Source organism: Bacteroides faecium, from assembly GCF_012113595.1.
GTDB lineage: Bacteria > Bacteroidota > Bacteroidia > Bacteroidales > Bacteroidaceae > Bacteroides > Bacteroides faecium.
In genome coordinates this window covers 2,652,883-2,710,553 of the sequence record NZ_CP050831.1, presented here as the reverse complement: position 1 = coordinate 2,710,553, position 57,671 = coordinate 2,652,883, and the positions used below count along the sequence as shown (strand labels likewise).

Below are 57,671 nucleotides of genomic sequence, written 5' to 3'. Positions count from 1 at the left end.
CGCTCCTGTCTGCATCACAAGTGGCGTACCGTCATCGTAGCCTTTGCCGCGCTAATCGGTTCGCTCTTCCTCTTCACCCGGCTGGGTGCCGAATTTATCCCGACCCTGGACGAAGGCGACTTTGCCATGCAAATGACATTGCCTGCCGGAAGTTCGTTGTCAGAAAGTATCGAAGTATCCCGTCTGGCAGAAAAGACGCTGATGGACAAATTCCCGGAAATCAAGCACGTGGTTGCCAAAATCGGAACGGCGGAAGTCCCCACCGACCCGATGGCAGTAGAAGACGCTGACGTGATGATTATCATGAAACCTTTCAAAGAATGGACCAGCGCAGGAAACCGTGCGGAAATGGTGGATAAGATGAAGGAAGCACTCGAACCACTGTCCGAGCGTGCCGAATTCAACTTCTCGCAACCGATACAGCTCCGTTTTAATGAGCTGATGACAGGAGCCAAAGCGGACATTGCCGTCAAACTGTACGGAGAAGACACCCACGAACTCTACGAAAAAGCAAAAGAAGCCGCCGCCTATGTAGAAAAAGTGCCGGGAGCGTCGGACGTCATCGTAGAGCAGACGATGGGATTGCCCCAGCTCGTAGTGAAATACAACCGCAGCAAGATAGCCCGCTACGGCATCAACATAGAAGAACTCAACACGATTATCCGAACCGCCTATGCCGGAGAATCCAGCGGTGTAGTGTTTGAAAACGAACGAAGGTTCGACCTCGTCGTCCGTCTCGACCAGGAGAAAGTAGCGGATTTGAATCTCGACAAATTGTTTGTGCGCACTTCCGAAGGAATCCAGATTCCGGTCGGAGAAGTAGCGAGCATAGACCTCGTCAGCGGACCTCTCCAAATCAACCGCGACGCTACGAAACGCCGTATCGTCATCGGTGTCAATGTGCGTGACGCGGATATACAGCAAGTGGTGGCGGACATACAAAAGACACTGGACAGGAACGTCAAGCTGAAACCGGGATATTACTTCGAATACGGCGGTCAGTTCGAGAACTTGCAGAACGCTATTCACACACTGCTCATTGTCATTCCGGTAGCATTGATGCTCATCCTGTTGATTCTGTTCTTTGCTTTCAAGAATATCACCTATACACTGATGGTATTCTCCACCGTTCCGTTGTCGCTTATCGGCGGTATCGTCGCCCTTTGGCTGCGCGGGCTTCCGTTCAGCATATCGGCGGGTGTAGGCTTCATCGCATTATTCGGTGTGGCGGTGCTGAACGGTATCCTCATGGTGAATCACTTCAACGAACTTCGTAAACAAAACGCTTACCCCATGACTACAAATCGAATCATCGCCAAGGGAACTCCGCATCTGCTCCGTCCCGTATTCCTGACAGGCTTGGTGGCATCATTGGGATTTGTCCCGATGGCTATCGCCACTTCCGCCGGTGCCGAGGTGCAACGCCCGCTGGCAACTGTCGTTATCGGTGGATTGATTATCTCCACTGTGTTGACGTTGCTTATCATTCCGGTGTTCTACAAAATTGTGAACTCATTGGCAACCTGGAAACGTCCGGGAGCCAAGTTTCACCTGCCGTTCTTCGTCCTTCTTCCCCTGTTCCTGCTGATTCCTTCTTTCGTTTCCGCGCAACAGGCATCGACCGTCACTTTGGAACAGGCTATCGAGATGGCGAAACAGAATCACCCCCGTCTGAAAATGGCAACAAACGCCATCCAACAAGCCAAGGCTACCCGTGGAGAGATTGTAGAAGCATCCCCAACCTCATTCAGCTATTCCTGGGGGCAACTCAACGGAGAGAACAAGAAAGACAAGGAACTGGCTTTCGAGCAAAGCCTGGGTTCTCTGCTGACGCCGTTCTACAAGAATGCATTAGTCAACCGACAAGTGAAAACAACCACATTCTATCGTCAGATGGTGGAGAAGGAAGTCACGGCAGAAGTGAAGCGGGCATGGGCGTACTACCAATACGCCGCCAACCTCTGTGCAATGTACCGCGACCAGGATAAGATGGCGGAAAAGTTACAGCATATCGGTGAACTGCGTTATCAACAGGGGGAAATCACTCTGCTCGAAAAGAATATGATGACAACCGTCGCCGCCGAACTTCACAACCGTTGGTTCCAGGCACAGGAAGAAGAGAAAATGGCTTTGGCACGCTTCCGTTGGAGTTGTTATTCAGACCAGCCGATTGTTCCGGCAGATTCTACCTTATCGCTGTTTTATACCAGCCTTTCAGACGGGACACTGTCGGGAGCACACACTGCTTACTTTCAAAGTCAGGCGGACGAAGCGAAAGCAATGCTTCATGTAGAGCGGAGCCATTTCTTTCCGGAAATCAGCGTGGGATATACCCGCCAGGATATTCTTCCGTTGAAGAATCTGAATGCATGGATGGTGGGTATCTCCTTCCCTATCTACTTCCTGCCCCAAAAGAGCAAGGTGAAGCAAGCACGGTTATCCGCTACCTCAGCACAAATTCAGGCAGACGCGAATATTCTCGAATTGAGAAACAAAGTGCTTGAGCTGGAAGCTTCACTTCGCAGATACAACGAGAGCTTACGCTACTACACTTCTTCCGCCTTGAAAGAAGCGGACGAATTGACCAAGGCTGCCAATCTCCAGTTGCAACAGAGCGAAACGGGTATAGCGGAATACATACAGTCCATAACAACCGCCCGGGATATTCGCCGCGGCTATATCGAGACTGTCTACCAATATAACATTGCCGCATTAGAGTATGAACTCTTTAGATAAGTGGAGAGTGGAAAGTTGAGAGTTTTGATAATACATTTTATTATAAAATACAGTATATGAAGATGAAGAAGATATTTTATTCTGTCCTTTTACTTGCTTTGACAGCTTGTAAGGGCAACCAACAAATTACGGATAACGAAACTGGTATGGTTTCCGCAACTGAAGTTGCGGCAGACACCGTGGCGAAACAACCCGAAGTGGATGCCGTCACTTCCGCGACTTCGAAACCGAATCAGGTTTCATTCAACGGGCGCATTGTCCTTCCACCCCAACGACAGGCGACCATAGCGTTAACGATGGGTGGGGTAGTCAAGAACACTTCTCTGTTGCCCGGACAACATATAGCTAAGAACGCAGTTATCGCCACCTTGGAAAATCCGGAATTCATTACCCTGCAACAGACTTATCTTGACAGTCATGCGCAAGCGGAATATCTTCTGGCGGAATACGAGCGTCAAAAGGCACTTTCCGCCGAACAGGCGGCTTCGCAAAAGAAGTTCCAGCAGAGCAAAGCGGATTATCTCTCCATGAAAAGCCGCCAGGATGCTGCCGCCGCACAACTCTCACTACTGGGTGTCGCCCCGGAGACATTGCTAAAGAACGGCATCCAGCCATTGCTGGAAGTGAAAGCCCCCATCAGCGGCTATGCAGCCAATGTGGCAATGAATATAGGCAAATATATCAATCCGGGAGAAGCTCTTTGTGAGATTATTGACAAAAGCTCCCCGATGCTCTGCCTGACTACTTACGAAAAAGACCTTGCAGACATACAAGTGGGCAGTCCCGTGCAGTTCCGCGTCAACGGGATGGGAACGCAGACTTTCAACGGAACAGTAGTCTCCATCGGACAAAAAGTAGACGAAACCAACCGTTCGCTCGAAGTTTATTCATCTATCAAAGAGACAAACGCACAATTCCGACCGGGCATGTATGTCACAGCACATATTCAGAAAAACGATTAATCACTAAAAAATTCTCTTATCTTTGCAGTATGATAGTAAAGGCAATAAAAAAAGACAAATATGTGCTTTCCACAGTCATTATCTCGATGGCTGTGGCGGTATTAATCCATTTTCCGGAATCTGTATCCCTTTTCGACCGGTTCGAGAGCCATTCGTTATTTCCCGGAATGAAGTTTATGGATGTGGCTAATGAGATACTCTTTACTTTTCTGTCTCTGCTCCTGCTTTTCGCTGTCAATACACGGCTGTTCCATTTCAACCAGTCGTCTATCAAGATTACGGGAACAAAGATTTTGCTCTCTTTCATCCTGACGTGGATATTGAGTAATCTGTTGGGACAAGTCTTTGTCTTTCTGCACAAAACGTTCGATATTCCAGCTATCGACGCGATGGTACACCATTATCTGCATCCGTTGAGGGATTTCATCATGGCGTGTCTTGTCACCAGCAGTTGTTATATCATCCATCTGATATACCGCCAGCAGCAGGTGCTCATTGAGAACGAGCAACTCCAGGCGGAAAATATCCGCAACCAATACGAGGTCTTGAAAAACCAGCTCAACCCGCATATGCTATTCAATTCGTTGAATACTTTGCGTTCATTGGTACGTGAGAATCAGGACAAAGCCCAAGACTATATCCAGGAACTTTCCCGGGTACTGAGATATACCCTGCAAAGCAACGAGTCACAGAGTGTCAGCCTTCGCGAAGAAATGGAATTCGCTTCCGCTTATATCTTCCTGCTAAAGATGCGCTTTGAGAACAACTTGCAGTTCGACATACAGATAGCCAAAGCATACGAAGATTTCCGGCTTCCACCGATGGCTGTGCAAGTATTGATTGAGAATGCCGTTAAACACAATGAAATAAGTAACCGGAAACCGCTGGCTATCCATATCACCACAGACGGGAATGGCTTCTTATCCGTCAGCAATGACATTCAGCCCAAATGGACTGCCACCCCCGGAACGGGTATCGGGCTAGTTAATCTTGCCAAGAGATACCACCTTTTATTCAAGCAAGAGATACAAATCACAGAGGATAAAGAATTTACCGTTTCTATTCCCCTGATTGACGAAGCACAATAAAAACAGTGATTTACAGATAAAAAGACACCATGAAGACTGTCATTATAGAAGATGAAAAGGCAGCGGTACGCAACCTTTCCTCATTACTCAACGAAGTAAAGCCGGACGCGGAAATTGCCGCCATACTAGATAGTATCGGTTCCACTATCGAATGGTTCGGCTCTCACCCGATGCCGGATTTGATATTCATGGATATTCATCTGGCGGACGGATCGGCTTTTGAGATATTCAATCACGTCAGTATCACTTGCCCGATTATCTTCACCACTGCCTATGACGAATATGCTCTGCGGGCTTTCAAAGTGAACAGTATCGACTATTTACTGAAACCTATCGGCAAGGAAGACATCGAACGTGCCCTCGCCAAACTGGGAAACTTACAGCATACCGCCGCTCCCGACTCTCAACCGCGCCACAACCCACACCAGGAAGAAGAACTGCTACAACTTTTCCATTCGCTCAAAAAGCAGGAGAACTATAAGACGCACTTCCTTATCCCAATGAAAGGAGACAAGCTCTTGCCTGTCTCCGTAGATATGATACTATTATTTTATATCAAAGATTGCCAGGTTAAAGCTGTCTTAACCGACGGCACAGAATACAACTTTACCCAAACTCTGGACGAACTCACCGACTGTCTCAATCCCCACCTTTTCTTCCGCGCCAACCGCCAATATCTGGTGTCGCGGGAAGCTATCAAAGATATTGATTTATGGTTCAACAGCCGGTTGTCCATCAATGTGCGCTATTCCGGAATCAAGGAAAAAATTCTGGTCAGCAAGGCACGGGTGGCGGAGTTCAAAGAGTGGTTCTCTAAGAAACAATAACATACGCCCGGACTAAAAAAGCACGAAGTGTAGAGCAAAAAGTTTCAACCCCATTTGAAACTATTAGTTTCACACCGAGAAACACTTCGTTTCATTACTTGAAACACTTCGTTTCTCGGTGTGGAACACTTTGTTTCACTACATGAAACAAAAAGTTCTATTCGATGATAGCAGCAAAGCCACCGTTCCTTACCATTTTTACGGTAAAGGAATCTCCCGCTTTCACTTGAGATGACTTGCAACGGTAGTCCATAGCCTGCCGTCCCGCATTGATTCCATCTTCAAAAGATGTCATTTGATAAGAACGGTTCTTTTTCAAGAAGTCAAGTTTCACCGTAAACTCACGTTGGGTTTCGCCATTGTTAGTAATCCCCCCTATGTACCATTTGTCACCTTTCCGTTTGGCGACAATTACATATTCGCCCGCCTTGGCTTCCAATGCCACTGTTTCATCCCATGTGACGGGAACTTGTGTTATGAAACGGGTACAGTCTTCATTCCGATAATAAAGGGTGGGATTATCCGCCAGCATCTGCAAGCCACTTTCAAAGACCACAAAGAGAGCCAATTGATAAGCCCGGGTTCCGATGCTTGCGGCATTGGGACGTTCCGCACTGTACACATCGGGTTGCATGCTAATCATTGCTCCGGGTGTATAGTCCATCGGCCCGACTGCATTGCGCATGAAGGGTAAGTACAAGCTATTATCGGGACAGCAACCACCCATTTGCTCCATTCCCCGTACCCCTTCATAGGAGAGCACGTTCGGATATTTATACTCCAGTCCCGCCGGTTTGAAAGAGCCGTGGAAATCGACGAACAATTTGTTTTTGGCGGCTTCACGGGCTACACGCTCATAATAGTTCACCATCCACTGGTCGCTTCTATCCATAAAATCAATCTTGAGCCCTTTCACACCCCACTCATTGAAAGTCTTGAACAGGTCGAAATTGTTTTCTACAGTCAGCCATGTAAGCCAAAGTACGATTCCTACATTCTTTTCTTTGCCGTAACGGATTAACTCGTGCAGGTTTACTTCCGGATTGGGCGTGTAAGGGTCGCGGGTACTTTTAGCCCATCCTTCGTCCATGATGATATACGGAATACCAAATTGGGAAGCAAAGTCTATGTAATACTTGTAAGTCGCCAGATTGTATCCGGAAACGAAATTCACGTCCGGCCCGTAAGGGGAAGCATCGTTCCACCATTCCCAACTCACTTGTCCCGGTTTTATCCATGAAACATTTTGAAGTTGGTTCTTCTCAGCCAATTTGTAAGTCATCGTATTCTCGATTAACTGACGGTCGTTTTTAGTAATCACGAAGTAACGCCACGGATAATTCCTTGTCCCTCTCGTTTTGGCAATATAATCGGCTTCCTGAGTAATCTTGACACTGCGGTCACCACTCTCGGTAAAAGCAAGCGGAGCTTTAGGGAAGGTGGAAACCATTCCATTCGTACCCGTCCCCTTGAGGAACATACACGGATAATCCGTCAAGTCCGATTCGCTGATTAGAATTTTATAGTCTTTCCGTGTATCAATCAGAGCAGGCAGAACTGCCATCCTATCTTCCGGCTTCCATACATTGCTCTGAACATGCGTATAGGATTCTTCATAAGCAGTTTTGAAACCACCCGGCTGTTGCAGATGAAGCTGGTAATCCGCCGGGAAATTGATGACGAACTCTTCCCCCATTACTTCGACTTCACCTTTCAGTGAAGTGACAAACCGGTAGGCAACTCCATCGTTAAACACACGGAACTCTACGGAATAATCCTTGAAGGTTAGTACCAACTGATTATAACTGTTATCAATTCCTGCATACTTCAACGGCACAACAGGAGTCAGCCGTTCATTTACACTGGTACGCTTCTGGCGGCGTAACTTGGGATTCTGTCCCAATACCTGATTCTTCAAAGTCAGTTGCAGGGAGTTGTCTTTCAATAATACTTCTCCATTGTAATCTATGCTATAATAGATTTTATCCGAAAGATTGAACGACACTTTTAGTTCTCCGTTCGGAGAAACCAGTTCCAACTTCTTCTGGGCATGAAGTGACAATACCAGACACAGGAACACTGATAGCAAAAAATACTTTCTCATTGTCTTTACTTTATGTTATACATGGTTAGATTGATATTTCATTGTTTTTCCCGGAAGAGAAAGGGAAGGCGGCACAGCCTCATCCAATACGCCACGCTTGTAGTTCGGTCGGTTGCTCATCACAAAGCGTAACTTCACACCATCGCGGACATCTTCGTATCTCAGATAGGATTTGCCGTACTTTTTGCCATTGACGTACAATTCCTTCACGTAGACATTCTCCGGTGACCAGTTATCGGCTGTCATTTCAATCAGCTTGCCATTGCTCATCCGAACGGAGATTGCTTCCACACAGGGAGAGCCGATATTATAGATATTGCTTGACGGAGTAACCGGATAAAAGCCGATGCAGTTGAACATATACCATGCCGACATCTGCCCGCAATCATCATTCCCACTCAGTGCGTCCGGAGTATCACCATAGAAACGTTTGGCGATAGTGCGAACCCATTTCTGACATTTCCACGGCTCCTTGAGGTAGTTGTACAGGTAAGCTACGTGATGGCAAGGCTCATTCCCGTGCCAATAGGCTCCAATGCGTCCCTGTATGTCATGTGCTCCCGGAATGTCATCCGGCAATTCTACGGTAAACAGTTCATCCAAGCGGGTACGGAACCAGTCTTTGCCTGCTTCGTTTATATACCCTTGTACATCTTGCGGTACCGTCCAGGTATATTGCATGGTAAATCCTTCTGTTATGTCCCCCCATCCATGCACGGAGCCGGGACCTTGATAAGCCACCGGAGTGAACGGCGTGCGCCAGTTTCCCTTGCTGTCCCTGCCACGCATATACTTTGTTTCCGGGTCAATCAACGTCTGATAAGAGAGGGCGCGGTTTAGAAAATAATGGTAATCGCCTTCTTTTCCCAGTACACGGGCAGCCTGTGCGATGCAATAATCATCGTAGGCATACTCCAACGTTTTCGACACCGATTCCGCTTCCTTATCGAAAGGGACATACCCCATGGCACGATATTCCGGCAAGCAGTCGTAGTTCGGGTTCATCGCCGTTGTTTTCATGGCTTCATACGCACGCTCGTAGTCGAAGCCTTTTACACCTTTCACCATCATATCCGCCAACACGGAAACGGCATGGTAACCAATCATACACCAAGTTTCGTTTCCATAAAACGACCAGACAGGAAGCATTCTTTCCACACTCTTGTCATAATGCGCCAGCATTGAGTTCGCAATATTCGCATTTACTTCCTGCTGAACGAGATTGAACCAAGGATGCAAGGCGCGGTATGTATCCCAAAGAGAGAATACGGTATAATTTGTGAAGCCTTCCGCCTTTTCTATATTCTTGTCCAATCCACGGAACTGTCCGTCGGCATCCTGAAAGACGAACGGGTGCAAAGCTGCATGATAAGCCGATGTATAGAATGTTCCCTTTGCCTTGCGGTCGGCAGTCAGCGCATACTTTCCAAGTTCCTTTTCCCAAAGAGTTTCTCCTTTCGCCTTCAGTTCGTCAAAAGTCAGCTCGGAAAGCTCGCTCATATTATTCTTTGCTCCGTTTGTACTGACTGCCGAGATAGCAGTTTTTACAATCACTTCCTCTCCTGCCTTAGTATCAAAAGAGATACAAGCCATAAGGTTCTTTCCCCAAGCCTCATAGCAGCTACGAAATCGGGAAGTATTGTAAATCACCGGTTTCCCGTCCTGCATAAAGCGCAATCCTGTCAGTTTTCGGGAGAAAGTAGCCGTGAAATAAATGTGCCGTTCGGGTCCCCAACCTTTCACCAGTTTATATCCGGTGATGGTAGAATCGTTTTCCATACGCAGATTCGACCATTCGCAGGATTGCCACAAAGTATGATTCATGTCAATCATAATAAATGCTTTCTCTGACGCAGGATAAGTAAAACGAAACATGCCACTACGTACTCCCGAAGTCATTTCGGCTTTCACTCCATAGTCCGCCAGTTCTACTCCGTAATAATTGGGAGAAGCCCACTCCTTTTCATGCGAATAACGCGAACGGTATCCTTTATCGGGTTCTTCATGCGTACCCGGTTCGAGTTTCATTTCTCCCGTTCCCGGAATAAACAGGAAGTCGCCCAAATCCGGTATGCCGGTGCCGCTTAGATGCGTCAGGCTGAATCCCAACAGTGTGAGATGCTTGTATTTATAGCCCGAAGCGGCATCATAGTATTTGCAGTCCGTGTCCGGGCTCATCTGAATTCCCCCGAAAGGAATCTGCGCACCAGGATACACATTGCCATACCCGTCTGTCCCTACAAATGGATTCACATAGTCAATCAGCCGTCCGGTTTGAGCCATGCCCGGCAAAATCACGCTTACCAGACACGACCAAACCAAAAACAATCTTCTTTTACCCATTACATTGCCATATCTGTTCATATTATTATGCTTGTATATCTCCCACGGCAACCTGGTATTCATGCCATAGTTCGTCAATGCCATATTCCGCTCCCAAGATATGTTTTATAGCCCCATCGAACGACCAGGGAATCACTTCCAAGGCACTCCGGTTGAATTTACGCAGAAATTCCGGATCTTTATTGTCACGCAGCCAGACAAAGAAATAGCCTGCCGTACGATACCCGTCCATGTAGTTTCCACCTTTCGGACGGGCATTCGGACCGTCAAAACCACCGTTTGCCACACGCACGGCATCCGCCATACCTTCGATAAATGCCCAGAACACGCGGTTGGTTCCGTAAGAGCCGACTCCCTGCGGTTCCAATTGATAGGCGTGTGTCAATTCATGCAACAACACTCCGCGCGTCTCAAAAAACAGCTTTGCCGTATCATTTTCCGCAAACGATTTCTCAATGTGGCGGGTACTGTAAAAGATGGTAACTTCGCCATCACCACCGCCTTTGGCAGAAATTCCTTCAATATCTTCCAACGTATAGTGGATTTTATCAACCGGGACGATACTGTCTTCCGGTGATTTATAAAGTGTAGCCAATACCGTACGAGCCTGTTCCTTTATATAGGATTCCGCGTCGGGAATAATCCGGTGGTAGATGTCCGAACCTTTCGTTTCGGGCGCTTTATCTTCGAATATGACGGTTCCTACATTATACTGATTCCACGCATCATCTGCAACTTCATTCTGATTATTCAAGATTGAAGAGCAGGCTCCCATGCCCACCGACAGGCAGGCAACATAAATCAAATGTCTCTTTTTCATGTTTTTCTTCTGATTATTTAGTGATTCCATCTGTCAACGAATAAGGTTTGTCCTTTGCTGCCACGCCACGGTGTTTGCTCGGTGATGCCGCCATCTTAAATTCCAGTACGCCACCCTTGAGTATATCTTCGTGTGTGATATACATCTTATCATACAGCTTCCCGTTCAGTTTCAGCGACTGCACATAACGCTTTTTGTCACTTACATCCGGCGCTTTGATTTCCAAAGTCTTCCCATTGGGAAGTTTCAACTTCAGATAAGGCAGGTACGGCGCTCCGAGCACATACTGGTCTGTCCCCGGACAAACCGGATAGAAGCCCATCACGGAGAAAAGATACCATGCCGACATCTGTCCGCAGTCATCATTTCCGCCCAGTCCGTTGATGTCATTCCGGTACATCTTATTCAGGATTTCGCGTAGCCAATATTGGGTTTTCCACGGCTGGGAAGTCCAAGCGTAAAGATAGGGAATATGATGGCTTGGTTCGTTGCCATGCACATATCCGCCTACCAGACATTCTTCCGTTATATCTTCGTTGTGTTCATAATATTTCTCCGGCAGATGCATGGAAAACAGTTTGTCCAGTTTGTCTACAAACGCTTTCTCTCCCCCCATCAAGTCCATCATACCGAAAACGTCGTGCGGCACGTGGAAAGAGAAATTCCATGAGTTTCCCTCGATAAAACCTTCACCATACGTCTCCAACACATCAAACTCTTTCTTGAACGAACCGTCGCTATAACGGGGACGGGCAAAACCGATTGCTGTGTCATAGATGTTCCGGTAATTCAAGGCACGTTTCCGGTATGTTTCCACAATCTCCTTCTTACCGGATTTCAAGGCTATCTGATAGATAGTCCAGTCATCATACGCATACTCCAGTGTGGACGAAGCGGCTGTTCCGCTCTTGTCCAGCGGAATGTAGCCCAGTTTCATATAATCCGCCACACCTTCATAATAAGGTACAGTAGAAGTACTGACCATTGCATCCAAAGCTTCTTGCGTATTGGGAAAGACGCCTTTGGTTATCGCGTCCGCCAACACAGAAACGGCATGATAGCCGCTCATGCACCAGTTCTCATTTCCCATCAGGCTCCATACGGGCAACATTCCGTGTACGCTCTGCTGTTCATGCTTTATCATTGATTCCACCATATCCGCATTACGTTCCGGTTTCACCAAGTTCAGGAATGGGTGTTCAGCCCGATAAGTATCCCAAAGTGAGAATATCGTATAATTAGTAAATCCCTTTGCTTGATGGATATTATGGTCTAAACCACGGTATTGTCCGTCTACGTCCATATATACCGACGGATTAATCATTGTATGATAAAGCGAGGTGTAGAACATGGCTTTCTGGTCGGCAGTCCCTTCTATCTCAAAATGGTCAAGTTCATTGTTCCAGTCTGTACGGGCAGCTTCTGCCAGTTGTTCAAAACTCTTCCCGGATGCTTCGGCACAAAGATTACGGATGGCTCCTTCGGTGCTGACTGCTGAAAGAGCTACTTTCACTATCAGTTCCGGTTCGTCAGCCGTGTCGAAATTGAAGTAAGCCACAATCTTACGTCCGGTAATCTCCGGGAAATTCGTCTCCAGGTTGAAGCGACGCCAGAAGCCGTTGTAGAGAACTTTTTCCTTGTCTTTATAGCCATAGTCCTTAATAGGTTGCGACAGGGAAATAGCAAAGTATGTATAGTTTGTTCTCGCCCACCCGTTCGTGATGCGATAACCGGTCAATAACGTGTCATTCTCTACACGCAGGTTTGCCCAAAGCACCTTACCGTCATAATTGTAAATGCCATGTGCCAAATCCAGAATCAAATGGCCGTTTTCGCCTTTCGGGAAAGTATATTTATGTATTCCTGTCCGTTGTGTAGCGGTCAGTTGCGCTTTAATCCTGTAATCATCCAGCATTACTTCATAATATCCGGGAGTAGCCTTCTCCGTAGCGTGACTAAAACGGGAACGGTATCCTTCATTGGGATTTTCCGCCCTGCCGGGATTCAGTTTTAGTTCGCCTACGGCGGGCATCAATAAGATGTCGCCCAAGTCCGAGTGTCCTGTTCCGCTGAGATGGGTGTGGCTAAAACCGACAATGGTCTTGTCACGATATTGGTATCCGGCGCAATACTCATAAGCATTTTTTTGATAGGCGCCATTTATATTATGTGGAATTGTGTCTGTGTCCGGACTTAATTGTACCCACCCGAAAGGTGTGCAAGCACCGGGAAAGGTATGTCCCATACCATTTGTGCCGATAATCGGATTGACATAATCTGCTGGTTGTACCTGTGCGAAAAGAAATGAAGTTCCTATCAGCAAAGCTGCTCCGAGTGACAGTATTTTTATGTTGTTCATGGTTTACGAGTTAAGGGATTAATATTACTTCAAAATGAAAGGACAGTATGCTGATAACCATAATCCGGCTTTCACTACTTTGTCTTCTACCCATCGTAGAAAGAAGCAAAAGCCGGACTAATAAGCCCTGATTTATAATCTATTCTTTATGGTTTATCATCTACCATAAACCAATTATCATTTGTCGGGCTCAAGAAATAAATATAAGATATCATCCTATCCTCGCCATGTACCTTGCCCTGTACCATATCCTGTATCATATAAAAACCATCCTCATCATAGAAAGCTGTAAAGAACTTAGCCAAATTCGCATTTGCCCTATTTACATCTTCCGAATCATGGCTTCCAAACGGCTGTGTCGGTTGTCCGCTGTTGAAATAAATGCGGTCTGCATCATCTCCTACCGTCCAGTTTGTAGGGTATAAAATATACCATATCAACTCTTCTTGCGGGCCGGGACAAAGAACAAAATATCTTTCGGGACGATCATCCAGTTCGATATCACCTACACCTTTCCATCCCAATTCTTGCCAAAGTTCCTCTTTTGCATCACCATGACTGTAGTAATTGGTTATCTTATGTTTCTTCCAAGAAGAACCTGTGTAATATTTTACAATGTCCTTATTGGAGTCTAACGGCAACGTACAATCACTCGTCATTGCATGAGTTGTGAAATTATAGTATAGATGTTGCAACAAATTTCCATCAATCTCAACCGACTCACCCAACGTAAAGGTTACCAGTTCATCATCAATTTTCCAACTCAATGCTATATCCTGATGCTCCAATACTCTCTGATTCAAACGGCTGAAGCGGATACTTCCACTACCATTTTCGTTTCTTGAAATCGCATAATGGATAACAAATCGTCCTTCACCGTTACGAAACACTCCGGTACCGTTCTTTGACAGTTCTTCAAGTTGCTTTTTCAAAATTAGAGCGTCCGCTTTATCATTCTCATTTGCTTTCAGCTCCGTTGTTGTGACCGAGACAAAGCTCACTTCCCGGGCACTGGAACGTTCCGCCATGACAATCTCCTGTCCAGAAGTTTGCGTTATTTCAAATGTCTCTTCCGGATTACCGGGCAGATACTTCAACGCACCGCTCATCGTAAGAACAACCACCTTTTCACCGTCAAAATCCAGATAATAATCACTCTCCACCTTATCTTCCAGAATACTCTTATCCGTATTGGTCACCACGGTACCGTTTTCGTCAAACTGGAAATAGCAGATGTGTCCCTGATAATTTATCTTCCAGCCTTCGGCAGCACACAACGCTTTCTTTACTTCCGAAGGTTTCAGCCTGTCAGAGCTCATATTTCCTTCGTTCTCCCATTCTTTCCAGACATCTGTCATGCCACAACTGTAAAGCGTCAGGCATAATGTCAGTAATATATAAGTAAGTTTTTTCATGATTAGAAATATTTTAATTAAGAATAATATTCAAAGTCATCATCTCCCCACATTCAGCACACTGCTGGCGATACGCATCGGAGAAAGGGCATAAGAAGGTGGCGTATAGGGTTCAAGATTCCCTTTTATCGCATATCCTGCCGCAGCTCCCGCATCTATAATACGAAGGTCGATGACAGGTGGAATCACCTTATCGTTTTTAATTTCCAGCAGTCCGTCTTCTTTTCCGTCGCTGTATCCACCGGCAACCAATGGTAAAAGTCCCCACGGATTACGCATTATGAACAATGAATTATCATCCGCCGCAGGATAGAAACTATAAGCATGAAGACTCACCGACTTGAAGTTACCTATCGGCAGGTCACTCGTCGTAAATCCGCCAACCACAATCTTACGCTGTTGCAAAGATACCATTGCGGCACGTTTGAGTTCGTTAACAGACAATTTATTGGGAGAGAAAGCGAAGCTATTGCCGCTTCCGGTGAGGATGGCAGAAACATATTCACTTGCGATTCCATTAATATCCGATGTTCCACCATAGATCTGCTTCCACTTAATCACTGCCTTCTCAACCACAGTAGCCCAAGTGACTTTATTATTCTTTCCGGAAACCGCACCAATGTTGCCGTCATCATCCTTTACGAAATAGTTGCTCACTCCTATCTCCACCGCTTTTCCCTTCGGGTCAAACAAAGTAACCGTAAATGTGTTATTCCCGTTTTCCTTCACCATCTTCTTGATGTATTTCGGGAAAAGATAAGCGATAGAAGCCATCACCGCACAAGCGCAACAGTCACCGATAGAATGTTGGTTGACATCTGCCGGCTGCGGGTCGCCGAAAGGATAGAGTGAACCGACCTGGAAAGTAGCCCAGGAAAGTCCGTCGAAAGTATTCGGTTCTTTGGCAGGATCTTTCAACCACTCCAAATCAGCGGCAGACGCTGTAAAGCCACCCAAATGTATCGTTCCCATAGGAGTTTCCGGAGAGTAGGTGTTGCCCGTTGAGAAAGCCATCAAATCATCTATGTTCCCGTCGAAGGTAGCTGCGGAAAGTACCCATTCGGCTATCTGCGTGGCACTTCCACCGTTGTTTTCGGTAATGGAAAGCTTATAGTAGCGGTAAGAAATGGCATTATCAAGCTCAAAGGTCTTTGTTTCTTTTCTGTCAGAAAAGACCCGGTTAGTCTGTTTATCAATCGTCTTCCACGTTTTATTATCGAGCGAACCGTATAAAGTCCATGATTTAGGATCCATTTCCGGCTGGTTGTCAGCGGAAGTCAACGAATAAGTAAGTACCACTACATTGCTGTTTCCATTCCAGTTGATATCGAACTTATCATGATAGGTAATATATTTTGTATTCACGTCATTATCCACCAGTTTTCCGATATCAGAACCTGCCGGAGCATCGGAATACTGGGCAATAATCGTGCCGCTCGAAGGCATATTCGCGTTGCCGTTTCCCAGCGTCCAGTAGGGGGAAGACTCTCCCCCACCCGGTGTTTCGTCATCATCGCCCGAGCAACTGCCCAATCCAACGGCAAGTGATACGACCAATCCTAAAAACACTTTCTTCAATATGCCTGACTCTAATTGTAATTTATTCATCATAGTCTCTTCTTGTTTGTTTATTGTTCAACTAACCAACCATAATTCTGCACCATTTTCGGATTACGGCGCATATCCTTATCTGGTATGGGAAACAGATAATGCTTTTTATCGAATACCCGCAGTTCTGTCGCCACTTTCTCGAAAAATTCAGGAAGGTCCTTTGTATAATTCAAGCCGTGAATTTCACCGCCTTCACCACCTTTGTGATAAGAAGGATAAATCCATCCGTCACCATTACCCATGTCCGCTACTTTCCACCGACGTACATCAAAGAAGTGTTTCCGTTCAAATGCCAACTCTACCAAACGTTCACGACGAATACGTTTATCCACATCCGTGCGATTCAATGGACAAGCTATTTGTCCGGCATTGCTACCATATCCTTTCAACCCTACACGTTCACGGACTTTGTTCACCAGTTCCAATGCCTTTCCGTATTCGCCACAGGCACTCAGGGTTTCAGCGTATCCCAGATACATGTCTGCCAGACGAAGCAGGATAGCTGTTTGCTTGCCTGACCATACTCCATTGATAGGAGCTCTCTTACGAACACCATAACCTGTATAAGGAATATCCAACGTAGCTTTCGCCAGTCCGGAGTTGCCATTTTTGTACCACTCTGTCGTTATCCAGGAGCCGTCACTTCTCGGACGTACCCATCTGGCACCGTTGAATGTGATGCACACATAGAAACGAGGGTCACGGTTTGCCCACTGCTTCAACGTCATGTTAGTATTCTTTTCAAAGCAAACGACATTAGAGTTTTCGTTCTTGTATTCTTCCCCGCCGTAATAGTCGGAAGAAGGAATACCGGTATATTCTTCATAGTTCGCTTCGTTGTCTTCGATACGATAGCCGTCTTTCATAAAGAACAAATCGACCATTTCCTGTGTAGCAGCAAATCCTTGTCCGCCTCTCAAATCACTGGCTTCACCCGCATGATAAGGAGTAATTTCAAAGTTGTCGGTACCGTAATCCTCTACCTTCACCAAAATCTGCTCTTTGTTTTCATCACCGTAGTTCATGCCGGAAGTCACCTGACGATAAGATTCGTAATAATCGACATTACCATTATTCTTTACTGTATAAAGCTCATAAATTCCTTTATCCACAAAGTCCGTAAAGAAGTTCTTATAAGCCTCGCGTGCGTCATCCCATCTCTTTTGTTCGTTCTCTTTATCCTGAGGGTAAAGTTGTTTTCCGTCATGATTCTTAATCTCCGCATAGTCAGGATTACAATTGAACAACGGACTTGCAGCATACAACAGTGCATTCGCTCTCATAGCCATGCAGATTCCTCTATCCATATGTCCCAGATTAGAGCCATTGTACTTCTCAGGCAAATCAGCACCTGCCTTTTCCAACTCATCGGCAATATAGCTGATGTATTCGTCCACAGAATTACGTTCTTTCAGCAAGTCGTCCAATGGAGCGTTAACGTCTAAAGGTTCTTCGCCCAAAAGAATGGCAGGACCATAAGAGCGGAAAATCCAGAAGTAATAGATAGCCCGCAAGGCGCGCGCTTCCGCTTTCCATACAGTACGTTCGCCTTCGGAAGCCTCAGTGCACTTGTCAATATTCTGAATAAAGGTGCTAGCTTTGGCAATACCTTTATAATATTCAATAAAGTAGTAATTAATCCAACTGGAAGAAGCGTATGTCCTTCCTGCTGTCCACTCATTCGTGTTGTGCCAGCTCCACGAGAAATCGGCTTCCAACGAACCTGCACTCCAGGGAGCTCCGTTCGGAACCATGAAACGTTCATTGTTCTCGTTCGGCACATAACTATATACATTATTCAGAAATTCTATCGCCTTCGAGCGGTTGCTGAAGGTTTTATCCATATCATACCACTCTCCCGGTATCGAATCGAAATAATCGTTGCATGAACTGAAACCGAATGTCAGCGCCAGTGCCAATGCTCCTATCTTTACTATATTTTTCATACTCATTGCTAATTATTAGATTAAAAACTTACGTTTACCCCAACTGAGAATGTGCGGGAATTAGGATAACGCGTACCGTCATTCGTATTTAGTTCCGGATCCCAAAGTTTGAACTTGGAGAAAGTCAACAGATTCGTTCCCATCAGATAAACACTGGCACTATTCAAGAAAGTGCCACTCAAAAGTTTCTTCGGCAAGGAATAAGAGATGTTCAGTTGTTTCAAACGCAGGAAACTAACGTCTTTCTGCCACCATGTGCTGGTCTTCGTATTCTGTGCATTATCGCTTGATCCGTAATAGAGACGGGGATAAAATACATTCTCATTGGTCGGATCATCTTCAGACCATCTGTCGGTGATGTTAGAATAGAGGTTGGAAAGACCGGATGAATCGGAGAACGGATTCACACCACTGCCGCTCAAACAACGGTCAGCTTTTGCATTCCCGGCAAAAAGAAGCCCGATAGAGAAATTACTTATCTGCAAGTCAAATCCGAAACCATAATACAACTTTGGCACATCACCTTGACCAATCACGCATCTATCATTATCATCTATTGTACCATCTCCATTCAAATCCTTATATTTGATGTCACCTACGCGGGAAACTTGTCCTGGATATAACTCACCAAATTGTTTGGAATGATCCATTATCTCTTCCTCACTGGTAAACAATCCCTCGGCAATCCATCCCCAACGGGCATTGACATTCGTTCCGCGAGTCTCCAGCCACGGGTATCTCACAGCCGGACTATGATCTTCCACTATCTTATCTTCATTGTAAGCGATATTTCCGCGTACTGTCAAGTTAATATTCTTGCCTATCGGCTGATTCCATTCCAACATGGCTTCCACTCCTTTATTGTCCACAACACCTAAGTTACCATAAGGCATCTCCACAAATCCCGTATAATCCGGAAGATTAGAACGTTTCAGGAAGATGTCTTTACGATGTTCCTTGAACAGGTCTACCGATACGGAAAGGTTGTTATTAAGGAACTTCAAGTCAAAGCCTAAATCCTGCTTGTGGGAAGTAGACCATCCAACGTTCACTCCATATTTGGTTACTCCGTAGCCACCTACCCAAACATTGTCCGTACCGAAACGATAACCGTCATTGGAAGCCATCATTTCCATATACATGAAGCGACGGTTGGTAACGGCATCCGTACCTACAAGTCCGTCCGTATAGCGAATCTTGAAGAAAGAGATATATTTTTGCAGAGGTTCCCAAAATGTTTCATTAGATACCGCCCATCCTAAACCGACAGCGGGAAAAAAGCCGAAGCGTTTGTTAGGACTGAAGTTTTCAGAGCCATTATATCCGGCATTGGCTTCCAGAAAATAACGGTCGTTCCAGGAATACGTCAGACGCATGGCAATGCCTTGCTGCTTGTATGGTAAGGAACCGATGATTCTATCTTTGGAAGATTTGTCTCTTTCATCGCTATCATCATATACATAACGCGCTTCCTTTTGGTTATAAAGAACCAATCCACCTAAACGGTGCTTGCCGAAAGAACGGTCATAGTTCAAAGACGCTTCAAAATAGGTGCTGCGTTTGTTTGTCCCTTCCGTATCAAAAGAGAGTTCATTGTTTCCTTCGTGCGTGCGATAGGTCTTGAAAGTGCCGTCGGCATTGTACACGTCATCATTCCACAACCCGGTCACCGGGTCTTTGCTTCCGCTGAAATAATAGGTATCTTCCCACTTCTTATATTTTAGGGAACGTTCATTGCGCACGTCAAAAGCAACCATGGCAGATACACAAAACCCTTTGCTCCATTTCCAGAAACCTAAGTCTTGAGTGACCCGTATGTTCGAATTCAACTGATTATTTGATTCATTAGTATAACCGCGACGAGCCAGATCCGCATAAGGATTACGCTGGGAACCGTTGCCGGAAATACCAGATACCGTTCCATCCGGCATCATCAGCGGGTAGTGAACCGGGTTGATGGCTATTGCTCCGGAAAACAAATCATTGGTAGAAATCTCCGGATAATTGCCGGAAGAAAGATAACCGCTGAAACCTAAATCGATAGTGGTTGTTTCGGTCGGTTTCAAATTCAGGTTCGCTGTATAGTTATAACGGTTGTAACGAATGTCAGCGTCATAGTTCTCCATCTGCGTCGAACGTGTCAGACCACTTTCATTGTAATAACTCAAAGACACATAATAGGAAGCGTTCGGCACACCGCCACGTACACTGACATTAGCCCGGCGATTGTGTCCCCAATCACGAAATAGCTCGCTCATCCAGTCTACTGCCGGATAAAGATAAGGGTTGTACATCTGCGGATTGTCATTGGGCAGTACGCCATTCGCTTTTTTGGTTGCTTCGATATATTGCGGAGTATATAGCAACTGATTTTTCGAGTTCATATATGCTTCGTTGACAGCATCCATATATGTATAAGCATCTGCCAATTTGGGTTTTCGGGTCAATGTAACGAAACTTTCATAATAATCCACCGTAAATTGAGGTTTGCCTACCTTACCGGGCTTTGTCTTTATCAAGATTACACCATTCGCACCTCGTACACCGTAAACTGCTGTTGCGGAAGCGTCTTTCAAAACCGTAAAGGATTCAATATCATTGGGATCAATATTGTTGAAGTCACGTTCCACCCCATCTACCAAGACGAGCGGGTTGGAGTTTTGCCCTGAAAACGTGGATATACCACGAATCCAGATGTCGGCATCATCATGCCCCGGCTCTCCCGTACGCTGCACGGCTACCAGTCCCGGCAAACGTCCGGCGATAGAGGCGGACAGATTAGCGGTAGGCATCTTGATGGCATCCATATCCATAGTAGACTGAGCTCCCACTACAGATACTTTGCGCTGGCTACCGTAGGCGACTACCGTCACTTCATCCAAAGCGGAGACTTCTTCCGCCAGAATGATATCCAGCACTCGTTTGTTCACTTTTACTTCCTGTGGTTTATATCCTATATAGGAGACTAATAACACGGGATTTTTAGAAGATAATTTAAGATTGTACTGTCCGTTGGCATCTGTAATCGTACCATTTCCAGTCCCTTTTTCCTGAACGCTTACTCCAATGAGCAATTCTCCCTTTTCGTCGGAGACACGCCCTGTGACCGAGGTGTTTTGAGCCCAAACTGTCGTGTTGAATACAATCAACGCCAGTAGCAGCCATAACGACCTCACATAGTGTTTTTTCACGTACAAATTCATAATTACTTGCTTTTTTAATTAGTGGATAAGGTTATCAAACATGTTTAATTCGCTATTAGTGAAGGCAAATTAAGACCATTTATTTTTATCATCAATCCTCAAAAGTGACAAAATGCAAGTAAAATCAAAAAGGCGGGAGAACGTATATAGATGTCAATGAGAGCACTCTATAAATATCTGTATTTCAACTAAATAAACAGACACATGTACAATAAGAGCACAAAACAGAACACTAGATAAAGCACAAGACAAATTATACATCTTTACCTTGTTCACGGTAATCTTTTGGTGTCACTCCGAACTTGCGGGCAAATTCCTTATAAAAATAAGACCGACTTGATATGCCCACATCAGAAATGACGTCCTGAATGGTAAGTTCTTCTTCTCTCAACAGTTGGGCTGCCTTCTCCAATCTGTAATTCTTTATCAAATCAGTGGGAGACATTGAAGAGATTTCCTTAAACTTGCGGTAAAATTGGCGTGGGCTCATTGCCATGCGGTCAGCAATGAACGTAGAACCTAATCCTTCCTGATCAAGATTCTGTTCAATCACTTGCAAGAGTTTACGAATAAAATCGACCTGCTCTGTGGTAGTACAAACTATCTGTTGTGCCAATTCCCCTAGTTCTTCCAGATAAATCTGTTTGGCTTCGCGCTTACCATATATGGCTCTATGGATGTCTTCTTTCAAAAAGAGAATATCATAAGGCAGTACAATATAAGAATCCGACCACAAAATCAATTCACGTTGGATAGCAGAACTCGCTTTCCAAGTCAGCATCGGGACAAAGGCGGTTTTTGAAAGCAAGGAACGATTCTTACCGACATACTCTAAGAAGGTGCTCTCAGCATCCGTGTACATACTCATATCAACCAAAAAAAGCGCCGGAATGGAACGACGGATTTCATCAAATGCCGTCTGCACACTTTTCACCGGACATATGGAATACTCTTCCGACAACAATCCTGTTATCAACCAGACCATCTCATCGCGGTCTTCCAGAAGCAGGATCGTTTTCTTCTCCGTCGTTTTTTCATCCGTCAGTTCGACCGGTTCAAAAACAAGCTCCAAACAGGAATGACCGGTATCCGAGTTCGTATAATGAACCGTTACATGAAGCTGCTCCAATGCAGACTGAACGAAACAAAGCATCAACTGAATACCAAACGCTTGATCAGTATCTTTCTTGTCAGACACAGGACAGGCGTCCCCGATCAGTTGACTACGTAACTTCTCAAGTACTCCATCAGCTGCAGACAACATCATGCACATTTTACCTTCTTCTTCCTTCGCATTCACCGTGATTCCGGTGGATGACAGTTTTTGCTGGCAAATAGACTGATAGCAGTAATAAAGGATACAGCGCACAGCATTCTTATAAACTGGAAAAGTAAAGTTTTCCGAGATGGAAGATTGTATCAGAGAAACGTCTACACCCTGTCCCTTCAATGTGCGAAGCACTTCCATTGACAATTCTTGTATGCACATACGGGCTGAAAGGACGAAAGTAGTAGGATAAAATTGGTTAAGTTTCTCAGAATGTAACGTCTCTGGACGAAAAAGAGCCGCCATAGCAGTTTCACGTATCAGTTCCACCTGTTTCCGGTGCTGTTCATAAGAAGTATTTTCGGCACGCAACTGGTCACAAGCATGATAAATAAGAGTGAAACTGTTGAGCAAATCACGATTGTAACTAACACTCCCTTCCCCTTCCTTGTTATTTTCCGCAGCAAGCAGCCTCTTCAATACCCGCTCGTGAAGGATATACTTGCGCAGTAAGTGAAGCAGATATCCCACAAAGAGCGCAAGCTGCAGAATATAGAATATATAAGCCCATACCGACTGATACCACGGTGGGAGAATATGCACGGGAATAGAGAAACATTTATATTCCGTATCGAATACGTCTTTCTTATAGCGGACCTTAAAGACATAATCGCCCGCAGGTACTTCGATATAAGAGGCTTCATTGATACTGCTGAATGAAGTCCATTGCTTGTCATACCCTTCCAACATAAAAGAATATTCCACCTCTTCCCCGGTCAGGTAATCGGGAACGGCAAAAGAAAGAGAGAATGAAATCGGCGTACCGTTCAGTTGCAAACTTTTTCCATTATCGGCATAATACTCTCCCAGACTCACTTCCCGCCGTCCTATCCATAACCGACGCAGCAGAATGTCCGGATAATACTCCGGAGCAACCGCCACTTTACGATCCAAATAGAGAAGCCCGTCAATCCCACCAAAGAAAAGGCTGCCCGTATAGGGACATTGATAATAAGCGTCATCACTGAATTCTCCTACTTGTACGCCAGCTGTATAATAATAGTCGTGCGAAGCTCCATTTTTCGGATTGTATTTGATAAGTCCGCGATTGGTACCCAGCCATAAAAGACCATTGCCGTCTTCCAGCACTCCATGTATCATGTCGTTGAGTAATCCTTGCTCCCGACCGATATAGGTAGCTTCAATTTTCTTTCCATGAAAGGTGAGACATACCAATCCGGAAGTAGTCCCCACATACATTTTACCATCATGCGCACGATATAAACTCAGCACATCGTCTACTGATTTATGAAGCATCTCTTTCAGAGAAATAACGCGATACTCCTCTGTCCGTTTGTCAAACCGCACAAGTCCCTTCTCTCTACTCCCCAACCACAAGATAGAATCGCCATCCGCCAACATGGGATAAAACGTTGTAATTTCCTGTTGCTCATGAAAGAAGCGGTAACGTTTCTGTTGCCTGACAGTTATGGAACCGGGCTTCTTATCAAGTATTATCTTATAGAAACCGACCCCTGCCGTAACAGCATATAGCACGCTGTCACTTTCTTCATAAATTCCATGTATTTCAATGACAGGCTCTCCAGAGGAATATTCGACTTGACGCAAAGCATCATCTTCAAACGAATAATAGAACAATCCCAGATTCCCTGTTCCAATCCAAAAGCCGTCCATATAGCGGCTCTGAACCAATTTATATACATGAAATTCCTGATCCCATTTAATATAGGATGACACTTTCTGCTTTTTCTCAGGTGAATAAACCATAGCTTCCGAAACTTTATCCACTGTAGTATTACGAAAATCGGGCAAATGTAGCAATCCGTCTCCTTTCGTTCCGAACCATAATCCCCCATATTTATCTGTCATCACTGAACGCACCTGCCTACTCAACCCAGTCGACATACGGTTCAACATCAAATTAGTGGTAATAGAATATTTCTTGGCATAAATCACAGCTCCCTGTCCGTCTGATGCAATCCAAAGCATTCCTTGACGCGGTTCCCGGTAAAGTCCGTAAATACGGACATTACGATTGATAATCTCTTCTTCATACTTTTTCGACGTACGCAAACGAATTAATCCATTGGCACGAAAAGCTATAATGATGTCTTCATAAAAAGGAACAATCCCTTTTATCACCCCATATTTCTGCACCAGTGACGAAAGGTTACGAATATATATTTTAGACTTTCGTGAAATGTCATACATATATAAGTCTTTGTCACAATCTATAAAGCAAAAAACACCATTCTGGTAGAAAATATCTTCAATAGCTTTCGAATGAAAATTAGTTGTGGAAACAGATAGTTTTACCGATAAACTATCCGCACTAAAAGTGTTCAGCGAGTAATTTTGGATTTGTCCCGTATGAAAAGGAAATAGCCAAAGAGCACCGTCATCTGTTACGAATGCCCGCTGTGACATATCATCCTGCAATGCCGGAGTTTGTCCCAAAATAAAATTTTGATGATTCGTGTTATAATAGTAAATTCTGTTACTGGCAAGTACCCATGTATTTCCACTGCTGTTAGAATGTACGCTATAATCATTCGGCAAATCATAACTACCGATAATCTGTTTTGTCTTTTGCGAAAAGCGATTCACACCTAAATGAGTAGAAATCCACAGACAACTGCTATCCGCCTGCGAAATAGCATGAATCACATTATTACTTAACGTCTTATCTGCCGAAAAGTCGGAACGAAACACTTCCATCGTTTTTCCATCCCAACAGTTCACCCCATCATACGTGCCGAACCACATCAGTCCTTCGTTATCCTGAAAAAGAGAAAGCACTGCACTGTTAGATAATCCTTGTTGATAATCTACCTTCGAAAAGAAATAAGTATCCCGCTCATTTGCCGCAGTGGCAGCTAATGAATATATTAATACAATAAAAATGACTAATCGTGTTTTCATCGCGTTTCCTAAATTATCTTATATTTATTTATGGAGCAATCCGGATAAGAGAGAAGTGAAGAGTTTCATCATTCCGCCCTATATTGTTTGCTGTTTGTACTTCATGCCACAACTTTCAAGAATCAGATTTTTTTCTTTCAGAAATAATTCCATCTTTATACTTTTCCAATCACCCGATACGACAGTTCAATTTTATTATCGTCTCATCTTTAAATGAGGAAACCTAGTCTCCATTTATCAAGTAATAGAGGACAAATATAAGAAATTAATATAAATTATATCCAAATAGAACAGAAAAGTAACTAACATCAACGTCCTCTCATTCTAACAAAAAGTTGGAAGCCCTTGTACCAGTTTGAGCCAATTCATCCTTGCACAGAAATGAATAAAATCTCCAACTATCTGCATCTAAACCAGCCAAAGGCCTCTTATTGAATTTTCATGCTATAATCCGCTTTCAGCCGTTCCAGTTTTATCCGCAAACGCTCTGCTGGAAGGAGATAGCGGCTGAAACCGGAAAATATCATCCCTTGCAGGAAGGTACTGTAGACAAGGGGGAGTGCTTTCAGCGGTTTCAGCTTTTTCAGGCTCGCTGATAGAGCTATATATTCAGCGTGGTGGATATATATACTCACCATGCTGAATCTATATGTCTACCATGCTGGATATATAGATTCACCACGTGGGCAAAAGCAAGGTGAAATGTGGGCTTATGGCTGCTTGCGCGTAGGCTGGAACACGCCAACACGTGGGCTGAACAAAACAGAGCCTGTATCTGGGTAAAACAGAGGCTCTGTTACAATGAAATGCAGGCTTCGTTTTGTTACAACAGAGCCTTTGTTGAAAGTAAATATGGCAAAAGGAACTGGAGTTATATACTTTCGCTTTCAGGAGTGCCTTCAGCAAAAACCACCGATGAAAAGGGGCTTTTTTGAAGAACTGAAGGCTGAAGGCAGTTTTTCTATTTTAATAGTTAGTAGGAGATTTAACTGTAACAAGTAGGAGAATTGATCGTAACAAGTACCACACTCAATAAAATGATGTAAGAGACTTGAGTAACTCAAGTACATGGTTCGGCTTGCTTCAGTACTAGGTCGAACAAATTCATATACATATAACTTTGTTCCCTACCCGTACGGATATGAGCTATTTACAGACAGAAGAACAAAAGAAATAGGTTAGCAATAAAGCTCGTATAGGAACACATGTTCTTCTGTCTAATAAATTAAAAATAAAAGAAAGGAGAGCTTGGTTGTCAAGCTCTCCTTTCTTTTATTTCAATATAAATAAGACTGTTATTTCTTCGCCAGCTCATTAATCACATCCATAATCTTCTGCCCGATTTCTTCGGCAGCTTCCATTGTAGATGCTTCGCTATATACACGGATAATCGCTTCTGTATTACTCTTGCGCAAGTGCACCCATTTATCTGCAAAGTCAATCTTCACACCGTCGATGTCGTTGATTTCTTCGTCTTTATAGATTTCCTTTACTTTAGCAAGGATAGCGTCTACGTCAATTTCCGGAGTCAGGTCTACACGGTTCTTTGCAATGAAGTAAGGCGGGTAAGTAGCACGGAGTTCGCTGACTTTCTTTCCTTCGTGAGCCAGGTGGCTAAGGAATAAAGCGATACCTACCAAAGCATCACGTCCGTAGTGGCTGGCAGGATAGATTACTCCACCGTTTCCTTCGCCACCGATAACGGCGTTGGTTGCTTTCATCTTCGTTACTACGTTCACTTCGCCTACGGCAGAAGCATTGTATTCCATACCATATTTGCGAGTTACGTCACGCAGGGCACGGGTAGAACTCAGGTTGGATACCGTGTTGCCCGGAGTATGCTTCAGTACATAGTCGGCAACAGTAACCAGTGTATATTCCTCACCATACATTACACCGTTTTCGCAAATCATTGCCAAGCGGTCAACGTCAGGGTCTACTACAAATGCTACATCCGCTTTTCCACCTTTCATCAAGTTCATGATGTCACCGAGATTCTTTTCGAGTGGTTCCGGGTTGTGTTGGAAGTTTCCGGTAGGTTCGCAGTAGAGTTTTTCTACATGTTTCACGCCCAGACGTTCCAAAAGTTCAGGAAGAATAATGCCACCTACAGAGTTTACACAGTCGATAGCTACGCGAAAATCTGCTTTTTTGATAGCTTCAACATCTACCAGGTCAAGAGCCAGTACGCTGTCGATATGTTTCTGATTGTAGGTAAGGTCTTTGCGATAAGAACCGAGGTGGTCTACATCTGCATAGTCGAATTCTTCGGCTTCGGCAATACGAAGTACTTCGTTACCTTCGGCTGCATTGAGGAATTCGCCATGTTCATTCAGTAATTTCAGTGCATTCCACTGTTTCGGGTTGTGAGAAGCTGTCAGGATGATACCGCCACAAGCACCTTCCATTGTTACAGCCAGTTCTGTGGTCGGGGTAGAAGCCAGGTCGATGTCTACAACATCCCAACCCATTCCCATCAAGGTGCCGACTACTACGTTTTTTACCATTTCACCAGAGATGCGGGCATCACGTCCCACAACAATTTTGTTGCTCTGCACTTTGCAAGTCTTGCGAATCAAAGTAGCATAAGCTGAGGTGAATTTAACAATGTCAAGCGGATTCAGTCCTTCACCCGCGCCTCCGCCGATTGTTCCGCGGATGCCAGAGATAGATTTGATTAGAGTCATAGGTTTTTTACTAAAAGATTTATTTAAATGTTAGTGTCTTAGCTTCGTGCTTTACGGAACTCTGTAATATCATAGAAGTAAGGAGTTACGTATTGCTGTGCGGAGTTATGTCCCATCTTAGAAGGAACGATTAGACGTACATGAGCGTTGTCATATAAATAAGGCAATGCTAAAAGCCATCCTTGCGGTACAGCGGTACTGGCGTAATATTGTCCCCATACATAATCCATTTCAATAAACGTACCGGCTGAATAAGTCTCTGTTTCTACATAACGGAATACAGCAGGATAGGCATATAATTGTCCGGCATCCATATATTCTTCGATAGGAATATTGAAGGCTGCAAGTTCGCGCGTATCAACATTAATCTCTGCATAGCGGACACAAATATTATTATTGTTGGCAAACGAATCTATAGCTGCCGGTTTGTCCTGTACTACCAAGGTTCCTTTATTTACAATCTGCATATACACACCATTAGCTGAAAAAGAGACATATTCATTCTTATTTAAGTCAGTCTTATAGCCGTTCGCTTTAAACTGCTCTTCAGAAATCACATGAATCGCACTATCTTTGATGAACCTCTCTACAGCATTTTTCTCATCTTCCAGCATTTCTGCATAGGTCTTTGAATTGTCGCATGCCTGGAACAGACTTCCGGCGGTTAACAAGGAGAGAAATAAAAATACAAGTTTCTTCATTATCTGTTATTTAGCTATATTCCGCACAAATGTATCTTAAAATCATCAAAAGTTGAAAGGGGGGAGTTGAAAGTTCGTATCTTTTAACCTTTCCGTATTCACTTTTAACCTTCCATCTTTAGCTTTTGGCTGTCAGTAGTGGTTTATACTTCTCCAAAGCTTTCTCAAAAACAGCTTTTGCTTCTTCCATTGTTCCGAAAAATTCACCGCCGGATGCGTTCAGATGTCCGCCGCCGTTGAAAAATTCGGCTGCCAACTGGTTGCATGGGAAAGTTCCCACCGAACGAAACGAAATCTTAATCATCGGCTTCTCGGTATCTTCCCGCAGAAAACAGGAGAAACATACGTTTTTGATGGTAAGAGGGATGTTGACAAAGCCTTCGCTATCTCCTTTTATGTAGTTGAATTTGCTTTGCTCGGCTTTTGTAAGCGTAATCAACGCGGCGTTATAGTCCGAGTAAACCGTCATGTTAGACAATACGTATCCCATCAACCGCAAACGACTCTCGGAGTAGGTATTGTACACTTTGCGGTAGATTTCATCTTTATCAATTCCTTTGGAAAGGAGTTCACTTATGATATAATAAATCTCACGATTGTTCGAATTGTAGGTAAAGCCACCGGTATCTGTCATCATACCTGTATAGATGCATTCGGCACCTTCCTTGGATATATCACCGAAATAACCCATCCGGCAAATCAGACGGAATATCAGTTCGGAAGTGGAAGAAATCTTGGGATAAGACATGGTTATCTTACAGAATTCTTCGGGATACAAATGGTGGTCAATCATTATCTTACGGGCAGGAGAAGCTGCTACGGCATCTGCCATATCGTCAATACGTTTCAATGCGTTGAAGTCCAAACAACAGATTACATCCGCTTCGGCAATCAACTTGTCAGCAAACTCTTTGTAACGGTCGTACAAAAGAACATCCTTACTGCCCGGCATCCATCTGAGGAAATCGGGGAAGGCGTTAGGCACGATTACGTTTACTGTTTTTTCCTGTGAATCAAGGAAGTGATATAATCCCAGTGAGGAACCAATGGCGTCGCCGTCAGGAGATACATGAGATACGATTACTATTTTGTCAGCTCGTTCGAACCATTTGGTGAAATGGTCTATTTTGGCTTGTTCTATTACTTTCGTTAACATATTCTTTTACTTTATCAGGGTGCAAATGTACGATAAATCTTTGTACTTAGAGCAAAAAGCAAACAGAACCTTCTTCGGATAAAGAGATAAAATGCAAACCGGATTGTTTGCATTCGTCTTCAAGACGGTTCTTGCGGTATTCTGAAAGAGAGGCATCCAACAGGATACAGCCGGGAACAAAGAGCCTGGTCAGTTCTTCCAGATGTCCGTCATAACCTTTGCATAAGTAAAGATAATCAATAGTATATAACGCAGAATCTGCCAATTTGTTCCGCCAACGGTTATCGGTCACTATGCAGATACGGCATCCGTGGAAGGATAGCATTTGTTGTTGGCGGGAGAATGCGGTAGTCTTATAATCGGCAGTTATTTCTTTCGGCGGTAGAAGATGATGGTGGTTCCAATAGTTGGTTACTACCCGCTTCAGGAGTTGCTTATCCGGAAGTGTATCGGCATAGTTTATCCAGGAATGCCCGTCGCTTTCGATACAATGAACTGCCGGACAACCACGCACATTATAAAAGACCAGACTAGATTGCGGGCGGTCTATCCACGACATCGTCACATGACAAATAGCCAATAGAAGAATAAAAGAAAGACAAGTTATCAGGTTTTTATATCGCCGGTTCATGTAATAATAGAACAACAGAAGCAAAGAGACGTAGATGCCGAAAACTTCCAACTGGTACAGCCAAATTCCGTCTATAGATGAATAAGGGAGTTGCTCTACCCATCGAACAAAAAGATTCAGGATTTCCAATAGTTTTTTAACTCCTTCTGCTACATAGGTTTGAATCCACGAAATAGGAGTGAGCGACAGCATGAATACAGCGATATATAGAATAATGGTAACCAATGGAATAACGGCCAAATTAGTCAACAGAAAATGTGTAGAGAACCGGGAGAAGTAAAATATAACCAGTGGAGCAGTACCTAATTGTGCGGCAATGGACACACTCATCAATCCCCAAACGTATTTTCCTATTCTGCTTTTTATTGTAAACAAATGGTAGATAGGTTGTTGAATGAGTAAAATAGAGGTGACCGCAACGAAAGAGAGTTGGAAGCCCACATCAAACAACCATGCCGGATTACAAAGCAACATAAGCCATGCGGTAGCTGCCAGTGTATTCAAAGAAAAAGACTGACGGCCAAACATATCTGCAAGAGCCAGAATAGAAAACATTGTGACCGAACGGACTACCGATGGCGAGAATCCTGTAAAGAAGGCAAAAGCCCATAATAAGATGATGAGAAAAAGGGAACGTAAACATTTACCTGTATTCCCTCTTTTGGCAACAGGTTGTAAAATAAAGAAAAGTAAGGCATATAAAAGTCCGATATGCAGACCGGACAGAGCAAGGATATGACTTGCGCCTGCCACTGAATAGCTCTCATGGATAGATTCACTTAGTTCTGTTTTGTCACCTATGGTCAATGCGGAAAGTACAGCCAGTTCATCGCCATTAAATCCGAGTTCATGATAGAGAGAAATTATCTTTTCCCGATAAGAGTTAGCCATACTTCTAAGGTAGAAAAGACTCGTGCCCAAGTTATGTTTACTCGTTCTGTCCGGTTGTAAAGATAGGCACAGGGCTTGTCCGCCCGAAGATAAGTTCGAAGATAAATCTGAAGATAAAATAGCCCACTTTCCGGATGCAACGTAGCCCGTTCCAGAGATTCCTTTCCGCATCAGATAGCGGGCATAGTCAAATTCATCAAAATTCTTATTGTTGGCGGGTAGAGAAATACGGGCGGAGACTAACAGTTCGTCCCCGCTTCTTAACCGGGAAACGGCTAAATCTTGTTGCAGGTAAAGAATTACTTTTTGTTCTATCGGATGCGTGCCGATAGAGTCACAATGTCCCCTCAATAATGCGCGGCAAAGATAAGTATGTTCCTTTATTTGAGGTGTGTCTGTTATTAAAATCCGATAAACTGCTTCCTCTTTTGGGAAAGTATGATTCGTTGTTTGTTGAAGTTGCCAAGTTATCCCCATCCATCCGCCTGTAAAACAAAGGGCAAAGGTTGTAACCCCGAAACACCACCGCAATGAATAACGTTGAAGGAAATAAAAGGTCATGGACAGACCGAAGAAAAGGAAAAATACAAGGACTCCCCAAAAGAGTCCCGGTGAACTGTCAAAAAAAAGGTCGCCACAAAAAACGCCTGTTATCCAAGGGATAATCAGGCGCATAAATGGATATTTATGAAAGTAAAACGTCATAATTATATGATATTTTTCAGGCACGGATTACACGGATTACGCTGTTGGTTTATGTAATCATAATTCCAAAAACCGTGAAATCCGTGTAATCCGTGCCTAAATTCCCATTTATTTAGACCAAACTACGACTTCACAAACCATGTAGCTGGCTAATCATTGCTTCAGGATCCGGAGCTCCAAAAACAGCATTACCGGCCACTAACGCATCGGCTCCTGCTGCAACCAGGCGGGCACCTGTCTCCAGATTCACGCCACCGTCTACTTCAATCAGAGCTTTCGAGCCTGTACGTTCAATCAAAGCGTGCAGTTCACGAACTTTCTCTACTGAATGTTCTATGAATTTCTGTCCGCCAAATCCCGGATTCACGCTCATGATAAGCACCATATATACATCCCGGATTATATCCTGAAGCAAAGCAACCGGAGTTGCCGGATTGATTGTAACGGCAGGTTGCATTCCTGCTTCCTTGATTTGCTGAATCACCCGATGCAAGTGCGGACAAGCTTCATAGTGTACGTTCATTGTATGAGCTCCCAACGCTTTTACCTCGGGAATAAATTTCTCCGGGCTAACAATCATCAAATGCACATCCAAGGGTTTCTCGCTTAACTTTGCCACGTATTTCAATACCGGAAAGCCAAATGATATGTTGGGGACAAATACCCCGTCCATTATATCAATATGTACCCACTCCGCTTCACTGCGGTTTACCATTTCAATATCTTTTGCCAAATATCCGAAATCGGCAGAAAGAATGGAAGGAGCGATAATCGGTTTCATAATTCATCTATTTTAGGTTCAATTTATCTCGAAATCGAGACGGTTCATGTTATCTATTTATCAGCTTACTTCATCTGACATCCATCTGACAGACGGTACCCACGAAGTAATTCGTCCGTTTTCAGACGTTTCTTACCAGGAAACTGCAAGGAAAGGATGGATACGAATCCATCCGGTACGGCTACCTTTATATATTTCTTCCCATCTGTCACAACTGTTCCGACAGGCAGTTGGTGGGATTCGTAAATCTTTTCACTTTCAAAGACTTTCACTACTACAAGTTCTCCTTCAGGAGTGATTAATTCGCTCCAAGCGGCAGGATAAGGAGATAGCCCGCGGATAAAATCATAGACTTTCTTCACTGGTTGGTTCCAGTCAATCCGGCAGGTATCCTTGAATATTTTCGGAGCGGGACGAAGCTCACCGACAACAGCCATTTCTTCCTGAGGAATCGGTTTTACCTCACCGTTCAAGATAGCATCTACCGTTTCAACAACCAGTTTACCGCCTAACAGCATCAGTTTATCATGCACTACTTCCACATTATCCGTATCCGCGATAGGTACACGAACTTGTTGGATGACTTCTCCGGTATCTATCTCATGTTTCAGGAAGAAAGTAGTGATGCCTGTTTCCGTATCGCCGTTAATTACTGCCCAGTTGATGGGAGCAGCCCCGCGATATTGGGGAAGCAGAGACGCATGAAGATTGAAAGTACCCAGTCGTGGCATATTCCATACCACTTCCGGCAACATACGGAAGGCAACCACAATCTGCAAATCCGCTTTCCACTCACGCAATGCTTCCACGAAAGCCTCATCCTTCAACTTTTCCGGTTGAAGCAGTGGCAAATTCTGTTCAAGTGCATATTGTTTAACGGGAGAATATTGAATTTTATGTCCACGTCCGGCAGGTTTATCGGGCATTGTTATCACGCCCACAACGTTATAACCGCCTTCTACTAACTGGCGCAGGGCCTCTACCGCAAAATCGGGAGTACCCATATATACTATTCTTAAATCTTCTTTTTTCATAATCACCTTATTATCTGCATAGAAACCTGGCTCCGGCACCTTGCCGGCTAATCTTCCGAGAAATGTACCAGTACTTGCCGGTATGAGTTAAATATCTTCGATTTAGAGACAAAGCCTTCGTAACGTCCTTCCTCGTCAACTACGGGAAGATTCCAGGCTTTGGTGTCGTCAAACGTTTGCATCACCTGTTCCATTCCGTCTGTATTGAATATCTTGGCAGGGGCGGATATCATTAATTTATTAACAGTGAAACGATGATAAAGTTCTTGACGGAACATGATGTTGCGGATATCGTCAAGCAGGACAATTCCTAACAGTTCACCCGTTTTCTTGTCTGTTACAGGGAATACGTTTCGGTGGGAAGCAGCGATGGCTTTTACCAATTCGCCCAAGTCCATTTCGGGATGTACGACAACAAAGTCCTTTTCCACCACATTCTCCATTTTCATCAATGTCAGTACTGCTTTATCTTTGTGATGAGTAAGCAGTTGCCCCCTCTTTGCCAGACGCATGGAGTAGATACTATGAGGTTCGAACGCGATAATCGTCAGATACGAACTTACAGAGACAATCATCAACGGAAGGAACAGGTCATATCCGCCTGTCAGTTCGGCTATCAGGAACACTCCTGTCAATGGGGCATGCATGACTCCGCTCATAACCCCTGCCATTCCCATCAATGCGAAATTCTTTTCAGGCAGATAAGCAGAGAACGCAAAATCATTGCTGAAATGTGAGAATACAAATCCGGCAATACAGCCCAGGTAAAGTGAAGGAGCAAAGATACCGCCACAACCACCGCCACCGTTCGTTGCGCTGGACGCAAATACTTTCAGCAGGATAATCAACATCAGATATACCAGCAGCAGGTTGCCATAGCCATAGAACATGGAGTTGTTCATGACCGTATCCCACTCCGCGGCGGATGTACCGTTCAGCAGAAGATTAATCGTATCGTATCCTTCACCGTAGAGAGGCGGAAAAAGGAAAATCAATACGCTCAGCATCACACCACCGAAAGCCAGTTTCTTATAGGGGTTCTTGAGTTTTCCGAAAACACCTTCCACAGAATTCATGGCACGTGTGAAATAGAGAGAAATCAGTCCGCAGAAGATACCTAACAGGATAACGAAAGGGATACGCTCCAATTCGAACGCCTGGTCGAGATGGAACTTGAACATGGCTTCCGTACCGGTGACTATGTACGAAACGGTAGCCGCCGTCACTGCCGAAATCAGCAAAGGAAGCAGAGAAGACATGGTCAAGTCAATCATCAGCACTTCCAATGTAAAGACCAGTCCGGCAATCGGTGCCTTAAAGATACCGGCAATGGCGCCTGCCGCCCCACAGCCGACGAGCAACATCAACGTGCGGTGCTCCATCTTGAATACGCTTCCCAAATTGGAACCGATAGCCGAACCCGTCAGAACAATCGGCGCCTCTGCTCCTACCGAACCACCGAATCCGATGGTTATCGCACTGGCGATGGTAGACGACCAGATGTTATGCCGCTTGATACGACCTTGCCGGCGGGAAATAGCATACAAGATTTTGGTGACCCCATGACTGATGTCATCTTTGACTATATTGCGCACAAACCAGCCCGCCAGGAAAATTCCGACTACCGGATATACCAGATACAGGTAATTGGCTGACGTCGTATTGAAGTTGTCGGTTAAAAAGTTCTGTATCTGATGGATAAAGAACTTCAATATCAAAGCGGCAAACGCTGTGAAGATTCCGACCAGGAAACTTAATATCAGGATAAATTGCTTTTCCTTTATATTAGCTTCCCGCCACTTGATGCAACGCTGTAATAAACTCTGTTTTTCCTCTTTCATTTATTCGCGAATTATCTTAATCACTCCACCTTTGTCCAACTTAATAATACTTGAGGGTTTCGGCCGACTCATATCATCCTGACGAAAGCCGACGATATAATCTACTGCCGATTTGATTTCATCACTGATTTCGCTGAAATTGGCAGCCCCGGGCTGTCCGCTCACATTGGCCGATGTAGAAACAATCGCCTTGCGGAACTGCTGACAAAGGCGTCTCGAAAACTCCTCGTTTGTGACACGGATACCTACACTTCCGTCTTCCGCCAACAGGTTCGATGCCAGATTCCGTGCTCCGGAATAGATTATCGTCAACGGCTTGTCGGCAACTTCAATCAAATCCCATGCCACATCGGGGACATCCTGTACATAAAAATCCACCTTCACGGGGGTGTCTACCAACACCAGCATAGCCTTGCTATCGGCACGTTTCTTAATCTCATATACCCGGCGTACAGCCTCTTCGTTAGTCGCGTCGCAGCCTATACCCCAAACGGTATCGGTAGGATAAAGGATGACTCCCCCTTCATTCATCACCTGACAGGCTTTTTTAATATCTTCTATCATTTCTTGATTAATTTCTGTTGAGAATAACACGCAAAAGTACTACTTTTGCGTCGAATTCAAAAAGATTAAGTGAAAACAATGGAAGAAATCGTATTTCACCACACGCTGCCTATTCAGTTGCGCTTCAATGACGTAGACAAATTCGGTCATGTCAACAACACTGTTTATTTCTCTTTTTACGACTTAGGAAAGACTGAATACTTCGCTTCAGTATGTCCGGGAGTGGATTGGGAAAAGATTGGCATTGTCGTCGTTCATATCGAAGCGGATTTCGTCAAGCAGATTTTCGCGTCAGACCATATTGCCGTGCAGACAGCTGTTTCCAAGATAGGCACCAAGAGTTTTCATCTGATTCAACGGGTGATAGACACGGAAACGAATGAGGTTAAATGTGTCTGCAAGTCTATCATGGTGACTTTCGACCTGGAAAAGCATGAATCCATGCCGCTGACGGAAGAATGGATAAAGGCGATATGCAATTATGAAGAGCGGGATTTGCTGAAAGCGTAGTTCGGATTCTTCTCACAGAGAAGATACTGTCTCTGTACCGATAAGACACCACTCCGTTGACAAGGAGCAAATCCCTGGCAAATGGAGTACCAAACAAGCAAAACCGGCTTCTCCGGAAAAGTTTTATTTTGATTCATGTCCGCTATATAATAGAAATTGCCTATTTTTGCACCTTATTATCAAGGCATAAAATATCTAGTACAGAAAATGATAGCTGACAAAAGTATAAATTTAGATACCCTTTATAAAGTATTGTTTGAAGACGAGAAGCTGGAACTCTCCGAAGAATGCGTTCGAAAAGTAGAGGAAAGTTTCAATTTCCTGCAATCTTTCTCCAGCGATAAGATTATTTATGGTATCAATACCGGGTTCGGTCCGATGGCGCAATACAGAATAGAAGACCAGTCATTGATTGAACTTCAATACAACATCATCCGAAGCCACTCTACCGGCGCCGGAAAACCGCTCCCCGAACTTTATGTGAAAGCAGCTATGATTGCCCGCCTGTACACTTTCCTGCAAGGTAAATCGGGAGTGCACATGGAACTGGTATCGCTCCTTTGCGAATTTATCAACCGAGGCATATCTCCCTTTATCCCCGAACATGGAAGCGTTGGCGCCAGCGGCGACCTCGTGCAACTAGCTCACATAGCCCTGACACTGATAGGCGAAGGAGAAGTCTTCTATCAGGGAAAATTGCGTGATGCCGCCACCGTACTCCGGGAAAATGGTCTGAGCCCGTTCTCCATGCGTATCCGCGAAGGATTATCCGTGACCAACGGAACTTCCGTAATGACAGGAATCGGCATCGTCAACCTGATTTATGCTCGGAAACTGCTTCGTTGGTCGGTAGCCGCTTCCGTTATGATGAACGAAATCGCCGCCTCTTACGATGACTTCATGGCTCAGGCACTGAACGAAGCCAAACATCACCGCGGACAACGGGAAATTGCCGCAATGATGCGAGAATGGGTAAGTGGCAGCCAATGCGTGCTCCAAAGAGAGAACGAACTGTATAACCAAGTACACAAAGAAAAAATCTTCGAACATAAAGTACAGCCTTATTACTCTCTGCGCTGTGTTCCGCAAATACTCGGTCCCATCTATGACGAACTGGAGAATGCGGAAGAAGTATTAATCAATGAGATAAACTCCGCTTGCGACAATCCGATTGTCGACCCGGAAACACAGAATATTTATCATGGCGGCAATTTCCACGGAGACTATATCTCCTTCGAAATGGACAAACTGAAAATCGCCGTGACCAAGCTGACCATGCTCTGCGAAAGACAAATCAACTATTTGTTCCATGACCGCATCAACGGCATCCTGCCGCCATTTGTCAACTTGGGAGTATTGGGACTGAATTACGGCCTGCAGGCATCCCAATTCACGGCAACGTCCACCACCGCCGAGTGTCAGACCTTATCGAACCCGATGTACGTCCACAGTATCCCCAACAACAATGACAATCAGGACATTGTCAGCATGGGTACCAACTCCGCCTTATTAGCAAAAACCGTCATTGAGAATTCCTACCAGGTGATGGCTATTCAGTTCATGGGGATGGCACAGGCTGTCGATTATCTGAAGATACAGGAGAAACTAAGTCCGAAAAGCCGGCAGGTTTACGATGAAATCCGTAGTTTCTTCCCTGTTTTCACCAATGACACACCTAAATATAAAGAGATAGAAGCTATGATAGCTTATCTCAAAAAAGAAAATAAATAAGATGAAATATGCATTAGTAACCGGTGGAAGCCGAGGTATCGGTCGTGCCGTCAGTTGTAGGCTGGCGGAAATGGGCTACTTTATACTTATCAATTATCAGAGTAACGACGCGGAAGCGGAAAAGACATTGCAATTAGTGCGGGAGAAAGGGAGCGACGGTGAATTGATGAAGTTCGATGTCACCGATTCCGAAGCGATTGCCGTTGCCTTGGGCAACTGGTCTTCACAGCATCCCGACGAATATATCGAAGTACTGGTCAATAATGCGGGTATTCGCAAAGACAACCTGATGATCTGGATGACGGGCGAAGAATGGAGCAAAGTGCTCGACATCAGCCTGAACGGTTTCTTCCATGTGACACAGCCTTTGCTGAAAAACATGCTGGTGAAACGCTACGGGCGTATCGTGAATATCGTATCCCTGTCGGGCATCCAGGGAATGCCGGGACAGGTCAACTACTCGGCAGCCAAAGGCGGCGTGATTGCCGCGACGAAAGCGCTGGCACAGGAAGTAGCCAAGAAGAAAGTGACGGTCAACGCGGTGGCTCCGGGATTTATCCGCACGGACATGACCGAAGGTATTGATGAAAACGAATGGAAAAAGCATATCCCCGCAGGACGTTTCGGAACTCCGGAAGAAGTGGCCGACCTGGTAGGTTTCCTGGCATCTCCGGCATCATCCTACATCACGGGAGAAGTGATTTCCATCAACGGCGGACTATATACTTAAAAAACAAAAGCATAGAATAGACAATATAATGAAAAGAGTTGTTATCACGGGAATGGGGATTTATTCTTGCATCGGCAAGAATCTGGATGAAGTAAAAGACTCACTATACAATGGGAAATCGGGCATCGGCATAGACCCGGCACGGAAAGAACTAGGTTATTTTTCGGCACTGACAGGTATTTTGGAACGTCCCGACCTGAAGAAGCTACTGGACCGGCGCAAACGTCATTGCCTGCCGGAACAGGGAGAATATGCTTATCTCGCAACATTAGAAGCTTTCCGCCATGCCGGCATTGACGAAGCTTTTCTCGAAAACAACGAAGTCGGTATTCTGTATGGAAACGACAGCAGTGCCGCCCCTGTTATCAATGCGGTGGACATTATCCGTGAAAAGAAGAATACGGCACTGGTCGGTTCCGGTTCCATCTTCCAGTCGATGAACTCTACCGTGACGATGAACCTGTCTGTCATTTTCAAGCTAAGGGGCGTCAACTTTACCATCGCAGGAGCCTGTGCCAGCGGTTCGCATGCCATCGGCATGGGATATCTGCTTATCAAATCGGGATTGCAGGACTGTATCTTATGCGGTGGCGCGCAAGAAGTGAACCCGTATGCCGTAGGTAGTTTTGACGGGTTAAGTGCGTTCTCCACCCAGGAAGCAGAACCGGAAAAGGCTTCGAAACCTTTCGATAAGCGACGGGACGGACTGATACCAAGCGGTGGAGCTGCCAGTCTGGTGCTCGAAAGCTACGAATCGGCAGTGAAAAGAGGTGCGCCTATTCTGGCTGAAGTGGTCGGATACGGTTTTTCATCCAATGGCGACCATATTTCCGTGCCGAATGTAGACGGTCCCAGACGTTCTTTGCAAATGGCTGTCAAGGATGCAGGTATCGCGCTCGAGCGTATCAAATATATTAATGCACACGCCACTTCAACTCCGGTAGGCGATTTGAACGAAGCGAAAGCCATCGCGGAAGTGTTCGAAGGACACCGCCCGTATGTAGCTTCCACCAAGTCCATGACAGGACATGAGATGTGGATGGCGGGTGCCAGTGAAGTAATCTACTCCACCCTGATGATGAACAACAATTTCATCGCTCCCAACCTCAATTTCGAGGAACCGGACGAAGCCTCGGCGCAGTTGAACATTCCGGCTCAACGGGTAGACTTGGAATTCGACACATTCCTGTCCAACTCCTTCGGATTCGGTGGAACCAATTCCACTTTGATAGTGCGTAAATTCAATAAATAATAGATTAAAAGAGAAACCATATGACAAACGAAGAAATCATCGAGAAAATAAGAACCACTCTGGCAGAAGAGTTTGAAGTAGACATCGACATCATCCAGCCGGATGCGCCGTTAATGGAGACTCTCGAACTGGACAGCCTGGACTTGGTCGACATGGTGGTGCTGGTAGAAAAGAATTTCGGGTTTAACGTGACCGGACAGGATTTTGCAGGTATCAAGACCTTTCAGGACTTCTACAATCTTGTTATTACCCGCATGCAGGAAGCTAAATAAGCATGTCGACGTGGAAAGGCAAAACCCGGGGTGGAACGTTCGGATACTTATTCTTTATTTATTTAATTAAGTATCTGGGCATCACCGCCGCTTATATTTTCTTGAGCCTGGTAGTTCTTTATTTTATACCGTTCGCTCCGAAAGCGACGAAAAGTACCTGGTTTTATGCCCGCCATATCTTGAAATACAACCGGATACGTTCTGTTGGAATGTTGCTGCGCAACTATTACCGGCTGGGACAGATTCTGATTGACAAGGTAGCCATCGGCAATGGGAAAGCAGACCGATACCGGTTTGAGTTTGAACGGTACCCGGAGTTTCTGCGATTATTGGACAGCGAACAGGGAGTGATTATGATTGGCGCCCATGTGGGAAACTGGGAAATAGGCGTTCCTTTCTTTGATGATTACGGAAAGAAAATCAATATCGTGATGTACGATGCCGAGCATCGCAAAATCAAAGAGATGTTGGAGAAAAACGGGCGGGAGAAGGAATACAAGATTATTCCTGTCAATGAAGACAATCTGACGCACGTTTTCCGCATCACTGAAGCGTTGAACAAAAAAGAATATGTCTGTTTCCAGGGCGACCGCTATCTGAATAAGGAGAAGCTACTGACAGGCAGATTGTTGGGACGGGAAGCTCCTTTCCCTGCCGGACCTTTCTTGTTGGCTTCGCGGATGAAAGTACCTGTCGTTTTTTATTTCGCCATGAGGGAATCGGGAAGAACCTACCGTTTTCATTTCATCGTGGCGGAGCCGGTGGTACGAAACAAGGATAAAAAAGCGGAGACAGCTCTGCTCGAACAATATACCGTTGCTTTGGAACAGATACTAAAGCGTTATCCGGAACAATGGTTTAATTATTACCCCTTCTGGGAACCTGCCGGAAAGCAGTCACCGGATTCAAAAGAAAGACAAAAAGATGCAACAGAACAGATATGACAAAGAACCGTTGACAGCGGTAGAAGCCCAACGCCTGGCACAGGAGATAGCTTTCGGCCCTGTCGTATTTCAGGTATCGCGCCTAATGCTTAAATTCGGTATTTTCCAGTTGCTTGCGGACCACCGGAACGGACAGACGCAGGAAGAAATCAGCAAGGCTTGCGGACTTTCTTCTTATGCCGCACAAGTATTATTGGAAGCATCGTTGACCATCGGAACGGTGTTGCTGCGCGAAGGCCGGTACTCACTCGCCAAAGCCGGCTGGTTCTTGCTCAATGACAAGATGGTGCGCGTCAATATGGACTTCAACTATGATGTCAATTATCTGGGTATGTTCCATCTTGAGGAAGCCCTGACCAACGGACGTCCCGAAGGGTTGAAAGTATTCGGCGAATGGAGTACAATCTATGAAGGATTGTCCAGTCTGCCGCCACAGGTACAAAAGAGTTGGTTTGGTTTCGACCACTATTATTCGGATTGCTCGTTTGACGAAGCACTGGCTATCGTTTTCGCCCGTCATCCCAAGACTTTGTTGGACGTAGGCGGCAATACAGGCCGTTGGGCAACGAAATGCGTCAGCTATGACTCCGCAGTGGAAGTGACCATCATGGATCTTCCGCAACAACTGGAGATGATGCGCCAACAGACCCAAGAACTGCCCGGAGCAACACGTATCCACGGGCATGGCGCCAACCTGCTCGACCCGCAGGTTCCTTTCCCCACGGGATTCGACGCCATCTGGATGAGCCAGTTCCTCGATTGCTTCTCGGAAGAAGAGGTGACCAGCATACTGACACGTGCCGCCCGCTCTATGGACAAAGAAAGCCGGCTCTATATCATGGAGACTTTCTGGAACCGGCAGAAGTTTGATACAGCCGCTTACTGTCTGACGCAAATCAGCCTCTACTTCACAGCAATGGCAAACGGCAACAGTAAGATGTACCACTCGGACGACATGAAACGATGCATCGAAGCAGCGGGACTGGAAATAGAAGAAATGCACGACCACCTGGGAATGGGACACAGCATCGTACAGTGCAAACTGAAAGCTACAACAGAAAACAATGCAGACTAAGATGAACAGGGAAGCTATCATACACGGAGAAGGAATACTCGGACTGATTCCGCAACGGTCGCCCATTGTCATGGTGGATAGTTTCTTCGGCATCGAAGAGAACTGTTCATATTCCGGGCTGACCGTCACGTCTGATAACATCTTTTGCGAAGCAGGAAAACTGCAAGAACCGGGAATCATCGAGCACATCGCCCAATCGGCAGCCGCACGTATCGGGTTTATCTACACCCGGCAGGGTGAAAAAGTTCCGTTAGGCTTTATCGGTTCGGTGGATAAACTCAAGATTTATGATTTACCGGAAGTGGGAATGACACTATTTACCGAGATTACCGTCGTGCAGGAAGTATTCGATATTACGCTGGTTGCCGCACAAGTAAAAGCCGGTGAAGAATTGATAGCCGAATGCCGGATGAAAATATTTATCAAGAAAGGATGAAACGGAAAACGAGTCAACATACGCCCGCTCTGACCAACCGGACTACATTCAAAGTGCGGTTCAGCGAAATAGATTCCATGCAAATCGTATGGCACGGTGAGTACGTGCGTTATTTTGAAGACGGAAGGGAAGCCTTCGGCAAGCAGTATGGTTTGGATTATATGAGTATTTACCGCGAAGGGTACATGGTTCCCATTGTTGATTTGACCTGCCAGTTCAAGCAATCGTTATCTTTCGGTGAAGAGGCAATTGTCGAGACTCGCTATATCGCTTGTGAAGCCGCCAAGATAAAGTTCGAATACGTCATTTACCGGGCTACCGACCAGAGCATAGTAGCGACCGGAAGCACGATGCAGGTATTCCTGAATCTGAATAAAGAACTGGAACTTATTAATCCGCCGTTTTATATGGAATGGAAAAAGAAATGGAACATTCTCTGAACATATATATTACAGCTCATACGCTTATTACTTCACTGGGCTTCGGCATACAGGAAAATACGGAAGCTATCCGTGCCTGCCGGAGCGGCATCCGCATGCAGGAAGCCGGACGGGTATCCGACAGTCCGCTATTGGCAGGCATGATTGACGCTGCCGAATTGGAAAGACGGGCGAAGCAGATGCAAATAACGGATTATACCCGTATGGAACAACTATTTATATTGGCTGTTCAAGAGGTGATTTCCCAGTCGGGAGCCAGTCTCCGTGAACCGGATTGTGCCTTGCTGCTCTCTACAACAAAAGGGAATGTCGATTTATTAAGTAAGCAGGTTGCTCCGGGCGAACCGGATGGTTCTTCTATACAGCTACCAACGGACAGTCCTGCTTTTCTCTGGAAAATGGCGGAGCGAATCGGCAAGTTCTTCGGAGCCTGCAATCAGGTAGATGTCATTTCCAATGCCTGTATATCAGGAGTTTCGGCACTCGTTGTAGCTAAAAGGCAGATAGAATCGGGACGTTACAAACGGGTCATTGTTGCCGGCGGAGATATCCTGTCTCATTTTATCACGAGCGGGTTTCTGTCTTTCAAGTCTGTCAGCGCACAACGCTGCCGACCTTACGATATCCGACGGGACGGATTGAGTCTGGGCGAAGCCTGCGGAGCCGTGCTTTTAGAAACTCAGGGAAGCGACAACGATATTATTCTCTCCGGGGGAGCTGTCAGTAACGATGCCAACCATATATCCGGTCCATCGCGGACGGGAGACGGACTGGCAATGGCTATCGGTCAGGCTATGGAAGAAGCAGGAGTAACTCCCGGAGACATCAGCTTTATCAATGCGCACGGAACAGCTACGGTCTACAATGATGAAATGGAATCCAAAGCTATCCATCTGGCAGGATTATCAACAGCTCCGGTGAATAGCTTGAAGCCTTATTTCGGACATACGTTAGGAGCTTCGGGCATTATTGAAACGGTTCTTTGCATAGAGCAATTGAAAACAGGAATACTCTACGGGACTTTAGGCTACGAGACACTCGGTGTTCCTATGCCTGTCACCGTCTATGGCACGCATCAACCGATGCCAATGAAATGTTGCGTCAAAACCGCTTCCGGTTTCGGTGGATGCAATGCCGCACTCGTATTGTCTCTCCCTGCTGCCTGTCATCATCAGAAACAGATTCCTTTCTCCAAGGCACTCACCGAATCAGTGAACAGTATCACTATCAGACCGGGAGTGGTAGAACATGACGGAACAGTCATATTCAGTTCTTCGGAGACGGACTTTGCACCGTTTATCCGGGAAGCCTACAAAAACTTGGGAGAAAACAATATGAAGTTCTATAAAATGGATGACCTGTGTAAACTGGGATACGTGGCTGCCGGCTACTTATTGAAAGGGACTGATTATCAACCGGAAGAGATTGGAATTATTCTTGCCAACGCTTCTTCATCGCTGGATACGGACTGCAAACATCAGACTCTTATCAGCAAGGAAGGAGACAAAGCCGCCAGTCCCGCCGTATTTGTCTATACGCTCCCGAATGTGGTACTGGGTGAAATCTGCATCCGGCATAAGATAAAGGGAGAAAACACGTTCTTTGTCTGTCCGCATTACGAGCCTGATTCTTTAGAGGATTATGCACGTATCGTAATGGCTAAAGGGAAGTTGCGCACATGCATCACAGGCTGGTGCGAACTGATGGACGGACAATATCAGGCAGAATTTAAACAACTTACTAATATATCAACGACTTAATAACATATTGACAACTTATGGATAATTCAAATCAAACCTCAAGAGAACTGATGGACGAAGTGAAAGGTAAACTCATCGAAGAGTTGAACCTGGAAGAAATCACTCCAGAAGATATAGACGACGAAGCACCCTTGTTCGGGGATGAAGGCCTCGGTCTTGACTCTATCGACGCCCTCGAAATCATACTGATTCTGGAACGTGAATATGGCATTAAAATAGAAAATCCGGGTGAAGGAAAACAAATCTTCTACTCGGTGCGCACATTGTCTGACTACATTGCAGCCAATCGTAAAGCCTGACGCATGAAGATTTACGTCACCGGATTGGGAGTTGTTTCGGGCATCGGCATCGGAGTTTCCGAAAACATAAAGGCTTTGAGACAAGGGAAACATGGTATCGGAAAAGTAACTCTTTTCCCGACTGCCCTCGACGTGCCCGTATCCGAAGTGAAGCATAGCAATGAGGAACTGAAACAATTGCTCGGCATCTCTCCGCAACGGACTGTCTCACGCACAGCATTGTTGGGAATGGTGGCGGCTAAAGAAGCGTTGGAAGATGCAGGACTGAATCAGAGAACATCACGGTATGCGCAGCAACCGTCACAACATATACAGCAACCGTCACAGCAGGACTCTCAACAGACACAGCAGGATTCTCAACCGTTACGTATCGGTTTTATTTCTGCAACTTCCGTCGGCGGCATGGATTTAAGCGAGCATTTCTATGAATCATTCAAAGAGAATCCTGAACGGGGACGACTGCGTGAAGTCATCTCCCACGACTGCGGAGCCAGTACGGAACTGATTGCTTCCTACTTGGGCATCAACGATTTCATAACAACCATCAGTACCGCCTGTTCGTCAGCCGCCAACGCTATCATGCTGGGAGCAAGGATGATTAAACACGGGTTATTGGATGCCGTTGTTGTCGGGGGGACGGATGCGCTTTGCCGGTTCACACTGAACGGTTTCAACTCTCTTATGATTTTGGATAAGGCACATTGCCGTCCCTTTGACCGTTCGCGTACGGGACTCAACCTCGGAGAAGGGGCAGGTTACTTAGTGCTTCAACCGGAAAGCTCACTCCGGCGAACTCCTTATTGCGAACTTAGCGGTTACGCTAATACAAACGAAGCCTACCACCAGACGGGAAGTTCTCCAGAAGGAGACGGCGCCTTTCTATCAATGAGCGAAGCAATCGCTTCAAGCGGTATTTCTCCCGAAGAAATAGACTATATCAATGTGCACGGCACAGGCACTCCCGGCAACGACGCATCGGAAGGAATGGCATTACGGAGAATCTTCGGAGAGCACGTTCCGCCGTTCAGTTCGGTGAAAGCCTTTATCGGACATACTTTAGGAGCTTCCGAAGGGATTGAAGCGGTATATTCCGTTCTTTCCTTATATAAAGGTATGACTTACCCGAATCTGAACTTCACGGACGCGATGCCCGAAACGGGACTGATACCGGAAACGACTTTCCGGGAAGGAATCCCCGTACGCCATGTATTATCCAACTCTTTCGGTTTCGGTGGGAACGATTCATCGCTTCTCTTTTCTGCAACTACTATTCCGCAAGGAACGAACCTTTAAGTTATTATGTCTATGCAGCCAGTCTATATCCAACGCATCGCCTCGATTCATCCTCAAGGAAAACGGGATGACAGCCGTCCTTATCTCCAAGCCTGTGAGCCTGATTATAAGAATATCATTACCAATCCGACCTTACGCAGACGCATGAGCCGTATCGTAAAAATGGGGGTAGCCTGTGGATTAGAATGTATAGGCGGACTGCCGCCCGAAGAGATACAGGGAATTATCACAGCCACAGGACTAGGCTGCCTGGTCGATACAGAAAAGTTTCTGAACACACTGATAGACAATGAAGAACGGATGCTGAACCCTACCCCCTTCATCCAGTCGACATTCAACACAATCGGTGCGCAAATCGCCCTGATACGTGGGATACATGCCTACAACATGACTTATGTACACCGTGGTCTAAGTTTCGAAAGTGCTTTGCTGGATGCCATGATGAAGATTTGGGAAGGAAGCGGGCATATACTGGTAGGAGCCATGGACGAAATGACGGATACCAGTCACGCCATCCAACAGCGACTGGGGATACTAAAAGGAATAGAAGCCGGAGAAGGCGCGCAGTTTTTCCTGTTGAGCCGGGAAGCCGGAGAACACCCGCTTGCTGAAATAAAAGGGATAGAAACTTTCGCCGGGCAGCAAACGACAGAAGAAATCCAAAACCGGATTATGCGTTTTCTGCAACGGAATGGATTAAATAGCCGGGATATTCAGTGGTTTATGACCGGAAAGAATAAGCAGCAATCCTGGCAGGATAATTCTTCGAAGCAGACAATCATATCTGAAAAAGATGTGCCATTGAATCAAGCAATCACCTCTGAAAGTAATGCCATTTATGAGAAACTCGAAACAAACCTCTTTCCGGAAAGTATGCATCTCAGCTTCAAAGACGAATGTGGCGAGTATCCTACCGCCTCATCGTATGCAGTATGGAAAGTAGTGAAAGAATCGGAGAACTGCACTACTCCTACGAATATACTGATTTATAATCATCACCACTCCATCAATCATTCTTTGATTCTAATCCGGAAAAGCGTATGATTATCACCTGTATCGTACTTGGTTCATTGTTGATACTGTCTTTTCTCGTCTATGCTTCTTATAGCATCCGGTCGGGGATTTATCTCCGCTCGTTTTGCAGAAAGCGTACTGGAGAAAAGGTAGTAGCCTTGACTTTTGACGACGGTCCCGACCCGATACAGACTCCGAAAGTACTGCAAATACTGAAAGAACAGCAAGCAACAGCCTGTTTCTTCTGTATCGGACACAAGGTAAAAGGAAATGAAAAACTATTGCAGCAAATGGTAGCGGAAGGACATCTGATTGGAAATCATTCATTTACCCATTCCGGTTTATTCCCGCTATACGGACTCTCCAGGATGAAAAAAGACCTGCAAACTTGTCAGTCTGAACTAGAACGAGTAACTTCGCAGCCGGTAACTTTGTTTCGTCCGCCATTCGGAGTCACCAATCCGACGATTGCGAAAGCCGTCCGGCAATTGGGTTACACCTCTATAGGATGGAACATCCGTACACTGGATACACAACAGCCGGCACCGGACAAAGTACTCGACAGAATCCGGAAAGGTCTTAAACCAGGCTCTATTATCTTGTTGCACGACCGGATGCCGGACAGCGGGCAACTGGTGAAGCAGATACTGGATTTACTGAAAGAACAGGGATATACCGTTGTCCGGCTGGACGAACTATTGGCATAAAATAAAAACGTATGAGAACTTTAGTTACATATACATTACTTATCTTTCTGTCCGTTAGCTCTGCCCATGCGCAAGGCATGAAGAAGTTGACGCAACTTCAGGATTTTGAGAAACGCCTGGCAGAAGAAGCACAGACCGTACAATCTATCGAAAGTGATTTCACGCAAGTGAAATACCTCGACATATTCGACGAAAAAGTTACTTCCAAAGGGAAGTTCTACTACCAGAAGAGCAATAAAATCTGCATGGAATATTTCCGCCCGATGGACTATCTCATCGTGATAAACGGCAGTAAGCTCAAAATCGTTTCGGACGGTAAGAAAAACATTATGAACCTGAGCGCCAACAAGATGATGGGGCAGATGCAGGATATGCTGACTGCCTGCATGATAGGCGACCTCTCCAAAATGTCGTCCAACTACCAACTGGCATACTTTGAAGATGCACAATTCTATCTGGTCAAGATAAAACCGGTCAATAAAGCCGTACAAGCCTATATCACCGGGATAGAAATCTACCTCGACAAGAAAGATATGTCGGTACACAAACTCCGCCTGTCCGAAACAGTCACGAATTATACCGAATACGAATTCTATAACAAAAAATTCAACTCCCTGAAGAATGAGACGAAGTTTGCGATTCGTTAGTCGGACGGTTCTGCTTTTCCTAGTGATGCAGTTATCGGTTTCCTGCTCTCCGCGCATAAGCGGGGAAGGCAGCATAGTGCCGCCTGCTATCGAACTGGCAAAAGGAGAAAGCTCGCAAAAGTATAATATCCAGTTGGACTTCATGAAACATCACATGAGCGGCATGCTGATAGTACGCCGTATGCCCGACAATGAAATCCGGATAGTGGCGTCCACCTATTTCGGGCTAAGCCTTTTCGACTTCTCCCTTCAAGATGGCAAGTTCAATGTCAACAGTTGCATAGAACCCATGCAGAAAGAAAAGGTACTGAAACTTCTGGAGATGGACTTCAAACGCCTGTTTCTAAGCGAGAAAAGTATTCGTGCGAAGATGTCCAAAGACGGTTCGACGGAAAAAAGAGCCAGTGGGAAAGGCTTCGGGAAATCTGTTTTATACATCACAGGCGATATTCCGGGCGACCCGGTACAAATAAAAATAAAGCATCCATGGATACGATTGACAATTCGCCTGGACAAACTATCTAAAGAAATTTAATATATGCTACTTGATAACTTCTATACGCTTCTCTCTTCCGAATCACCGGACTCAATCACCTGGACTATCCAGGTAAAACTGAATCCGGAGCACGCTATTTATCAGGGACACTTTCCGGAACATCCGGTAGTCCCCGGAGTCTGTCTGCTGCAACTTATCAAAGAATGTACTGAAGGTATCCACCGGCAAAAGTTGCAATATACGCAAGTGTCTTCATGCAAGTTCCTGTCAGTCGTCAATCCTGTAAAGACACCGTGTCTGTCAGTAATGCTGACCCTCAAAGATATGGAAGAAGGCAAACTTCAGTTGCAGGCGGAAGGGACTGTAAAAGTGGAAGGAACCGCAGAAGCAGAAGAAACCGCAGAAAACGAATGTTTTATCAAGCTGAAAGCCGTACTTACCTCAACGAAAGCATGAAGGAGCCGCAAAGTACAGCCTACTGGCACGAGAAGTTGAAACAATTGGGGATTATCGTTATCATCCCAAGTTACAACAACGGCAAGACATTGGCGGATGTCATAGAGAGTGTACGCTCCTATGCACCGGACATTCTCGTCGTCAATGACGGTTCGACGGACGAAACAGCCGGGATACTCAGCCGGAAAGCCAACCTACAAGTTATCACCCACCCCGCCAACCGGGGAAAAGGGGTAGCCTTGAAACATGGACTCTGCCACGCAAAGGCACAAGGCTTCCGCTATGCCATCACCATTGATTCGGACGGGCAGCACTTCGCTTCGGATATCCCTTCGTTCATCGAAGCTATCGAAAAGGAACCGGATACCCTGCTGGTAGGTTCGCGCAACCTTGCTTCGGACAATATGCCGGGAAAGAATACATTTGCCAATAAATTCTCCAACTTCTGGTTCACCCTCGAAACAGGAATCAAGCTGCAGGACACACAATCCGGTTACCGCCTGTATCCATTGCAACAGATGAATGTCGACAAATGGTACTATACCGCCAAGTATGAATTTGAACTGGAAGCCCTCGTATTTGCAGCATGGGGAGACATCGCAGTCAAAAACATACCGGTACATGTCTATTATCCACCACAAGAAGAGCGGGTTTCGCATTTCCGCCCGTTCAGGGATTTCACCCGTATCAGCATCCTGAATACGGTACTGGTATTTATCACCTTCTTGTGGATTATCCCCCGCAACTTTTTCCGCAAACTGACCTGGAAGAACTGCAAGCGTTTTTTCTCCGAACATGTCACCCATTCGCCGGAATCCAACCTGCGAATCACGGCAGCCATCACACTCGGAGTATTCATGGGCATCGTTCCGGTATGGGGATACCAAATGCTGATAACCCTGTTTCTGGCACATCTGCTCCGGCTGAACAAAGTCATCGCTATTGTAGCGGCCAACATCAGTATCCCCCCGATGATTCCGTTTTTGCTGTACGGAAGTTACGCAACCGGATGCAAAGTGCTGGGCGAACCCGTCAACCTGCACTTAAATGAGCTCTCTTTCGCAAATGTAAAATCAGTCATAGAGCAATATTTGATAGGAAGTATTATCTTTGCAGTCGTTTGCAGCCTGGTAGCGGGAGTCATTTCGTTCGCCCTGCTCACGACTTGTAGGAGAAAAAAGATATGACCCAGTTTTTTATCGGACTATATGATTATTTTGAAAGACACAAGATTCTGTTCTACCTGTCCCTCATCTGCTGTATCCTGTTCATGGGCTACTTTGCCCTGCAAGTGAAGTTTGAAGAGAACATCACACAGTTCTTCCCCGACACCAAAGATTCACAGAATACCATCAAGGTTTTTGATAATCTCAAGATTAAGGACAAAATCATCGTCATGCTCTCCTCTGCGGATACGTGTAATGCCGTAGAACCGGATTCCCTGATTGAAGCAGCCGGACAACTGCAACAAGCTCTGACCGAAAAAGCAGGCGGGACACTGATAAAAAGTATCTTCGCACAAGTAGACCAGAATCTCGTCAGCGGAGCCACCGACTTCGTTTACGACCATCTCCCACTCTTCCTGACAGACACGGATTACCAGCGGTTCGACTCCCTGCTGACGCAAAAGGGAATACACGCCGCCATGCAGAAGAATTACACCAACCTTCTTTCTCCTGCCGGCATTGCATTAAGAAGTTATATCCTCAGGGACCCGCTCGGACTTGGCAGTGAAGCCCTGAAGCACTTACAGGATTTCCAGTTGGAAGCCAACTACGAAATCTACGACGAACATATCTTCTCCAAAGACGGTTCTACCTTATTGATGTTCATCACTCCGGTATTCAGCACAGGAAGCACCGGTAAGAATGACGAACTCGTCAGAATACTGGAAGAAGAACTCCGGCACGTACAAAGTGAGTCTCCTGTGATTCGGGCGGAATATTTCGGCGGTCCTTCGGTAGGAGTCTACAATGCCCGGCAGATAAAAAAGGACACTATACTGACCTCTACTATCGCACTGCTCATCATCATTGTATTCATCTCATTCGTCTTCAAACGGAAGAGGTCGATACCTTTGATTATTACCCCTGTACTGTTTGGCGGACTGTTTGCCCTGTTCCTGATTTTCTTTATCAAAGGAAGCATCTCGGCTATTGCCGTAGGAGCCGGCTCGGCGGTGATGGGCATCGCACTCAGCTATTCCATCCATATGCTGGCGCATCAAAATCATGTATCCACAGTGCAACAACTGATTAAAGAAATCGCTTACCCGCTAACGGTAGGCAGTTTTACGACCATCGGGGCATTTCTGGGACTGATATTCACCAGTTCCGACCTGCTACGCGACTTCGGTCTGTTCGCTTCCCTGGCACTGGTAGGCACTACTCTTTTCTGCTTGATTTACCTGCCTCATTTCCTAAAGGGACAGGCAGATGTGAAGCAAGGACGTGTATTACGTATTATAGAGAAAATAAACGCTTATTCTTTCGACAAGAATAAATGGCTGGTCGGAGGTATCGCCCTTGTCACCGTCATCTGCCTGTTTACCTCACAGAAAGTAGGGTTCAACAACGATATGATGAGTCTCAACTACGAGCCTCAACATCTCAAACAATCGGAAGAGAAACTGCTGCACCTCTTCGACAGCCATGAAAAGACAGTTCTCTTTGTCAGTGTAGGCAAAGATATGGTCGGAGCTACTGAAACCTATGCAGCGACCAACCGGAAGCTATCCACCCTGAAAGAACAAGGGCTGATAAAAGAATACGCTTCCGCCTCACAGTTCCTTATTTCCCCGCAAGAACAGCAGAAACGCCTGAAGAAATGGGAAGATTACTGGACGAATGAGAAGAAGGAACAGGTTCGCGAACATCTGGAAGCATCCGCTGCCGAATACCGCTTCCGTCCCGGAAGTTTCGACGGTTTCTGCCAATGGCTTACCCAGCCTTTCGGCGAATACCATTACTCTTCCCAAGAGGACGATTTATCCGGCAAGCTATTGAATGAATGGCAGACATCGGCTGATTCCATAACGATGCTTATCAGTCAGATACGAATCAGCGAGACAAATAAAGAAGCGGTATATGCGCATTTCAACAAAGACCGGGATGTCGTCATCTTCGACCGTTCCTACTTTGCCAACAAATGGGTGTCCGCCATCAATGATGACTTCTACCTGATTCTGTATCTTTCTTCTTTCCTGATATTCTTTGCCTTGTGGTTCTCTTACGGGCGTATCGAACTTACGTTGATGAGTTTTCTCCCGATGCTGGTCAGTTGGGTGATTATCCTCGGGCTGATGGGAATCCTGGGGATTGAGTTCAATATCATCAATATCATCCTGTCAACCTTTATATTCGGTATCGGTGATGATTTCAGCATTTTCATCATGGACGGATTGCAAAACAAGTACCGCACAGGCCAGAAAGTGCTGAACTCGCACAAAACAGCTATCTTCTTCTCTGCCTTCACTACGGTGGTCGGAATGGGGGCGCTCGTTTTCGCCAAGCATCCGGCCTTGCAATCTATTTCACTGATTTCCATACTTGGAATGATAGCAGTGGTGTTGGTAGCCTATACCATCCAGCCGCTTATCTTCCGGTTCTTCATTGCAGCCCCGGCATCCAAAGGGTTACCGCCTTATACGCTTATCGGACTGCTACGGACTGTCGCGCTCTTTCTGCTCTTCTTTATCGGATGTATCCTTCTCCGGATATTGATAGCCTTGCTCTATCTGGTTCCCGTACGCAAGAGCAGCAAGCAGCATTTCGTCTGCCGCCTGATACAGATTACCTGCAAAGGGATTCTATTATTGGCTACCGCCGTCAAAAAGGAACATATCAACAAATCCAACGAACGGTTTGACCGTCCGGCCATTATCATAGCCAACCACCAGTCGTTTATTGATATTCTCGTGTTGTTGTCTCTTTCGTCCAAAGTCCTGATGATGACCAATCACTGGGTATGGCACTCCCCTTTCTTCGGAGCCATCATCCGCTATGCCGATTTCTATTATATAGGTGAAGGATACGAACAATATATAGAACGGATGAAGAAAAAGGTGGAAGAGGGCTATTCCATTGCGGTCTTCCCCGAAGGCACACGTACCTATAACGGAAAGATGAAGCGTTTCCACAAAGGAGCGTTTTATCTGGCGGAAACGCTGCAACTGGATATTCTCCCGATTCTGCTATACGGCAACGACAAGATTATTGCCAAAGCGCAGCCTTTCAATGTCCGCAAAGGAATCATCTACACAGAGATACTTCCGCGCATACCCGCAGGTGACCCGTCTTTCGGAGCTACCTATCAGGAACGTACCAAACGCATATCCACCTATATGAAACAGGAGTATGCGCGTATCTGCCGGGAAAAGAATACGACAGACAACCCCGCTTTTTATGAAGCGCTTATCCAGAACTATATCTACAAAGGCCCTATCGTGGAATGGTATATACGCATCAAGGTGAAGATGGAAGGAAATTACCGGTTGTTCAACCGGCTGATTCCCACTCAGGGACAAATCACGGACATAGGCTGCGGATTCGGTCCGTTATGCTATATGCTGTCCCTGCTGTCCGAAGACCGGGATATTCTGGGCATCGACTATGACGAGGACAAGATAGCCGTAGCACAACACGGATGGTTGCGCGGCGACCGTCTTCAGTTCAGGCACGGCAACGCACTTGAATATCCGTTGCCGGAAAGCGACGTGTTTATCCTGAATGATATGCTGCACTATATGAGTTATGAACATCAACGGTCATTGCTGTTGAAATGTGCCGGCCGGCTGCGCCCGCAAGGAATGATGATTATACGTGACGGAAACTCCGCCAACACTTCCAAGCACCGCCTGACCCGTTTCACAGAGCTACTGTCCACGCGCATCTTCAAATTCAACCGGACAATCGAAGAACTGTCCTTCACCACGGAAGCCCAACTGCGGGAGATAGCGGCAACCTGCGGCATGAACGTCGAAACCATACCCAACGACAAATATACATCAAACACCATTTATATATTCAGAAAACCGGACTGGCATGAGTAAATATGACATTATCATCATCGGAAGCGGACTGGGCGGACTGGAATGTGGAGCGATTCTCAGCAAAGAGGGATTCAACGTATGCGTAATAGAGAAAAATGCGCAGTTCGGGGGATGTTTCCAGACGTATCAGCGAAAAGGACGTTTGCTTGATACAGGCATTCATTACGTAGGAAGTCTGGATGAGGGACAGGTGATGAACCAGTATTTCCGCTATTTCGGCATCATGGACAAATTAAAAGTTAAGCGGTTGGACGCCGAAGCTTTCGATACGATTCACTACAGAGGGCAAGCGTATGATTACGCAATGGGATACCCGCAATTTATCGAGACGCTCCACCGGTCTTTCCCTCACGAGAAAGAGAACCTGAAATGCTATACCGAGCAGCTTCAAGCGGTAGGGAACCTGATTAGCGTAGACCATCTGAAACAAGGCGTCATTGCGCTGGAAGGCATGAAGTATTTCTGCACTTCCGCTGCCGGACTGATTGCCGACATCACTCACGACCATACACTGCAAAATGTGCTGGCAGGCTCCGCTCTGCTCTACGGTGGTCTGAAAGATATTTCCACCTTCTATCAGCATGCCATGATTAACCATTCCTATATTGAAAGCGCTTACCGTTTCGTAGACGGAAGCATGCAGGTCAGTCTGGAACTGATTAATGTAATCCGGGCCAATGGCGGTACAGTTCTCAACAACAGCGAAGCAACCCGCATCATCGTCGAAGACGAGAAAGTGCAGGGAGTCATGGTCAATGGTGAAGAACGGCTGGAAAGCGATTATGTCATATCGAACATACACCCCAAACGGACATTGGAAATACTGGACAAGAACCGCAGCATCAAGAATGCCTTTATCTCCCGAATCCGTTCGCTCGACAACACGTATGGTATCTTCACGCTTTATCTGGTAATGAAAAAGAAAAGTACTCCGTACCAGAACCGCAACATCTATCTGCATGGAAACAATAAAGTGTGGTATGACAAGTTGCTCTATCCGGGACGAACTACTAACTGCATGATTTCGATGCAAGCCTCTTCCGAAGACAGCCAATATGCCAGTGTCGTCTCTATCCTGACACCGATGTATATGGATGAATTGTCTACATGGAAGGACTCCTCTCCCGAACACCGCGGCGAAAGTTACCAATCCTTCAAGAAAGAGAAAGCGGAACAAATACTCCGTTTCCTGCGAAGACATGGCTTCGATTTCTCTGAAAACATAGAGGAACTATTCACCACTACTCCGTTGAGTTATCGTGACTACACAGGTACGGTAGACGGTTCCGCATACGGAATCATCAAAGACTATAAATGTCCGCAAATCGGTTTTGTATCTACACGAAGCCGGTTGGAAAATCTATTTTTTACAGGTCAAAACCTGAATGTACATGGCGCACTGGGCGTAACACTGACAGCTATGCTTACATGCACCGAATTTGTGGGACAGGAATATTTAGCTAAAAAGGTAGGAAATGCATAAAGTAATCAAACGGACCATCAAATATACGGGCCTCATTCTCTTGTTGCTCGTCATCGTATTAATAGGCGGAATCAGTTATCTCTACTTTTCAGCGGATATGATGACACCGCCAAAAGAGCCCGACATAATCATGGTAAAAGTGCCTTATGCAGATACTACCGCCCTGGTTCCGGCAGGAGTGACTCACAACGATACTCTCGACCTTCGATATTATGCCGATAACTTCATGCGACACAGCGAAAGCGGATTGTGGGAATTGTTTGTGAGAGGCGATGCCCTTGAAAGAGGGGACGCCATCGGCAAACTGTCTGCCGATTTGCTTCATCATCAGGAGAAAGTATTCGTTGACCAGATTCGTGAGATTATACCTTCAGACAGTTATCTGAAATTTCTACGGTTCTTCATTGTACTGTTCAACCGTAATTTAGGTGAGAATGTCCCTGAAGAATATCGGGAAGAGA

Annotated in this window: 43 protein-coding genes (2 of these 43 only partly in view); 25 read left to right on the top strand and 18 right to left on the bottom strand. The window is 45.5% G+C overall.

What is annotated here, in order from left to right; genetic code table 11:
• From BacF7301_RS09670 to BacF7301_RS09655, 4 genes are all read left to right on the top strand, one after another.
• On the top strand, window positions 1–2,736 hold the 3' portion of the coding sequence (locus tag BacF7301_RS09670) for a CusA/CzcA family heavy metal efflux RND transporter (protein ID WP_167962295.1). Its footprint begins 1,590 nt before the window's first position; the window shows 2,736 of its 4,326 coding nt (coding positions 1,591–4,326); its start codon lies off the left edge, out of view; the stop codon is at window positions 2,734–2,736.
• Window positions 2,737–2,798: 62 nt separating this feature from the next.
• Entirely contained in the window at window positions 2,799–3,698 is a 900-nt protein-coding gene (locus tag BacF7301_RS09665; protein ID WP_167962293.1) for an efflux RND transporter periplasmic adaptor subunit, read from the top strand.
• Window positions 3,699–3,727: 29 nt separating this feature from the next.
• Window positions 3,728–4,786 carry a sensor histidine kinase gene (locus BacF7301_RS09660; protein WP_167962291.1) on the top strand — a complete coding sequence of 353 codons (1,059 nt, stop codon included), beginning with the start codon at window positions 3,728–3,730 and terminating at the stop codon, window positions 4,784–4,786.
• Between the two features lie 29 nt (window positions 4,787–4,815).
• Complete coding sequence (locus BacF7301_RS09655; RefSeq protein ID WP_167962289.1) at window positions 4,816–5,613, top strand: LytR/AlgR family response regulator transcription factor; 798 nt, start codon at window positions 4,816–4,818, stop codon at window positions 5,611–5,613.
• A 157-nt stretch (window positions 5,614–5,770) separates the two neighbouring features.
• On the opposite strand, the gene BacF7301_RS09650 is transcribed toward BacF7301_RS09655, so the two are convergent.
• From BacF7301_RS09650 to BacF7301_RS09565, 18 genes are all read right to left on the bottom strand, one after another.
• Window positions 5,771–7,717: a glycoside hydrolase family 97 protein gene (locus tag BacF7301_RS09650; protein WP_167962287.1), complete on the bottom strand. Its 1,947-nt coding sequence runs from the start codon at window positions 7,715–7,717 to the stop codon at window positions 5,771–5,773.
• 15 nt (window positions 7,718–7,732) lie between these two features.
• Window positions 7,733–10,060 (bottom strand): GH92 family glycosyl hydrolase, encoded by a 2,328-nt coding sequence (locus BacF7301_RS09645; RefSeq protein ID WP_167967154.1) that lies wholly within the window; start codon window positions 10,058–10,060, stop codon window positions 7,733–7,735.
• A 25-nt stretch (window positions 10,061–10,085) separates the two neighbouring features.
• Window positions 10,086–10,880 (bottom strand): basic secretory family protein, encoded by a 795-nt coding sequence (locus BacF7301_RS09640; protein ID WP_167962285.1) that lies wholly within the window; start codon window positions 10,878–10,880, stop codon window positions 10,086–10,088.
• A gap of 13 nt (window positions 10,881–10,893) precedes the next feature.
• Complete coding sequence (locus BacF7301_RS09635) at window positions 10,894–13,239, bottom strand: GH92 family glycosyl hydrolase (RefSeq protein ID WP_167962283.1); 2,346 nt, start codon at window positions 13,237–13,239, stop codon at window positions 10,894–10,896.
• A 146-nt stretch (window positions 13,240–13,385) separates the two neighbouring features.
• On the bottom strand, window positions 13,386–14,654 hold the full coding sequence (locus BacF7301_RS09630; protein WP_167962281.1) for a hypothetical protein: 1,269 nt from the start codon (window positions 14,652–14,654) through the stop codon (window positions 13,386–13,388).
• Window positions 14,655–14,693: 39 nt separating this feature from the next.
• Window positions 14,694–16,265, bottom strand: a complete 1,572-nt coding sequence (locus tag BacF7301_RS09625; RefSeq protein ID WP_167962279.1) for a C2 family cysteine protease — start codon at window positions 16,263–16,265, stop codon at window positions 14,694–14,696.
• A gap of 17 nt (window positions 16,266–16,282) precedes the next feature.
• Window positions 16,283–18,211 carry a RagB/SusD family nutrient uptake outer membrane protein gene (locus BacF7301_RS09620; protein ID WP_167962277.1) on the bottom strand — a complete coding sequence of 643 codons (1,929 nt, stop codon included), beginning with the start codon at window positions 18,209–18,211 and terminating at the stop codon, window positions 16,283–16,285.
• 20 nt (window positions 18,212–18,231) lie between these two features.
• Window positions 18,232–21,414, bottom strand: a complete 3,183-nt coding sequence (locus BacF7301_RS09615) for a SusC/RagA family TonB-linked outer membrane protein (protein WP_167962275.1) — start codon at window positions 21,412–21,414, stop codon at window positions 18,232–18,234.
• Window positions 21,415–21,667: 253 nt separating this feature from the next.
• On the bottom strand, window positions 21,668–25,624 hold the full coding sequence (locus tag BacF7301_RS09610; RefSeq protein ID WP_167962273.1) for a helix-turn-helix domain-containing protein: 3,957 nt from the start codon (window positions 25,622–25,624) through the stop codon (window positions 21,668–21,670).
• A gap of 428 nt (window positions 25,625–26,052) precedes the next feature.
• Complete coding sequence (locus BacF7301_RS09605; RefSeq protein WP_167962271.1) at window positions 26,053–26,262, bottom strand: hypothetical protein; 210 nt, start codon at window positions 26,260–26,262, stop codon at window positions 26,053–26,055.
• 657 nt (window positions 26,263–26,919) lie between these two features.
• The gene (glmM, locus tag BacF7301_RS09600) at window positions 26,920–28,311 is read right to left on the bottom strand and encodes a phosphoglucosamine mutase (RefSeq protein WP_167962269.1); all 1,392 of its coding nucleotides are present in this window, start codon (window positions 28,309–28,311) and stop codon (window positions 26,920–26,922) included.
• A gap of 38 nt (window positions 28,312–28,349) precedes the next feature.
• Entirely contained in the window at window positions 28,350–29,012 is a 663-nt protein-coding gene (bamK, locus tag BacF7301_RS09595; protein WP_167962267.1) for a BamK family beta-barrel-assembly machinery protein, read from the bottom strand.
• A 118-nt stretch (window positions 29,013–29,130) separates the two neighbouring features.
• Window positions 29,131–30,168 carry a DHH family phosphoesterase gene (locus BacF7301_RS09590; RefSeq protein WP_167962265.1) on the bottom strand — a complete coding sequence of 346 codons (1,038 nt, stop codon included), beginning with the start codon at window positions 30,166–30,168 and terminating at the stop codon, window positions 29,131–29,133.
• A gap of 46 nt (window positions 30,169–30,214) precedes the next feature.
• Window positions 30,215–32,398, bottom strand: a complete 2,184-nt coding sequence (locus BacF7301_RS09585; protein ID WP_167967153.1) for a ComEC/Rec2 family competence protein — start codon at window positions 32,396–32,398, stop codon at window positions 30,215–30,217.
• 127 nt (window positions 32,399–32,525) lie between these two features.
• The gene (rpe, locus tag BacF7301_RS09580) at window positions 32,526–33,176 is read right to left on the bottom strand and encodes a ribulose-phosphate 3-epimerase (protein WP_167962263.1); all 651 of its coding nucleotides are present in this window, start codon (window positions 33,174–33,176) and stop codon (window positions 32,526–32,528) included.
• Window positions 33,177–33,241: 65 nt separating this feature from the next.
• On the bottom strand, window positions 33,242–34,210 hold the full coding sequence (fmt, locus tag BacF7301_RS09575) for a methionyl-tRNA formyltransferase (protein WP_167962261.1): 969 nt from the start codon (window positions 34,208–34,210) through the stop codon (window positions 33,242–33,244).
• 47 nt (window positions 34,211–34,257) lie between these two features.
• Complete coding sequence (locus BacF7301_RS09570; protein ID WP_167962259.1) at window positions 34,258–36,051, bottom strand: chloride channel protein; 1,794 nt, start codon at window positions 36,049–36,051, stop codon at window positions 34,258–34,260.
• Window positions 36,052–36,615 (bottom strand): L-threonylcarbamoyladenylate synthase, encoded by a 564-nt coding sequence (locus tag BacF7301_RS09565; RefSeq protein ID WP_167962257.1) that lies wholly within the window; start codon window positions 36,613–36,615, stop codon window positions 36,052–36,054.
• A 78-nt stretch (window positions 36,616–36,693) separates the two neighbouring features.
• On the opposite strand from BacF7301_RS09565, the gene BacF7301_RS09560 reads away from it, so the two are divergent.
• The 21 genes from BacF7301_RS09560 to BacF7301_RS09460 all read left to right on the top strand — a co-directional run.
• Window positions 36,694–37,125, top strand: a complete 432-nt coding sequence (locus BacF7301_RS09560) for an acyl-CoA thioesterase (RefSeq protein WP_167962255.1) — start codon at window positions 36,694–36,696, stop codon at window positions 37,123–37,125.
• A 207-nt stretch (window positions 37,126–37,332) separates the two neighbouring features.
• A complete protein-coding gene (gene flxA / locus BacF7301_RS09555; protein ID WP_167962253.1) occupies window positions 37,333–38,856 on the top strand; it encodes a flexirubin biosynthesis tyrosine ammonia-lyase FlxA in 1,524 nt (507 codons plus the stop codon).
• A 1-nt stretch (window position 38,857) separates the two neighbouring features.
• Window positions 38,858–39,586, top strand: a complete 729-nt coding sequence (flxB, locus tag BacF7301_RS09550) for a flexirubin biosynthesis SDR family reductase FlxB (protein ID WP_167962251.1) — start codon at window positions 38,858–38,860, stop codon at window positions 39,584–39,586.
• Window positions 39,587–39,614: 28 nt separating this feature from the next.
• Window positions 39,615–40,838, top strand: coding sequence for a beta-ketoacyl-[acyl-carrier-protein] synthase family protein (locus tag BacF7301_RS09545; protein ID WP_167962249.1), 1,224 nt, complete (start codon window positions 39,615–39,617; stop codon window positions 40,836–40,838).
• A 20-nt stretch (window positions 40,839–40,858) separates the two neighbouring features.
• The gene (locus BacF7301_RS09540) at window positions 40,859–41,110 is read left to right on the top strand and encodes an acyl carrier protein (RefSeq protein WP_167962247.1); all 252 of its coding nucleotides are present in this window, start codon (window positions 40,859–40,861) and stop codon (window positions 41,108–41,110) included.
• A gap of 2 nt (window positions 41,111–41,112) precedes the next feature.
• A complete protein-coding gene (locus BacF7301_RS09535) occupies window positions 41,113–42,054 on the top strand; it encodes a lysophospholipid acyltransferase family protein (RefSeq protein ID WP_167962245.1) in 942 nt (313 codons plus the stop codon).
• Complete coding sequence (locus BacF7301_RS09530) at window positions 42,035–43,129, top strand: FlxJ family methyltransferase (protein ID WP_167962243.1); 1,095 nt, start codon at window positions 42,035–42,037, stop codon at window positions 43,127–43,129. Before BacF7301_RS09535 ends, BacF7301_RS09530 begins: the two co-directional genes overlap by 20 nt.
• 1 nt (window position 43,130) lies before the next feature.
• The gene (locus tag BacF7301_RS09525) at window positions 43,131–43,565 is read left to right on the top strand and encodes a hotdog family protein (protein ID WP_167967152.1); all 435 of its coding nucleotides are present in this window, start codon (window positions 43,131–43,133) and stop codon (window positions 43,563–43,565) included.
• Window positions 43,562–44,005: an acyl-CoA thioesterase gene (locus BacF7301_RS09520; protein WP_167962241.1), complete on the top strand. Its 444-nt coding sequence runs from the start codon at window positions 43,562–43,564 to the stop codon at window positions 44,003–44,005. Before BacF7301_RS09525 ends, BacF7301_RS09520 begins: the two co-directional genes overlap by 4 nt.
• Window positions 43,990–45,765, top strand: coding sequence for a beta-ketoacyl-[acyl-carrier-protein] synthase family protein (locus tag BacF7301_RS09515; protein WP_167962239.1), 1,776 nt, complete (start codon window positions 43,990–43,992; stop codon window positions 45,763–45,765). Before BacF7301_RS09520 ends, BacF7301_RS09515 begins: the two co-directional genes overlap by 16 nt.
• 17 nt (window positions 45,766–45,782) lie before the next feature.
• Window positions 45,783–46,064 (top strand): phosphopantetheine-binding protein, encoded by a 282-nt coding sequence (locus tag BacF7301_RS09510; protein WP_167962237.1) that lies wholly within the window; start codon window positions 45,783–45,785, stop codon window positions 46,062–46,064.
• Between the two features lie 3 nt (window positions 46,065–46,067).
• Window positions 46,068–47,357 carry a beta-ketoacyl-[acyl-carrier-protein] synthase family protein gene (locus BacF7301_RS09505; protein WP_167962235.1) on the top strand — a complete coding sequence of 430 codons (1,290 nt, stop codon included), beginning with the start codon at window positions 46,068–46,070 and terminating at the stop codon, window positions 47,355–47,357.
• 12 nt (window positions 47,358–47,369) lie between these two features.
• Window positions 47,370–48,401 carry a beta-ketoacyl synthase chain length factor gene (locus BacF7301_RS09500; RefSeq protein ID WP_167962233.1) on the top strand — a complete coding sequence of 344 codons (1,032 nt, stop codon included), beginning with the start codon at window positions 47,370–47,372 and terminating at the stop codon, window positions 48,399–48,401.
• Window positions 48,398–49,078, top strand: coding sequence for a polysaccharide deacetylase family protein (locus BacF7301_RS09495; RefSeq protein ID WP_167962231.1), 681 nt, complete (start codon window positions 48,398–48,400; stop codon window positions 49,076–49,078). The genes BacF7301_RS09500 and BacF7301_RS09495 overlap by 4 nt, the downstream gene beginning before the upstream one ends.
• An 11-nt stretch (window positions 49,079–49,089) precedes the next feature.
• A complete protein-coding gene (gene lolA2, locus BacF7301_RS09490; RefSeq protein WP_167962229.1) occupies window positions 49,090–49,725 on the top strand; it encodes a flexirubin biosynthesis/transport protein LolA2 in 636 nt (211 codons plus the stop codon).
• Window positions 49,700–50,260: a flexirubin biosynthesis protein LolB2 gene (gene lolB2, locus BacF7301_RS09485; RefSeq protein WP_044653335.1), complete on the top strand. Its 561-nt coding sequence runs from the start codon at window positions 49,700–49,702 to the stop codon at window positions 50,258–50,260. Before lolA2 ends, lolB2 begins: the two co-directional genes overlap by 26 nt.
• Before the next feature lie 3 nt (window positions 50,261–50,263).
• Window positions 50,264–50,677: an ApeI family dehydratase gene (locus BacF7301_RS09480; protein WP_167962227.1), complete on the top strand. Its 414-nt coding sequence runs from the start codon at window positions 50,264–50,266 to the stop codon at window positions 50,675–50,677.
• On the top strand, window positions 50,674–51,864 hold the full coding sequence (locus BacF7301_RS09475) for a DUF2062 domain-containing protein (protein WP_167967151.1): 1,191 nt from the start codon (window positions 50,674–50,676) through the stop codon (window positions 51,862–51,864). The genes BacF7301_RS09480 and BacF7301_RS09475 overlap by 4 nt, the downstream gene beginning before the upstream one ends.
• Window positions 51,861–55,727, top strand: a complete 3,867-nt coding sequence (locus BacF7301_RS09470) for a 1-acyl-sn-glycerol-3-phosphate acyltransferase (RefSeq protein ID WP_167962225.1) — start codon at window positions 51,861–51,863, stop codon at window positions 55,725–55,727. The genes BacF7301_RS09475 and BacF7301_RS09470 overlap by 4 nt, the downstream gene beginning before the upstream one ends.
• Window positions 55,720–57,210 (top strand): phytoene desaturase family protein, encoded by a 1,491-nt coding sequence (locus BacF7301_RS09465; protein WP_167962223.1) that lies wholly within the window; start codon window positions 55,720–55,722, stop codon window positions 57,208–57,210. The genes BacF7301_RS09470 and BacF7301_RS09465 overlap by 8 nt, the downstream gene beginning before the upstream one ends.
• A protein-coding gene (locus tag BacF7301_RS09460; protein WP_167962221.1) for a C45 family autoproteolytic acyltransferase/hydrolase crosses the window boundary here: on the top strand, window positions 57,203–57,671 show its 5' end (the start). It continues 1,250 nt past the right edge of the window; the window shows 469 of its 1,719 coding nt (coding positions 1–469); it begins with the start codon at window positions 57,203–57,205; its stop codon lies off the right edge, out of view. Before BacF7301_RS09465 ends, BacF7301_RS09460 begins: the two co-directional genes overlap by 8 nt.

Bases quoted from the DNA above. Each gene is read 5' to 3' on its own strand.
- rpe (WP_167962263.1), bottom strand. From the start codon at position 33,176: ATGAAACCGATTATCGCTCCTTCCATTCTTTCTGCCGATTTCGGATAT.
- BacF7301_RS09590 (WP_167962265.1), bottom strand. From the start codon at position 30,168: ATGTTAACGAAAGTAATAGAACAAGCCAAAATAGACCATTTCACCAAA.
- BacF7301_RS09480 (WP_167962227.1), top strand. From the start codon at position 50,264: ATGCTACTTGATAACTTCTATACGCTTCTCTCTTCCGAATCACCGGAC.
- BacF7301_RS09635 (WP_167962283.1), bottom strand. From the start codon at position 13,239: ATGAACAACATAAAAATACTGTCACTCGGAGCAGCTTTGCTGATAGGA.
- BacF7301_RS09470 (WP_167962225.1), top strand. From the start codon at position 51,861: ATGACCCAGTTTTTTATCGGACTATATGATTATTTTGAAAGACACAAG.
- BacF7301_RS09615 (WP_167962275.1), bottom strand. From the start codon at position 21,414: ATGAATTTGTACGTGAAAAAACACTATGTGAGGTCGTTATGGCTGCTA.
- BacF7301_RS09650 (WP_167962287.1), bottom strand. From the start codon at position 7,717: ATGAGAAAGTATTTTTTGCTATCAGTGTTCCTGTGTCTGGTATTGTCA.
- BacF7301_RS09570 (WP_167962259.1), bottom strand. From the start codon at position 36,051: ATGAAAGAGGAAAAACAGAGTTTATTACAGCGTTGCATCAAGTGGCGG.
- fmt (WP_167962261.1), bottom strand. From the start codon at position 34,210: ATGAAAAAAGAAGATTTAAGAATAGTATATATGGGTACTCCCGATTTT.
- lolA2 (WP_167962229.1), top strand. From the start codon at position 49,090: ATGAGAACTTTAGTTACATATACATTACTTATCTTTCTGTCCGTTAGC.
- flxA (WP_167962253.1), top strand. From the start codon at position 37,333: ATGATAGCTGACAAAAGTATAAATTTAGATACCCTTTATAAAGTATTG.
- BacF7301_RS09665 (WP_167962293.1), top strand. From the start codon at position 2,799: ATGAAGAAGATATTTTATTCTGTCCTTTTACTTGCTTTGACAGCTTGT.
- bamK (WP_167962267.1), bottom strand. From the start codon at position 29,012: ATGAAGAAACTTGTATTTTTATTTCTCTCCTTGTTAACCGCCGGAAGT.
- BacF7301_RS09530 (WP_167962243.1), top strand. From the start codon at position 42,035: ATGCAACAGAACAGATATGACAAAGAACCGTTGACAGCGGTAGAAGCC.
- BacF7301_RS09630 (WP_167962281.1), bottom strand. From the start codon at position 14,654: ATGAAAAAACTTACTTATATATTACTGACATTATGCCTGACGCTTTAC.
- BacF7301_RS09645 (WP_167967154.1), bottom strand. From the start codon at position 10,060: ATGGGTAAAAGAAGATTGTTTTTGGTTTGGTCGTGTCTGGTAAGCGTG.
- glmM (WP_167962269.1), bottom strand. From the start codon at position 28,311: ATGACTCTAATCAAATCTATCTCTGGCATCCGCGGAACAATCGGCGGA.
- BacF7301_RS09525 (WP_167967152.1), top strand. From the start codon at position 43,131: ATGAACAGGGAAGCTATCATACACGGAGAAGGAATACTCGGACTGATT.
- BacF7301_RS09625 (WP_167962279.1), bottom strand. From the start codon at position 16,265: ATGATGAATAAATTACAATTAGAGTCAGGCATATTGAAGAAAGTGTTT.
- BacF7301_RS09465 (WP_167962223.1), top strand. From the start codon at position 55,720: ATGAGTAAATATGACATTATCATCATCGGAAGCGGACTGGGCGGACTG.
- BacF7301_RS09510 (WP_167962237.1), top strand. From the start codon at position 45,783: ATGGATAATTCAAATCAAACCTCAAGAGAACTGATGGACGAAGTGAAA.
- BacF7301_RS09640 (WP_167962285.1), bottom strand. From the start codon at position 10,880: ATGAAAAAGAGACATTTGATTTATGTTGCCTGCCTGTCGGTGGGCATG.
- BacF7301_RS09560 (WP_167962255.1), top strand. From the start codon at position 36,694: ATGGAAGAAATCGTATTTCACCACACGCTGCCTATTCAGTTGCGCTTC.
- BacF7301_RS09655 (WP_167962289.1), top strand. From the start codon at position 4,816: ATGAAGACTGTCATTATAGAAGATGAAAAGGCAGCGGTACGCAACCTT.
- BacF7301_RS09545 (WP_167962249.1), top strand. From the start codon at position 39,615: ATGAAAAGAGTTGTTATCACGGGAATGGGGATTTATTCTTGCATCGGC.
- BacF7301_RS09565 (WP_167962257.1), bottom strand. From the start codon at position 36,615: ATGATAGAAGATATTAAAAAAGCCTGTCAGGTGATGAATGAAGGGGGA.
- BacF7301_RS09495 (WP_167962231.1), top strand. From the start codon at position 48,398: ATGATTATCACCTGTATCGTACTTGGTTCATTGTTGATACTGTCTTTT.
- BacF7301_RS09520 (WP_167962241.1), top strand. From the start codon at position 43,562: ATGAAACGGAAAACGAGTCAACATACGCCCGCTCTGACCAACCGGACT.
- BacF7301_RS09500 (WP_167962233.1), top strand. From the start codon at position 47,370: ATGCAGCCAGTCTATATCCAACGCATCGCCTCGATTCATCCTCAAGGA.
- BacF7301_RS09475 (WP_167967151.1), top strand. From the start codon at position 50,674: ATGAAGGAGCCGCAAAGTACAGCCTACTGGCACGAGAAGTTGAAACAA.
- BacF7301_RS09515 (WP_167962239.1), top strand. From the start codon at position 43,990: ATGGAACATTCTCTGAACATATATATTACAGCTCATACGCTTATTACT.
- BacF7301_RS09610 (WP_167962273.1), bottom strand. From the start codon at position 25,624: ATGAAAACACGATTAGTCATTTTTATTGTATTAATATATTCATTAGCT.
- BacF7301_RS09605 (WP_167962271.1), bottom strand. From the start codon at position 26,262: ATGGTGAGTATATATATCCACCACGCTGAATATATAGCTCTATCAGCG.
- lolB2 (WP_044653335.1), top strand. From the start codon at position 49,700: ATGAGACGAAGTTTGCGATTCGTTAGTCGGACGGTTCTGCTTTTCCTA.
- BacF7301_RS09620 (WP_167962277.1), bottom strand. From the start codon at position 18,211: ATGAAAAATATAGTAAAGATAGGAGCATTGGCACTGGCGCTGACATTC.
- BacF7301_RS09660 (WP_167962291.1), top strand. From the start codon at position 3,728: ATGATAGTAAAGGCAATAAAAAAAGACAAATATGTGCTTTCCACAGTC.
- BacF7301_RS09535 (WP_167962245.1), top strand. From the start codon at position 41,113: ATGTCGACGTGGAAAGGCAAAACCCGGGGTGGAACGTTCGGATACTTA.
- BacF7301_RS09505 (WP_167962235.1), top strand. From the start codon at position 46,068: ATGAAGATTTACGTCACCGGATTGGGAGTTGTTTCGGGCATCGGCATC.
- BacF7301_RS09540 (WP_167962247.1), top strand. From the start codon at position 40,859: ATGACAAACGAAGAAATCATCGAGAAAATAAGAACCACTCTGGCAGAA.
- flxB (WP_167962251.1), top strand. From the start codon at position 38,858: ATGAAATATGCATTAGTAACCGGTGGAAGCCGAGGTATCGGTCGTGCC.